Source organism: Citrobacter sp. Cpo221 (assembly GCF_030332345.1).
Taxonomy (GTDB): Bacteria; Pseudomonadota; Gammaproteobacteria; order Enterobacterales; family Enterobacteriaceae; genus Citrobacter; species Citrobacter portucalensis.
This window is the reverse complement of sequence record NZ_JAOWIA010000056.1, coordinates 228,877-286,547: the sequence shown is the minus strand read 5'-3', so window position 1 is coordinate 286,547 and position 57,671 is coordinate 228,877. Positions and strand designations below refer to the sequence as shown.

Genomic DNA, 57,671 nt, shown 5'->3' with positions numbered 1-57,671 from the left:
AACGCCGTGTATAACGCGATGCTGACGCCAAAAATCAGCAGACCGGTTTCGTAGGGGATACCCGCTGCGGTTTCCAGCAAACGTGCGCCGCCAATAAACTGTACGGTCATTGCCCCGACAAACGCGACCAACAGGCTGAGGCTTGCCAGCCATACCAGCAGGCGGCTCTGGTAGCGCGCAAATAGCATATCGTTGAGGGTAACAGCATTATAACGGCGTGCCAGAATCGCGAACTTCTTGCCGAGAATACCCAGCGACAGCCAGACGGCAGGCAACTGGATCATCGCCAGCAGCACCCATCCCAGTCCGTATTTGTAAGCGGCACCAGGACCGCCAATAAACGAGCTGGCGCTAATGTAGGTTGCCGTTAGCGTCATCGCTAACACGACCCCGCCCATGGAGCGGCTGCCAAGGAAATATTCATTCAGGAAGGTACCGGTAACTCTCTTACGCATGGCATAAACTGAGAGACCGAATACCACCAGAAGATAGGCGACCAGCGGTAAAATAACTTCAAGCTGCATCGTCATCCTCCAACGGAATGTCGCGATAGATAAACTTTACCATCGCCCAGCACAGCACGATAAAAACCAGCGGCGTTAACAGGCAGGCCATTTCGAACCAGTGCGGTAAGCCGGTAAAACCCAGCGTTGAATCAGGTAAGTAAGCGGCCACTAACCATGTGACCAGATATAAAAGGGTTAGCCACAGCGCCCAGCGCGCCTCTTTATGGGCCTGAACAAAACGAGCGTCCATTTTTTGTCCCTTGTGGATAAAGAAAGCGGGGATTGTACCTTATGGCACGTGCGGGAGGGGAGAAAAACAAAAGGCCGGAATTTCCGGCCTTTTCGGTTAACGCACGCTTACTTTTCCTGAAGTCCGAGTTTTTTCTCCAGGTAGTGGATATTGGTTCCACCGTGCTGGAAGTGCTCGTCATTCATGATACGGATCTGCAGGTCAACGTTGGTTTTGATACCGTCGATGATCAGTTCCTGCAATGCGTTTTTCATACGGGCGATAGCGACGTCGCGGTTTTCGCCATAGCAGATCAGCTTACCGATCATTGAGTCATAGTACGGAGGTACGGTGTAGCCTGCGTAAATATGAGACTCCCAACGCACACCAAAGCCACCCGGCGCGTGGAAACGCGTGATTTTACCCGGGCTTGGCAGGAAGGTGTTCGGGTCTTCGGCGTTGATACGGCATTCAACCGCATGGCCTTTAACCACAACTTCGTCCTGCTTGATGGACAGCGGTTGGCCCGCTGCGATGCGCAACTGCTCTTTGATCAGGTCAACGCCGGTGATCATTTCGGTTACCGGGTGTTCAACCTGAATACGGGTGTTCATCTCAATGAAGTAGAACTCGCCGTTTTCGAACAGGAACTCGAAAGTACCCGCCCCGCGATAGCCGATATCAACACAGGCTTTGGCGCAACGCTCGCCGATGTAGCGACGCAGTTCCGGGGTAATGCCCGGCGCTGGTGCTTCTTCGACAACTTTCTGGTGACGACGCTGCATGGAGCAGTCACGTTCTGCCAGATAAATCGCGTTACCCTGACCGTCAGCCAGCACCTGAATTTCAATGTGGCGTGGGTTTTCCAGGTATTTCTCCATGTAGACCATATCGTTATTGAAAGCGGCTTTCGCTTCCGCTTTGGTCATGGAGATGGATTGTGCCAGTTCGGCATCGCTGCGCACGACGCGCATACCGCGACCGCCGCCGCCGCCGGAGGCTTTGATGATAACCGGGTAGCCGATGCGTTTAGCATGAGCGCGGTTAGCGTCCATGTCATCGCCCAGCGGGCCGTCAGAGCCTGGGACTGTTGGTACGCCCGCTTTCTTCATCGCGGTGATTGCAGACACTTTGTCGCCCATCAGGCGGATGGTGTCGGCTTTCGGGCCGATGAAGATAAAGCCAGAACGCTCTACCTGCTCAGCAAAGTTGGCGTTCTCAGAGAGGAAGCCATAGCCCGGGTGAATTGCCACCGCGCCGGTGATTTCAGCGGCGCTGATGATAGCCGGGATGTTCAGATAGCTTTTTACGGACGGAGCCGGGCCGATACAGACCGTCTCATCCGCCAGCAATACGTGTTTTAAATCGCGATCCGCACTTGAATGCACAGCGACAGTCTTGATGCCCAGTTCTTTACAGGCACGAAGAATACGCAGGGCAATCTCGCCGCGGTTGGCGATAACAATTTTATCCAACATGTTCGCCTCGTTATTCGATGACGACCAGCGGCTCGTCAAATTCTACCGGTTGACCACTTTCTACCAGAATCGCTTTAACTACGCCGGATTTGTCGGCTTCGATCTGGTTCATCATTTTCATGGCTTCAACGATGCACAGGGTATCGCCCGCATTCACTTTCTGTCCGATTTCGATGAACGCTTTAGCATCCGGGCTCGGGGTGCGGTAGAACGTACCAACCATTGGGGAGCGTACGATGTGACCACTGATTTCCGCTGCTGCCGGAGCTTCCATACTTGGAGAGGCAGTTTGTGCGACAGCGTTAGACAGAGCTGGTTGCTGCATCACTGGTGCAGCATAAGCCTGTTGCATCATCGGAAAACTTGCAGCTGGCGCTGCACGGCTGATGCGTACAGATTCTTCGCCTTCAGAAATTTCCAGTTCGGAGATGCCTGATTCTTCAACCAGCTCGATCAGTTTTTTAATCTTACGAATATCCATGAGTGGGTTCCGTACTCTTTGTTTAGTGAGATTGTGACAGGCGTTTTACCGCCGTCTGTATAGCATTTTTATAACAGTGAGTGACAAGATGCCACGCATCTCAGGCGCTGCACTGAGTGCTGCTGCCATTAAGTGAGATTGCCAGACTTGTTAGTCATTGTGCGGCTATCTTCTGCCATTTTCGGGTAAAAGACAAAATATACCTTCAATATGCGATTGTCACCCTTCCAGCGCCTTAAAAACACTACCGGGGATAGCAAAGTCGCACATTATAACTATTTCGTAGCAATTGGCAGCTAAATACTGGTCTTATCAGGGAAGATAATCAACCGTTAACATGTAAAGAAAATCGGATCGTCAGTGTTTTGCAACGCACTGCACATATCGTGAAACTACCGCCACCACTGGCGAAACTTCTTGTAACGGCACGCTAACAGCACCGCAGCGATCGCTGCATAAATAATCGGTTGAGGGGAGATAATTTTTACCGACCACAGATAATGTATGGGTGTCAGGATCGCCACAAGATAGACGAAGTTGTGCAAATACTGCCAGCTTTTACCCAGCTTTCGCTGTGCAGCCTGCGTAGACGTTAAGGTGAGGGCGAATAATATGACCCAGCTGGCAATGCCCAATGTTAAATAAGGTCGCGTAAGTAATTCCCGCCCTAATAACGCCAGATTATTAATGCCCAGCTCCAGTAACGCGTAGCTGGTTAAATGCAGCGTTGCCCAGGCAAAACACCATAGTCCTAACAGGCGACGTGTGCGTATCAATAATGGCTGTTTAGCGTAACGCGCGAGTGGAGAGACCAGCAAGGTCGCCAGCAAGAATTTCAGAGCTGTCCTACCGGTAAAGTGCTGGATATCTTTGACCGGATCGGCGCTCAGGCCGCCGTGATTTACCGCCCAAAATAGCCAGATAAACGGCAAAAAACCGGCAAGATGCAGGCAAACTTTCAGCCCGGTAATGTGCTTTGCAGTCAGACGCACTTAAAAATTCTCCTGCAAATTGAGTCCGCGATACAGTGACGCAACCTCTTCGGCATAGCCGTTAAACATCAGCGTGGGCTGACGCTGTACGTCCAGAATACCGCCAGCGCCAATAAAACGCTCGGTGGCCTGGGACCAGCGGGGATGATCGACATGCGGATTCACGTTGGCATAAAACCCGTATTCATTGGGCGCGGCCAGATTCCAGGTTGTCGGAGGGCGTTCGCGCGTGAGTTTGATACTCACAATCGACTTAATGCCTTTAAATCCATATTTCCACGGCACAATTAAGCGAATGGGCGCGCCATTTTGTGGCGGAAGGGCTTTTCCATAAACCCCCACTGTAAGCAACGTGAGTGGGTGCATCGCTTCATCCAGACGCAGTCCTTCAACATAGGGATACTTCAACCCGCCGCCAATAAAGCGATCTTTTTGTCCCGGCATTTCCTCTGGTGCGTACAGCGTTTCGAACGCGACATACTTCGCATTGCTGGTGGGTTCCACCTGCGCCAACAGTTTATGTAACGGAAAGCCAATCCATGGCACGACCATTGACCAGGCTTCCACACAGCGCATCCGGTAAATCCGTTGCTCCAGCGGGAAACGGGTGGTCAAGGTGTCGTGATCGAGAGTGAGTGGTTTGGCGACCTCACCACTGATTTTTAATGTCCACGGATCGGTTTTCAGGCTACCCGCGTTGGCTGCCGGATCCGCTTTGTCGAGACCGAATTCATAGAAGTTGTTGTAGCCAGAAACTTTATCCGCTGGGGTTAAAGGAAGCGAATTTTGCCAGGCGGCGGGCTTGCTGAAATTAAGCGGCTTTCCCGCGGGCGCGGGCGGGCGGTCATTACCCTTAAACCAACTCAGAAGGTCAGCCTGCGCAGAGTGGGGTAAAGACAACGCGGCTGCGCTGATCCCTAATGCTTTCAGCACCTGGCGACGCTGCATAAAAAAAGCCGACTCGTCAGTGACGTCGGCTTCTGTAAATGGACGTAATTTCTTCATAACAGACTCCCGGCTTACGCGTCATAACTGACAGGGGACGCGTAGTTAATATGGCAGGGAGTCTGTAGATGTGCCGCGAAATTTCGTTAATTAAGTGTAAATTTCTGCGCCAGGGTCTGTTACTTCACCTTCACCAGCGTACGACCTTGCACCTGGTTATTGATGATGGCATCGGCGAACTTCGGCGCATCCGCCAGCGTAATTTCCGTTGCCGCCTGAGCATAGAAAGATTCCGGCAGATCCTTAACCAGACGCGCCCAGGCTTCTGCACGGCGTGCCGGCGGGGTCATCACCGAGTCCACTCCTTGCAAACGAACGTTACGCAGAATGAATGGCATCACCGTGGTTGGCAGAGCGAAACCGCCCGCCAGACCGCAGGCGGCAACACAGCCGCCGTAGTTCATCTGCGCGAGGACTTTCGCCAGAACTTTGTCGCCAACGGTATCCACCGCGCCAGCCCACAGCTGTTTTTCCAGCGGACGAGACTCGGCAAACTCATCGCGACCAAGAATACGGTTTGCGCCCAGGCTTTTCAGGTAGTCGTGGGTGCTTTCACGGCCCGAAACCGCCGCAACCTGATAACCCAGCTTATGCAGTAACGCAACGGCCGTGCTGCCCACGCCTCCGCTGGCGCCTGTGACGACAATCTCACCGTCTTGCGGACGAATTCCTGCATCTTCAAGCGCCATGACGCAAAGCATGGCGGTAAAGCCAGCGGTACCGATGACCATGGCTTTACGTCCATCCAGCCCTTTTGGCAGCGCAACCAGCCAGTCGCCTTTCACGCGTGCGCGTTCTGCCAGTCCACCCCAATGATTTTCACCCACGCCCCAACCGGTCAGTAAAACCTCCTGACCCGCATGAAAACGGGGATCTTCGCTTGCGCGCACGATACCGGCGAAATCGATACCAGGAATCATCGGAAAATTACGAATGATTTTTCCCTTGCCGGTGATAGCCAGGGCGTCTTTATAGTTCAGGCTTGACCAGTGGACATCCACCGTCACATCGCCTTCCGGTAGCTGATTTTCGTCGAGGGGTTGAACGGATGCGAGGGTTTTTCCGTCCTGCTGTTCTAAGATCAAAGCCTGCATAACCTGTCCTCAATTCGTATAGTGGATTGGAAAATTAATAATGAAGACTATACTCGCTAATCAAAACATGATGCCGATTCTGCGCAATAAATTGCCAGATATACCTGATTTGGTAGTATGCCCTCACAGTTTGTATAAATTGACGGATTTTGCCTTCAGTTTTGCATTTTAGAGTCGATTTATTACTTTCAGGCCTGTTTCATAACTGTCGGAGTTAACACAAGGATGCGATTAACGACGAAATTTTCAGCTTTTGTCACGCTGCTTACTGGGTTAACGATCTTCGTGACTCTGATCGGCTGTTCGCTGAGTTTCTACAACGCTATTCAATATAAGTTCACCACGCGCGTTCATGCGGTCGCGACGGCGATTGATACGCATCTGGTCTCCAGAGATGTCGTTACGTTAACCCCGCAAATCGATGAGCTGATGGTTTCTGTTGATATCGTGCGCATCGAACTGTTGCAGGGCGGAAATGTGGTGTATGACCACTCACGCACCAGCAGCTACCGACCGGCAGGAACGAACAATCTCTACCGCGAGATTACCGTACCGTTGGTCAAGCATCCGGGTATGTCATTGCGTCTGGTTTATCAGGATCCAATGGGTAACTATTTCCATTCGCTACTGACCACAGCACCGCTCACGATAGCCATTGCTTTCATTATTCTGATGCTCTTTTTGTCTGTGCGCTGGCTTCAGCGCCAGCTTTCAGGTCAGGAACTGCTGGAGATTCGTTCCACGCGTATTCTGAACGGCGAGCGTGGACCGAACGTGCGGGGAACGGTCTATGAATGGCCTGCGCGTACCAGCAGTGCGCTCGATATGCTGCTGACTGAAATTCAAAATGCCCGCGAGCAACGCAGCCGCCTGGATACGCTGATTCGTTCCTATGTCGCACAGGATACAAAAACCGGGCTAAGCAACCGCTTGTTCTTTGATAACCAACTGGCCACGCTGCTGGAAGATCAGGAAAAAGTAGGCTCGCATGGCGTCGTGATGATGGTGCGCCTGCCGGATTTTACGCTGCTGCGCGATAGCTGGGGAATCACCCTCGCAGAAGAACAAATCTCGACGCTGATCAATTTGTTGTCGACTTTTATGACGCGATATCCGGGCGCGTTGCTGGCGCGCTACCACCGTAGCGATTTTGCTATCCTGCTGCCACACCGCACGTTGAAAGAGGCGGAAAGCATCGCCGGGCAATTATTAAAAGCGGTAGATGCACTTCCGGCTAATAAAATGATCGATCGTGCCGATATGGTTCATATTGGCATTTGCGTTTGCCGCAGCGGTCAGTCGCCGGAGCAAGTGATGGATCATGCTGAAGCCGCCACCCGGAATTCGGTATTGCAGGGCGGAAATAGCTGGTCGGTCTATGATGACTCGCTGCCGGAAAAAGGTCGGGGCAACGTACGCTGGCGTACGCTTATCGAACAGATGCTTAGCCGGGGTGGGCCGAGAATTTATCAAAAGCCTGCAGTAACGCGTGAAGGCCGGGTGCACCATCGGGAGTTGATGTGCCGTATTTTTGATGGCAACGAAGAGGTCATTTCGGCGGAATATATGCCGATGGTCCTGCAATTTGGTCTGGCAGAAGAATATGACCGTTTGCAGATAAGCCGTCTGATCCTGCTTTTGGGCTACTGGCCGCAGGAAAATCTGGCGATGCAGACAACGGTTGAATCGCTTATTCGTCCACGTTTTCAGCGCTGGCTGCGTGATACGCTGATGCAGTGCGAAAAATCATTACGCAAACGCATAATTATTGAACTTGCTGAGGCAGATGTCTGTCAACATATCAGCCGGTTACAGCCCGTCATCAGATTGATGGATGCGCTGGGCGTGCGTATTGCCGTTACGCAGGCGGGGTTAACGCTGGTGAGCACCAGTTGGATCAAAGAGCTTAACGTTGAGTTATTGAAGCTGCATCCAAGTCTGGTGAGGAACATTGATAAGCGAACGGAAAATCAGCTTCTGGTTCAAAGTCTGGTGGAGGCCTGTTCGGGAACACCCACGCAGGTTTACGCCACGGGCGTACGTTCGCGTAGTGAGTGGCATACGCTGACAGAACGCGGAGTTGCAGGTGGGCAAGGGGATTTTTTTGCCGCATCACAACCACTTGACACTAACGTGAAAAAATATTCGCAAAGATACTCGGTTTAACCTGCCGTTTAATTTGTTTTCACGTAGAATAACGCGCGCTGTGCCTTCTGGGGGTGTGCTTGCCTGCTCGCCAGGTTGTAACAGCAAACATGCAGGTGAATGACCTTTGACAGGTTGCAAACAAAAGCGAGGAGTGCTGCTGATTTATTCAGCCCTGATGGACTCAGGCCGGTTTTGTAACAAAGGAAACGAACTGCACTAATTTTCACCGTAGCAGATGATTTTTGCGCCTTGTCGCTGCTGCGTGTGGTTGGTAAAGTAAGCGGATTTTGTTTTCCGCCCCAGCTTTCAGGATTATCCCTTAGTATGTTGAAAAAATTTCGTGGCATGTTTTCCAATGACCTGTCCATTGACCTGGGTACCGCGAATACCCTTATTTATGTAAAAGGACAAGGCATCGTATTGAATGAGCCTTCTGTTGTGGCCATTCGTCAGGATCGTGCCGGTTCGCCGAAAAGCGTGGCTGCAGTAGGTCATGATGCGAAGCAGATGCTGGGTCGTACGCCGGGCAATATCGCTGCAATTCGCCCAATGAAAGACGGCGTTATCGCTGACTTCTTCGTGACTGAAAAAATGCTCCAGCACTTTATCAAGCAAGTGCACAGCAATAGCTTCATGCGCCCAAGCCCGCGCGTACTGGTGTGTGTACCGGTTGGAGCAACTCAGGTTGAACGCCGTGCGATCCGTGAATCAGCTCAGGGCGCAGGTGCTCGTGAAGTCTTCCTGATCGAAGAGCCGATGGCGGCCGCGATCGGTGCGGGTCTGCCAGTTTCTGAAGCAACCGGTTCAATGGTTGTGGATATCGGTGGCGGTACCACTGAAGTTGCCGTTATCTCCCTGAATGGTGTGGTTTACTCCTCTTCTGTCCGTATTGGCGGCGATCGCTTCGATGAAGCCATCATTAATTATGTTCGTCGTAACTACGGTTCCCTGATCGGTGAAGCGACCGCAGAACGTATTAAACACGAGATCGGTTCCGCTTATCCGGGTGACGAAGTGCGCGAAATCGAAGTTCGCGGTCGTAACCTGGCTGAAGGCGTTCCGCGCGGCTTTACCCTGAACTCCAACGAGATTCTGGAAGCCCTGCAGGAACCGCTGACCGGTATCGTGAGCGCAGTAATGGTTGCACTGGAACAGTGCCCGCCGGAACTGGCGTCTGACATCTCCGAACGCGGTATGGTGCTGACCGGTGGTGGTGCGCTGCTGCGTAACCTTGACCGTCTGTTAATGGAAGAAACCGGTATTCCAGTTGTTGTTGCTGAAGATCCGCTGACCTGCGTGGCGCGCGGCGGCGGCAAGGCGCTGGAAATGATCGACATGCACGGCGGCGACCTGTTCAGCGAAGAGTAATCGGATGCAGGTTGGGTAGCCCCCGCGGGTTGCCCTTCCGCTCTGATACGAGAATACGCATAGACTATGAAGCCAATTTTTAGCCGTGGCCCGTCGCTACAGATTCGCCTTATTCTGGCGGTGCTGGTGGCGCTCGGCGTTATTATTGCCGACAGCCGCCTGGGTACGTTTAGTCAAATCCGAACGTACATGGATACCGCCGTCAGTCCTTTCTACTTTATCTCAAATGGTCCTCGTGAATTACTCGACGGCGTGTCGCAAACGCTGGCTTCGCGTGACCAACTCGAACTTGAAAACCGTGCGTTGCGTCAGGAACTGCTGCTGAAAAACAGCGAACTACTGATGTTGGGGCAATACAAACAGGAGAACGCGCGTTTGCGTGAGCTGCTGGGATCGCCATTGCGTCAGGACGAACAAAAGATGGTGACGCAGGTCATCTCAACGGTTAATGACCCTTACAGCGATCAGGTCGTGATCGACAAAGGGAGCGTTAACGGCGTCTACGAAGGCCAGCCGGTTATTAGCGACAAAGGCGTAGTAGGTCAGGTCGTGGCGGTGGCTAAATTGACCAGCCGCGTGCTGCTGATTTGCGATGCGACGCATGCGCTGCCTATTCAGGTACTGCGTAATGATATCCGCGTAATCGCTGCGGGTAACGGTTGCACCGACGATCTTCAGCTCGAACACCTGCCGGCCAACACCGACATTCGCGTTGGCGATGTGCTGGTCACCTCGGGTCTGGGTGGACGTTTCCCTGAAGGTTATCCGGTTGCTGTTGTTTCTTCCGTTAAGCTGGACACTCAGCGCGCTTATACTGTGATTCAGGCTCGCCCGACTGCGGGTCTGCAGCGTCTGCGCTATCTGCTGCTGTTGTGGGGTGCCGATCGTAATGGCGCAAACCCGATGACGCCGGAAGAAGTACACCGCGTTGCTAATGAACGTCTGATGCAAATGATGCCGCAAGTTCTGCCTGCACCAGATACCATGGGACCGCCTGCGCCGATGCCAGCACCTGCAACAGGCGTGGCTCCAGCGCCCGCAGATACCACGCCGCCACAACCTGCTCCGCGTAAGCCGGGAGGACAGTAAGTGGCAAGCTATCGTAGCCAGGGACGTTGGGTGATTTGGCTCTCGTTCCTTATTGCACTGTTGCTGCAAGTCATGCCCTGGCCGGATGACATTCTGGTTTTCCGGCCAAACTGGGTGCTGCTCATCTTGTTGTATTGGATCCTGGCGCTGCCGCATCGCGTAAATGTGGGCACGGGATTTGTGGTGGGTGCCATACTGGATCTTATCAGCGGCTCCACGCTTGGCGTGCGCGCATTGTCGATGAGTATCATTGCTTATCTGGTCGCGCTGAAATTCCAGCTATTCCGCAACCTCGCGCTCTGGCAACAGGCGCTGGTGGTCATGTTGTTATCACTGGTCGTGGATATTATTGTTTTCTGGGCCGAGTTTTTAGTGATCAACGTCTCTTTCAGACCTGAAGTGTTCTGGAGTAGTGTAGTGAATGGTGTGCTTTGGCCATGGCTATTCTTACTGATGCGTAAAGTCCGTCAGCAGTTTGCGGTGCAATAAGGTTGATATGAATACTCTGTATCTTGCTTCAGGTTCTCCACGTCGTCAGGAGTTGCTCGCTCAGCTTGGTGTTACGTTTGAACGACTGGTCCCTGGGATTGAAGAACAGCGGCACCCGCAGGAAAGCGCGCAGCAGTACGTTTCCCGTCTGGCGCGCGAAAAAGCGCAGGCTGGCGTAGTACTGGCACAGCGCGATTTGCCGGTATTGGGTGCGGATACCATCGTTATCCTTAATGGCGAAGTGTTGGAAAAACCGCACGACGCCGCCCATGCCGCAGCAATGCTGCGCAAACTGTCGGGCAAAACGCATCAAGTTATGACGGCCGTGGCACTGGCCGATCGCCAGCACAGTCTGGACTGCCTGGTAGTGACGGAAGTGACATTCAGAGCACTAACCGATGAGGACATCGCGGGCTATGTTGCCAGCGGTGAACCAATGGATAAAGCAGGTGCATACGGTATTCAAGGGTTGGGTGGCTGTTTTGTCAGGAAGATAAATGGCAGCTATCACGCCGTAGTCGGCTTACCGCTGGTAGAAACGTATGAGTTGCTGACCAATTTTAACGCACTGCGTGAGAAAAGGGATAAACATGACGGCTGAATTGTTGGTAAACGTAACGCCATCGGAAACTCGGGTGGCTTACATTGATGGCGGTATTCTGCAGGAAATCCATATTGAACGTGAGGCGCGACGCGGAATCGTAGGCAATATCTACAAAGGTCGTGTAAGTCGTGTACTTCCGGGTATGCAGGCGGCTTTTGTAGATATTGGACTGGATAAAGCCGCATTTCTTCACGCTTCTGACATCATGCCGCACACCGAATGCGTGGCGGGTGAAGAACAAAAACAGTTCACTGTACGCGACATTTCTGAACTGGTGCGCCAGGGTCAGGATCTGATGGTGCAGGTGGTAAAAGATCCGTTGGGAACTAAAGGCGCACGCCTGACGACGGACATCACGCTTCCTTCCCGTTATCTCGTCTTTATGCCGGGGGCGTCGCACGTTGGCGTATCCCAACGTATTGAAAGCGAAACTGAACGCGAACGCCTGAAAAAAGTGGTGGCGGATTACTGCGATGAGCAGGGTGGATTCATCATTCGCACGGCGGCGGAAGGCGTATGTGAAGAGGATCTTGCCTCGGATGCTGCCTACCTGAAGCGCGTCTGGACGAAAGTCATGGAGCGTAAAAAGCGCCCACAAACGCGCTACCAGATGTACGGTGAACTGGCACTGGCACAGCGCGTGTTGCGTGACTTTGCCGATGCGCAGCTTGACCGCATCCGCGTCGACTCCCGTCTGACCTATGAGGCGTTACTGGAATTTACGGCGGAATATATCCCCGAGATGACCAGCAAGCTGGAACATTACAGCGGGCGTCAGCCTATTTTTGATCTCTTTGACGTAGAGAATGAAATCCAGCGCGCGCTGGAACGCAAAGTTGAGCTGAAGTCCGGCGGTTATCTGATCATCGATCAAACCGAAGCGATGACCACCGTCGATATCAATACTGGCGCGTTTGTTGGGCATCGTAATCTCGACGACACTATCTTTAATACTAATATTGAAGCAACGCAGGCCATTGCTCGTCAGCTGCGTCTGCGTAACCTCGGCGGTATTATCATTATCGATTTTATCGACATGAATAATGAAGATCACCGTCGCCGGGTGCTGCACTCCCTGGAGCAGGCTCTGAGCAAGGATCGCGTAAAAACCAGCATTAACGGTTTTTCACAGCTGGGCCTGGTGGAGATGACACGCAAGCGCACACGTGAAAGCGTGGAGCATGTACTGTGCAACGAGTGTCCGACCTGCCATGGGCGTGGTACGGTGAAAACGGTGGAAACCGTATGCTATGAAATCATGCGCGAAATCGTGCGCGTACACCATGCATATGACTCTGACCGTTTCCTGGTTTATGCCTCTCCGGCAGTGGCTGAAACCCTGAAAGGTGAAGAGTCACACGCGTTGGCGGAAGTTGAGATCTTTGTCGGCAAACAGGTCAAAGTACAAGTCGAACCGCTGTATAACCAGGAGCAGTTCGACGTCGTCATGATGTAAATCGTGTAGTGGCACCCGCGTATGTAAGCCGGATAAGGCGCAAGCGCCATTATCCGGCAATATTCACTCAAGGGGTGTGAGTCATATTTTTTGGTAGACAAGGAGAGGCGCGTGAGGCGATTGCCGGGGATTTTACTGCTCACTGGAGCCGCATTCGTTGTCATCGCAGCGCTGTTGGTCAGTGGACTGCGCCTTGCGTTACCTCATCTTGATAGCTGGCGTCCGGCCATTCTTGGCAAGATTGAATCCGCCACAGGTCTGCCTGTTTCCGCCAGCCAGCTTTCTGCCAGCTGGCAAAATTTCGGTCCTACGCTTGAAGCGCGTAATATCCATGCGCAGCTGAAAGATGGGGGAGAATTTTCGGTAAAACGCGTCACGCTGGCGCTGGATGTCTGGCAAAGTTTGCTGCACATGCGCTGGCAGTTTCGCGATCTCACCTTCTGGCAACTTCAGTTGCGCACCAATACTCCTATCCAGCGCAGCGAAGGCGGAGATGGGATTGAAACCGGCCATCTCAGCGATCTCTTCCTGCGTCAGTTTGATCATTTCGATCTACGCGACAGCCATATCAGCTTTATAACCCTCTCAGGTCAACGTGCTGAACTGGCGATCCCACAGCTTACCTGGCTGAACGGTAAAAATCGGCATCGCGCCGAGGGTCAGGTCAGCCTCTCCAGCCTGACCGGACAGCACGGCGTTATGCAGGTGCGTATGGATCTGCGTGATGACGAAGGGCTGTTGAATAACGGTCGGGTCTGGCTGCAGGCAGACGACATCGACGTCAAACCGTGGTTGGGCAAATGGATGCAGGATAATGTCGCGCTGCAAACCGCGCGTTTTAGCCTGGAAGCATGGATGACGATCAGCAAAGGCGTCGTTTCTGGTGGCGATGTCTGGCTAAAAAAAGGCGGGGCAAGTTGGCTGGGTGAAAAACGTAAGCACACGCTCTCCGTCGATAATCTGACGGCGCACATCAGCCGTGAAGAGGCGGGCTGGCAATTCTCTATTCCCGATACCCGTATCACCATGGATGATAAACCCTGGCCGAGCGGGGCATTAACGCTGGCCTGGATCCCTGAGCAGGAAGTCGGTGGCGAGAATAACAAACGCAGTGATGAGCTACGCATTCGTGCCAGTAATCTGGAACTGGCCGGGTTAGAAGGACTGCGTCCGATGGTGTCCAGGCTATCGCCTGCGCTGGGTGATATCTGGCGGGCCACGCAACCCAGCGGCAAAATAGATGTGCTTGCGCTGGATATCCCGTTACAGGCGACAGAAAAAACCCGCTTCCAGTCCTCGTGGACCGATCTGGCCTGGAAACAGTGGAAGCTGCTGCCGGGGGCAGAACATTTCTCCGGTACGCTTGCGGGAAGCGTTGAAAATGGGGCGCTTACCGCCTCCATGAAACAAGCAAAAATGCCGTATGAAACCGTCTTCCGAGCGCCGTTGGAAATAGAGAACGGCGTGGCGACGCTAAGCTGGCTGAAAAATGATAAAGGCTTCCAGCTAGATGGGCGCAACATCGATGTTAAAGCGAAAGCGGTACGCGCGCGTGGAGGTTTTCGCTATCTGCAGCCCGCCGGTGATGAGCCATGGTTGGGTATTCTGGCCGGTATCAGCACCGACGATGGCTCTCAGGCCTGGCGCTATTTCCCGGAAAACCTGATGGGCAAAGAGCTGGTTGACTACCTCAGCGGCGCTATTCAGGGCGGTGAAGCGGATAACGCCACGCTGGTGTATGGCGGTAACCCGCATCTGTTCCCGTATCTGCACAATGAAGGGCAGTTTCAGGTTCTGGTGCCGCTACGTAATGCGAAGTTTGCTTTCCAGCCCGACTGGCCTGCGCTAACCGATCTCAATATCGAACTGAACTTCATTAACGATGGCCTGTGGATGAAGACGGATAGCGTCAATCTGGGCGGCGTGAAGGCCAGTAACCTGACGGCCAATATTCCCGACTATGCAAAAGAAAAGCTGCTGATTGATGCCGATATCAATGGGCCAGGCAAGGCGGTTGGACCTTATTTTGATGAGACACCATTGAAGGATTCTCTCGGCGCCACGCTGGAACAGTTGCAAATTGACGGTGATGTGAATGCTCGCTTACATCTTGATATTCCGCTAGACGGCTCGCTGGTTACTGCCAAAGGCGACGTCAACCTGCGTAATAACAGCCTGTTTATTAAACCGCTCGACAGCACGCTGAAGAATTTGAATGGTAAATTCAGCTTTATCAACGGCGATCTGAAGAGCGAGCCGATGACGGCGAACTGGTTTAATCAGCCGCTGAACGTCGACTTCTCCACCACCGAAGGGGCGAAAGCCTATCAGGTAGCCGTGAACCTGCAAGGCGACTGGCAGCCAACCCGCATGGGGATTTTACCGGTGCAGGTCAACGATGCCTTAAGCGGCAGCATGGCGTGGAATGGCAAGGTGGGTATCGATCTTCCGTATCATGCCGGGCCGACCTACGACATTGAGCTAAAGGGTGACCTGAAGAATGTAAGTAGTCACTTACCTGCTCCGCTGAATAAAGCGGCCGGTGAGGCGTTGCCGGTAAACGTTAAGGCTAACGGCAATCTGCGCAGCTTTGAACTGACCGGTAATGCTGGCAGTAAGAACCACTTTAACAGCCGCTGGTTGCTGAATCAGAAACTGACGCTTGACCGCGCTATCTGGACGTCGGAAAGCCGCACTGTGCCCGCGTTACCCGATCAGCAAGGCATTGAGCTTAATCTTCCCCCTATGGATGGCGCGCAATGGCTGGCATTGTTCCAAAAAGGCGCAGCGGATAACGTTGGCACTAATGCCAACTTCCCACAACGCATCACCGTGCGTACGCCATCGTTATCCCTGGGCGGTCAGCAGTGGAATAATTTGAGTATTGTGTCTGAGCCTGCGAGCAATGGCTCTATCGTACAGGCGCAGGGTCGTGAAATTAACGCCACGCTGGCGATGCGCAATAATGCGCCATGGTTGGCCAATATTAAGTATCTTTATTACAACCCCAGCGCGGCGAAAGCGTCACCGGGCAACACACCAGCCTCGCCGTTTTCCGCCGTGGACAACTTCAGCTTCCGCGGCTGGCCGGACCTTCAGTTACGCTGTGCCGAGTGCTGGATGTGGGGACAGAAATATGGGCGTATTGACGCCGATGTAGCAATTAAAGGCGACACGCTAACGCTGAGCAACGGTCTGTTGGATACGGGATTTGCCAGACTGACCACCGATGGCGTGTGGGTGAATGCGCCGGGCAAAGAACGAACGTCACTGAAGGGTAAACTGAGCGGTAATAAAATTGACTCCGCTGCCAGTTTCTTTGGCGTATCGACCCCGATTCGTAACTCTTCGTTCAACGTGGAATATGACCTGCACTGGCGTAACCCGCCATGGGATCCGGATGAAGCTTCGCTGAATGGGATTTTGCGTACCCGGTTGGGCAAAGGTGAGCTTACTGAACTCAGCACCGGACATGCGGGGCAACTATTGCGACTGCTGAGCTTTGATGCGTTGCTACGTAAACTGCGTTTTGATTTTAGCGATACCTTCAGTGAAGGTTTCTATTTCGACTCGATTCGCAGTACGGCGTGGATCAAAGATGGCGTGATGCATACCGACGACACGCTGGTGGACGGTCTGGAGGCAGACATTGCGATGAAAGGCTCAGTGAACCTGGTCCGTCGGGAGCTGGATATGGAAGCCATTGTCGCGCCTGAAATTTCTGCCACCGTAGGGGTTGCCGCTGCGTTTGCTGTCAATCCGATTGTCGGCGCGGCGGTGTTTGCTGCCAGTAAGGTTCTGGGACCATTGTGGAGCAAAGTTTCGATTCTGCGCTATCGCATCACCGGTCCGGTCGATAAGCCGCAGATTAACGAAGTTCTGCGCCAGCCGCGCAAAGAAAGCCAGCAATGATTTGACGGGGGCGAGTAATTGCCCCAATCTCAGTACAGTGATCTTCTACCGCAGTCCGTAGGCCGGAAAAGGCGTTCACGCCGCCATCCGGCATTGAAGTGCCTGATGGCGACGCTGGCGCGTCTTATCAGGCCTACAACAGAAACTAATGAGTACCAAAACGATGAGTCTGAACCTGGTAAGTGAACAATTGCTAGCGGCGAATGGCCTGAAACATCAGGATCTGTTTGCCATTCTGGGCCAACTGGCCGAACGCCGTCTTGACTACGGCGATCTCTATTTTCAGTCGAGCTATCACGAATCCTGGGTTTTAGAAGACCGCATCATTAAAGACGGTTCTTACAATATCGATCAGGGTGTTGGCGTGCGCGCCATCAGCGGCGAAAAAACAGGGTTTGCCTATGCAGACCAGATTAGCCTGCTGGCGCTGGAGCAAAGTGCTCATGCTGCCCGTACTATCGTGCGTGACAGCGGTGACGGCAAAGTAAAAACGCTGGGGGCGGTGGAGCATCAGGCGCTTTACACCTCGGTTGATCCGTTACAGAGCATGAGCCGCGAAGAGAAACTGGATATTCTGCGTCGCGTTGATAGCGTGGCCCGTGCCGCCGACAAACGCGTCCAGGAAGTAACCGCCAGCCTGACCGGTGTTTATGAACTGATCCTGGTAGCCGCGACCGACGGTACGTTGGCCGCTGACGTTCGTCCGCTGGTACGCCTGTCCGTAAGCGTACAGGTGGAAGAAGATGGTAAGCGCGAGCGCGGCGCCAGCGGTGGTGGCGGTCGTTTTGGCTATGACTATTTCCTGGGCGACCTCGATGGTGAAGTCCGTGCTGACGCGTGGGCGAAAGAGGCCGTACGCATGGCGTTGGTTAATCTGTCCGCAGTAGCAGCGCCTGCTGGTACGCTGCCGGTAGTACTCGGCGCTGGCTGGCCTGGCGTTCTGCTGCATGAAGCGGTCGGTCATGGTCTGGAAGGCGACTTTAACCGTCGTGGTACCTCGGTATTCAGCGGTCACATGGGTGAGCTGGTGGCGTCGGAACTGTGTACCGTTGTGGATGATGGCACAATGGCGGACCGTCGTGGCTCTGTGGCTATTGATGATGAAGGCACTCCGGGTCAGTACAACGTGCTGATCGAAAACGGTATTCTGAAAGGCTACATGCAGGACAAACTGAACGCGCGCCTGATGGGCGTTGCGCCAACGGGTAACGGTCGCCGTGAATCTTACGCGCACCTGCCGATGCCACGTATGACCAACACCTACATGCTGCCTGGGAAATCCACGCCGCAGGAAATCATCGAATCCGTTGAATACGGTATTTATGCGCCTAACTTCGGCGGCGGCCAGGTGGATATCACCTCCGGGAAATTCGTGTTCTCGACGTCTGAAGCGTATCTGATTGAAAACGGTAAAGTAACCAAACCGGTGAAAGGCGCGACGCTGATTGGGTCTGGTATCGAAGCGATGCAGCAGATTTCAATGGTAGGTAACGACCTGAAGCTGGATAACGGGGTTGGTGTGTGCGGTAAAGAAGGGCAGAGCCTGCCGGTGGGCGTGGGCCAGCCGACGCTGAAGGTGGATAACCTGACGGTAGGTGGTACTGCATAACATCATGATGTATGCCCGATAAGCACCAGTGCTATCGGGCATCTTTCCGGACGCGGTGTCAACGCCTTATCCGGCCAATACTCTTTTTATTTCTCTTTTCCCCGGCCGTACATCCCCTGAAAAAGCTGCGCCACATCGACAAAATAATCCGTCAGATAGTTAATCACTACCTGGACCTTGAGCGGCAATTTGTCTTTTTCGGTATACAGCGCATAGACCGGACGCGGATCCGACTGGTAGCGGGGAAGGAGGATCTCCACTTCGCCACGATTGATCTCATTGATCACCCACATCAGCGGCACATAGGCAATGCCCGCACCCGCAGCCAGCCAGCGCACCAATGTCATCGGATCGTTAGTCACAAAACGCCCCTCTGGTATCAGACGGGTGGAAATTCCTTCCGGAGCGATAAGCTCGAATTCATTATCCGGGCGCACGCTGTATTCCAGCCACGAGTGGTTGCTGAGATCGGCGGGTTTCTCCGGGGCACCAAACTGTGCGAGATAGCTTTTAGCCGCGCAGACTACCATCGGCATGGCGCCCAGGCGACGCGAGAACAGACTGGAGTCCTGCAACGCACCGACGCGGATAACCACGTCCAGACCATCGGCGATTAAATCCGGTGCCGGGATGCCTGTTACCAGATTTACCGTCAGACCGGGGTATTCCTTCAGCATTGTCGCGGTCAATCCGGCGAGGACATTTTGTGCCATGGTTGAAGAACAACCAATGCGCAGCGTGCCGATGGGCGTGTTGTTAAAGGCATAAAGCTGCTCGTGAACATCCTGCGCTTCGTGCAGCATTCTCCGGCAGCCCTGATAGTAAATTTTACCGGCTTCGGTCAGCCCAATGCTGCGTGTACTGCGGTTTAGCAGCTTAACCTGTAGCTCATCTTCCAGTTTGGAGACCGTCTGGCTTATCGATGAAACGCTCATTTGTAGCTGTCTTGCGGCGGCGGTGAAGGAACCCAGTTCGACGACTTTGGCGAACACCGACATACGTTTTAATCGTTCCATTGTTCACTCTGGCTTAAAAGTGATTTAGATCACATAATATAGATAACAGCATAACAGTTACGTTAATATATTATTATTCAAATAACAGCTATGTCGCTCTCGCCTGGCTCATCCTTGCCCTTCTCTGCGGTGACATACGCTAGAAAATCTATCACCTGCACTCTCTTAAGTTACCAAGGTCAACATGAGTCTGTTTCCCGTTATCGTGGTGTTTGGTTTGTCCTTCCCACCGATTTTTTTCGAATTACTTTTGTCACTGGCGATTTTCTGGCTGGTGCGCCGGATGCTGGTTCCAACCGGCATCTATGATTTTGTCTGGCATCCGGCTCTGTTTAACACCGCGCTGTATTGCTGTCTGTTCTATTTAATAACGCGCCTGTTCGTTTGAGGTTGAAGTGAAAACACTAACAAAAAAACTCTCCCGTACGGCCACGACTCTCGTACTGGTCATTCTGGCCTTCATCGCTATTTTTCGCGCATGGGTGTATTACACCGAGTCGCCATGGACACGTGATGCGCGTTTCAGCGCAGATGTCGTCGCAATTGCGCCGGATGTAGCGGGTCTTATTTCCAACGTTAACGTCCATGATAACCAACTGGTGAAAAAGGATCAGATCCTGTTCACCATCGATCAGCCACGCTATAAGAAAGCCCTTGAGCAGGCCGAAGCTGATGTTTCTTATTATCAGGTTCTGGCCCAGGAAAAACGCCAGGAAGCTGGTCGTCGTAACCGCCTGGGCGTGCAGGCCATGTCTCGTGAAGAGATAGACCAGTCAAACAACGTCCTGCAAACCGTATTACACCAGCTTGCGAAAGCACAAGCGACCCGCGACCTGGCAAAATTAGATCTGGAACGTACCGTCATTCGCGCACCAGCTGACGGTTGGGTCACTAACCTGAACGTCTATAGCGGTGAATTTATTACGCGTGGTTCCACAGCGGTGGCACTGGTCAAACAGCATTCTTTCTATGTGCTGGCTTATATGGAAGAAACCAAACTGGAAGGCGTTCGCCCTGGATATCGCGCTGAGATCACCCCGCTTGGCAGTAATAATGTCTTAAAAGGCACCGTTGATAGCGTGGCGGCGGGGGTAACAAATGCCAGCAGTACGCAGGATGCAAAAGGTATGGCGACCATTGATTCAAATCTGGAATGGGTGCGCCTGGCGCAGCGTGTACCGGTGCGAATCCGCCTTGATGAGCAGCAGGGAACTCTGTGGCCTGCCGGGACGACGGCTACCGTTGTCATTACCGGTAAGCAGGACCGTGATGCAAGCCAGGAGTCCTTCTTCCGTAAAATGGCGCACCGCCTGCGTGAGTTTGGTTAATCGCGATGGGTATTTTCTCCATTGCCAACCAGCATATCCGCTTTGCGGTAAAACTGGCGTGCGCGATTGTACTGGCGCTGTTCGTTGGTTTTCACTTCCAACTTGAGACTCCGCGTTGGGCGGTGCTGACTGCAGCTATTGTGGCGGCAGGCCCGGCCTTTGCTGCGGGTGGGGAACCCTATTCAGGGGCTATTCGCTATCGCGGCATGCTGCGTATTGTCGGGACATTTATCGGTTGTATTGCCGGACTGATCATTATCATCAGTATGATCCGCGCTCCGTTATTGATGATACTGGTGTGCTGTATCTGGGCCGGTTTTTGTACCTGGATCTCGTCACTGGTGAAGATCGAGAACTCCTATGCCTGGGGGCTTTCGGGCTATACAGCGCTGATCATCGTCATTACCATTCAGGCTGAACCGCTGCTGACACCACAATTTGCGCTCGAACGTTGCAGTGAAATTGTGATGGGGATTGTCTGTGCCATTGTGGCCGATCTGCTTTTCTCTCCCCGTTCGATAAAACAAGAGATTGATGTTGAGCTGGACAGCCTGCTGGTGGCGCAATATCAACTGATGCAGTTGTGCATTAAGCACGGCGACAGCGAGGTTGTGGATAAAGCCTGGGGCGATTTAGTCCGTCGTACGGCAGCGCTGGAAGGTATGCGCAGTAACCTGAATATGGAGTCTTCACGCTGGGGGCGTGCTAACCGCAGGCTTAAAGCATTGAACACGCTGTCGCTCACGCTCATCACGCAGTCCTGTGAAACCTATCTTATTCAGAACACCCGACCGGAACTGATTACTGATACTTTCCGCGAGTTGTTCGATACGTCGGTTGAAACGGTGCAGGATGTCCATAAACAGCTGAAGCGGATGCGTCGGGTGATTGCCTGGACTGGCGAGCGCGAAACGCCGGTCACCATATACAGCTGGGCGGGGGCTGCGACCCGCTACCTGCTGCTCAAACGCGGTGTGGTGAGTAATACCAAGATTAGCGCTACGGAAGAAGAGATCCTGCAAGGTGAGCCGGTGGTGAAAGTGGAGTCTGCCGAGCGTCATCATGCGATGGTTAACTTCTGGCGTACCACGCTTTCTTGTGTGCTGGGAACCTTATTCTGGTTGTGGACCGGATGGACCTCCGGCAGCGGCGCAATGGTGATGATTGCGGTCGTCACCTCGCTGGCAATGCGTTTGCCAAATCCTCGCATGGTGGCGATAGACTTTATCTATGGGACGTTGGCAGCGTTACCGCTCGGAGCGCTCTATTTCCTAGTGATTATCCCCAATACGCAACAAAGTATGTTCCTACTGTGCCTGAGCCTGGCGGTGCTGGGATTCTTTCTGGGGATTGAGGTACAGAAACGACGGCTGGGATCAATGGGGGCGCTGGCCAGCACCATTAATATCATTGTGCTGGATAACCCGATGACCTTCCACTTTAGCCAGTTCCTCGACAGCGCGTTGGGGCAAATTGTTGGCTGCGTGTTGGCGTTTATCGTCATTCTGCTGGTGCGTGATAACTCTCGTGACAGAACGGGCCGCGTGTTGCTCAACCAGTTCGTGTCGGCGGCGGTTTCTGCGATGACCACCAACGTGGTACGTCGCAAAGAAAACCACCTCCCGGCGCTTTATCAGCAGCTGTTTTTGCTGATGAACAAGTTTCCCGGCGATCTGGCGAAGTTTCGCCTGGCGCTGACGATGATCATCGCGCACCAGCGCCTGCGCGATGCGCCGGTACCGGTGAACGAGGATTTATCCGCATTCCATCGCCAGCTTCGTCGAACTGCCGATCACGTAATTTCAGCAGGAAATGACGACAAGCGCCGACGCTACTTTAGCCAGTTACTGGAGGAGCTTGATATCTACCAGGAAAAATTAATTATCTGGCAAGCACCACCGCAGGTTACCGAGCCAGTAAAACGACTCAGCGGGATGCTGCACAAATACCAGCATGCGCTGGTCAGTAATTAAGAGTTGAAAACCGACGCTAAAAGCGTCGGTTTTTTTATGGCTATACTTACCTGAAAATGCGAGAGACCCCTGAATATTGGCGGTCTGTAGAGTTGCTGGCGTCGGGATGGTGGCTATAGATGAACATCTATACATTTGATTTTGACGAGATAGAAGATCAGGGCGATTTCTATCGCGAGTTCACGCGCACGTTCGGTCTGGCGCGGGAAAAGGTGGTTGATTTGGATTCTCTGTGGGAGGTGGTGATCGGGGAAGTCTTGCCGCTGCCGCTGGAAATTGAATTTGTCCATTTGCCTGACAAACTACGCAGGCGATACGGCGCATTGATTTTACTGTTCGATGAAGCGGAAGAAGAGTTGGAAGGGCAGTTGCGTTTTAACGTTCGTCACTCAATGTAAGACATAAAAAAGCCCCCGGCAGGCGGGGGCAAGTCGTCGGACTTAGACGACGAGGGTTTATTTGTAGAGTTCTGCAGTAGCGTGCCAGTGAGCACCTTCACGGAGTTCGGTGACGCGATAGCTGCTGGCGCCTGCTTTTTCAGCTTTAGCGGCGATGGCCTGGCGCATGTCCATTGGTGAACTACCGATCTGAGAGACGGAGACGCTACCGATGGATTGCAGATTCTGTGCTTCTTGTGAGTTCACCTGAGTAACCGCGGCGCTTGCACCGAAGGAGAGAACAGAAAGAAGGCTTAAGGTTGCAATAGTAGTTTTGATTTTCATGATATTTACCTCGTCGAATTCTTTTATTAGGGTCTATGTTTCGTGACCCTCATCACAAAATCAAGTATACACTAATCACTCGATAAATTAATACCACGCTAATTGTTTCGCCGGGTATTAAGTGTTAAGAAGAATATTTTTTATAACTAAACGGAATTAAAAATGGAGTTAAAAACACCAGTTGTTGGATAAATTTAATAAAATCATATGGATACAAAATTTTGCAAAATGTGCGTTTTTAAAACTACGCATTCACCATGTGAATGTATTTTGATGGTTAAACGCACCATTTGTTAAATGAATAGCAGTGAAAAATAGAAGGAGGGGGATGAAAAGAGAGTGTTTTCCCCCGCCGCGAGGCGGCGGGGAGGCGGTATTACAGTTCTTGTTCGAACAGTTCCAGAATGGCTTCGTACAGATCTTTTACCGTAAAACCCTTAGCTGGGGTGGTGAAGATGGTATCGTCACCGGCAATCGTACCCAGGATACCTTCCGCTTTCCCCAATGAGTCCAGCAGACGTGCAATCAACTGAGCAGCGCCGGGGCTGGTATGAATAACCACAACCGCATCGTTATAGTCGATATCCAGCACCAGATTTTTCAGCGGACTGGAGGTCGTGGGTACGCCCAGCTCAGCCGGAAGGCAGTACACCATTTCCATTTTCGCATTGCGGGTACGCACGGCGCCAAATTTGGTCAGCATGCGTGAAACCTTGGACTGATTGATATTATCAAAGCCCTGATCCTGCAACGCGAGGACGATTTCGCCTTGAGAGCTGAACTTTTCTTCTTTAAGCAGCGCTTTAAACGCCTTTACTAATTCTTCTTGTTTTGCCGAGCTTCGCATAAGTCACCCGTAATATGGCGGTAGAAACAACATTATTGTGCATACAGATGAATTTTTATGCAAACAGTCTGCCTTGTTCAAGGCTGAAATAATGTTATGAAAGAGCGGAATTTTATCAAATTTCGTTATCAAGAAACATGCCTGTGTCACGGCTCGCAAATAAGGTTAAAAGTAAATTAAATGTTATCAAATTGATGTTGTTTTGAGAGGTGGGTAGGGTATATTGTCAGCACCTGTTGGAAAGTTGCTCTACTGTGTGGGTGGTTTTGAATTACGTAACTTAGGTTTTATTTTACGTAAGTTAAATGCATAAAAGCCAAATTTGCGTGACTACGCATTCTTGACGCGTGGTTGTTGTATTCATTGGATTTGTGAATTAAGGTCGCCGCCGCGGAGCAATAGACATTTTGCTTATCAATATAATAAGGAGTTTAGGATGAAAGTTGCAGTCCTCGGCGCTGCTGGTGGTATCGGTCAGGCGCTAGCATTACTGTTAAAAACCCAACTGCCTTCAGGTTCAGAACTCTCCCTGTACGACATCGCTCCAGTAACACCTGGTGTGGCCGTTGATTTGAGCCATATCCCTACTGCTGTGAAAATCAAAGGCTTCAGCGGCGAAGACGCTACCCCTGCACTGGAAGGTGCTGATGTGGTACTGATCTCTGCGGGCGTCGCACGTAAACCGGGTATGGATCGTTCCGACCTGTTCAACGTCAACGCCGGTATCGTGAAGAACCTGGTCCAGCAAGTTGCTAAAACCTGCCCGAAAGCGTGTATCGGTATCATCACCAACCCGGTGAATACTACCGTTGCTATCGCTGCAGAAGTGCTGAAAAAAGCAGGCGTATACGATAAGAACAAACTGTTTGGCGTGACCACGCTGGACATCATCCGCTCCAACACCTTTGTTGCGGAACTGAAAGGCAAACAACCTGGCGACGTTGAAGTTCCGGTTATTGGCGGCCACTCTGGCGTAACCATCCTGCCACTGCTGTCACAAATTCCTGGCGTAAGCTTCACCGAACAAGAAGCCGCTGACCTGACTAAACGTATCCAGAATGCGGGTACTGAAGTTGTGGAAGCCAAAGCTGGTGGCGGTTCTGCAACCCTGTCTATGGGTCAGGCTGCTGCACGTTTCGGCCTGTCCCTGGTTCGCGCATTGAGCGGCGAAAAAGGTGTGGTTGAATGTGCTTACGTTGAAGGCGACGGCCAGTATGCTCGTTTCTTCTCTCAGCCGCTGCTGCTGGGTAAAAACGGCGTAGAAGAGCGTCAGTCTATCGGCAAGCTGAGCGCGTTTGAACAAAGCTCGCTGGAAGGCATGTTGGATACGCTGAAAAAAGATATTACTCTGGGCGAAGAGTTCGTTAAGTAACGCGAAGAAAGGCCTGCATGTATTTGTAGGCCTCATAAGCGTAATGCCATCAGGCATTACGTACTAACTCTCTACGATATCGCCTAAAAAAAACCGGAGCCAACATGAACTGCACCCAAAAAGTTGGACACCCAACGAAGTAAGGTGCAGTTTTTTATGGTCAGTAGGCCGCCAGACGTGACGTTAATTGGTGGCTGGGTATTCCTGGATCGTTACCTGCAGCGTCAACTGTTTGTCATCACGCATCACGACAACGGAGATAACTGAACCTGGTCGAATCTCTGCCACCTGGTCCATCGTTTCCAGTGCAGACACTGCCGGTTTGTTATTGACCGAGATAATCAGATCGTTAACCTGAATGCCTGCCTGCGCAGCCGGACCGTCCGGGGCTACTTCGTTAACCACAATCCCCTGAATTTGATCCATCCCGCCGCCCTGAGCGTGCAGTGGTGCAATTTCGCGACCGCTGATGCCGATGTAGCCACGAATCACGCGCCCGTCACGAATCAGCTTATCCATGATTTTAGTCGCCAACTGAAACGGAATGGCAAAGCCGATCCCTTCCGGGGTTTCGCCATCGTTGCTCTTATCAAATGACAGCGTGTTAATCCCCATCAATTCACCCAGTGAGTTGACCAGCGCACCGCCGGAGTTTCCGTGGTTGATGGAAGCATCTGTTTGCAGGAAGTTTTGCCGTCCTGTTGGGTTCAGGCCAATTCGACCGGTGGCGCTGATGATCCCCTGAGTGATGGTTTGCCCAAGGTTGTACGGGTTACCGATGGCGAGTACCACGTCACCAATGTGCGGCACGCGTTTGTTATTAATTGGGATTGTTGGCAGCCCGCCAGTGGCGTTGATTTTCAGCACCGCAAGGTCGGTTAACGTATCAGACCCCACAAGCAGCGCTTCAAATACGCGACCGTCCTGCAATGCGACGATGATTTGGTCGGCATCATTAATGACGTGCTTATTGGTAATGATATAGCCGCGCTGATCCATGATAACGCCTGAGCCGAGCGTGCGGATCTCAAGCTGGTTGTGCGCGGTACTGTTCATACTGCGGTTATAAACGTTCACGACGGCAGGCGCTGCGCGGCGAACCGCCGGGTTATAGCTAGCGGGCGTTTCATCTGCACTGTCGAACTGCGGTGCGGTAAGCGTATTAATTTTTCGCAGAGAGGGCATCGCGGCCAGCAGGATGGCGCCGACGATTAAACCAATCGCGACCGAACGTAAAAGCTTCACAAACATGATGGCGGCGTCATTAATAAAGGGAACGGCAGCAGCATATCACGAGTTTACCGGACATCACACGAGGGGCTGATGTCCGGTTGCATGCGTTAACGCAGGAGCAGGTAAATACTCTCGTTACCGCGCACCACCTGCAGAGCGATGATCGACGGTTTCGCTTCCAGCACTTTGCGCATTTCAGCGATCGAGTTTATGCGATCGCGGTTAACGCCAATAATAACGTCATCTTTATGCAGGCCGGCCTGTGCGGCAGGGCTGCTTTTTTCTACGTTATCAATTCTGATGCCTTTGGTGCCGTCTTTTAACTGACCGTCGCTGAGCGTGGCCCCTTGCAACGCAGGCGCAATCATCTCTGCGCTGGCGGACGAAGATGTGCTGGTATCGAGGGTGACTTCAACCTCCAGCGGTTTACCGTTACGCAGCAGGCCCAGTTTGACCTTGGTCCCAGGTTCGGTTGTCGCAATGCGTGAACGCAGTTCGGCGAAGCTGTTGAGCGGTTTACCGTTGAGGCTGGTAATGACGTCACCAGATTTCACTCCCGCTTTTGCGGAGCCGGAGTTAGGCAGAACCTCACTGACAAACGCCCCACGCTGTACGTCCAGTTTGAACGCTTTGGCGATATCGGAGGTCATCTCGGTGCCTTTGATGCCCAACAGACCGCGTTTGATTTCACCAAACTGCATCAGCTGCTGTGCCAGCGTGCGCGCCATGTTGCTCGGGATTGCAAAACCAATCCCGATGCTGCCGCCGCCGGGGGCCAAAATCGCGGTGTTAATACCGATCAGCTCACCGTTCAGGTTAAGCAATGCGCCGCCGGAGTTACCGCGGTTGATAGAAGCGTCAGTCTGAATAAAGTTTTCAAGACCTTCCAGATTCAATCCACTGCGACCCAAAGCCGATACAATGCCGGAGGTGGCCGTTTGACCCAAACCGAACGGGTTACCCACAGCCACCGCGAAATCACCCACGCGGAGTTTGTCGGAGTCGGCAATGGCAATTTGTGTCAGGTTGCTGGGGTGCTGAATTTGTAGCAGTGCGATATCGCTCTGATCGTCGCTGCCGATAAGCTTAGCGTCGAACTCACGGCCATCATTAAGCTGAACGCTGATTTTTTGCGCCTGGTTAATGACGTGGTTATTGGTCAGGACGTAGCCTTTGGCGGCATCAATAATGACCCCTGAACCCAGCCCTTCAAAAGGTTGTGAAGGTTGATCGGGAAGTTCATCACCAAAAAACTTTTTGAACTCTTCCGGGACTTTCTGCCCCTGAGTGGCGGTGCCTTCGACCCTTACGCTCACCACTGCTGGTAACACTTTCTCCAGCATCGGAGCGAGGCTTGGAAGCGCTGCCTGACCGGGAACCTGGCCGGGAATCGACGCAATGGCCGGGAATGGCGCCGAGAGAGTTAACCCGACACTTAACGCTAATGCACTCAACAGCTGGGTTTGTTTTTTCATGGATCCTGCTCTCGTACCTTGAGTAAACGGAAGATGATTCAAAACAGGTTGATGTTATTGAATTTTCGGTTAGGTCACAATGCGGCTAACGACTAAATAATAGCTGGGACAGGAAGAGAAGCGGAGGGCGCAATTGCTGCGCCCAATAAATTTCTTAACGATGTGCGGTTAGTCGCGCTTTGCGCCGCTACGCAGCAGGCCGGATGCCCCTTCAGAATAGTCACGTGGCATCTGAACCGGCGCCTGATCGTTGCCTGCTTCAGACTCTGCCAGACGGTTACGGAACGGGTTGTTTTCCGGCGACATACCCGGCAGCAGGTTGCTGGAGCTTTTCGCCATGTGTTGGTAAATCTGACGATAATCGTCCGCCATGTTATCCAGCAATTCAGCGCTGCGGGCAAAGTGGCTCACCAGCTCTTCGCGGTACTCTTCCAGCTCAGCTTTATTTTTTTCCAGTTCGTACTGCAATGCCTGCTGTTGGCGTAATTTACGATTACCAAAACGCATGGCTACAGCACCAATAATGATACCGACGACTAACCCAATTAGCGCATATTCCCAGGTCATGAACATCTCCCGTTGTCTTGTGTTTCCGTAGGGTGTTGGCTTTAGGCTCCATGCCTGCGCCTGATTATGCCACTATAACCGCTAATCCCGTAGAAGTGGAATCCCGTGTTTATATCACGTAATGTAGAACGGCCTTTTTTTCGTCAACCGTGAGCGACGGCACATCGATTCTCAAGGAATAACAATAACATCATGCAAAGCCTTTCCCCGACATCGCGTTACCAGCAAGCCCTCAGCGACGGCAGTCATCAGCCCGACAACGTACAACTCGAAGCCGTGAATCGACTGGAAACAATTTTCCAGGCGCTTACGACACCAGCACGTCCTGCACCGCAGGAGAGCGGACTGATGGCGCGTTTTGGTAAATTGCTGGGCAAGCGTGAGTCGCCGATCAACGCATCGGTGCGTGGCTTGTATATGTGGGGCGGAGTTGGGCGTGGAAAAACCTGGCTGATGGATCTGTTTTACCATAGCCTGCCGGGCGAACGTAAACAGCGTTTGCACTTTCACCGTTTTATGCTGCGCGTGCATGAAGAGCTTACTGCCTTACAAGGGCAGAGCGATCCGCTGGAAATCATCGCCGACCGCTTTAAGGCCGAAACGGACGTGCTGTGCTTCGACGAATTTTTTGTTTCTGATATCACCGACGCCATGCTGCTTGGCGGCCTGATGAAGGCGCTGTTTGCCCGTGGCATTACGCTGGTGGCGACCTCCAATATTCCGCCAGATGAGCTATATCGCAACGGTTTGCAACGCACGCGTTTTCTTCCTGCCATTGATGCCATCAAACAGCATTGTGACATCATGAATGTCGATGCCGGCGTCGATTATCGTCTGCGTACCTTAACGCAGGCGCATTTGTGGTTGTCGCCATTGAATGAGGAAACCCGCCAGCAGATGGATAAGCTCTGGCTGGCATTAGCGGGAACCAAAGGTGAACATGCGCCAACGCTGGAGATTAACCATCGTCCTATGCAAACCCTGGCTGTAGAAAATCAGACGCTGGCGGTGTCGTTTACCACGCTCTGTGTCGATGCCCGGAGTCAGCATGACTACATTGCGTTGTCGCGTCTGTTTCACACGGTGCTGTTGTCTGATGTGCCGGTCATGACCCCGCTGATGGAGAGTGAAGCGCGGCGCTTTATCGCACTGGTGGATGAGTTCTACGAACGCCACGTCAAGCTGGTGGTCAGTGCGGCATCACCCCTCTATGAAATTTATCAGGGCGAGCGTTTGAAGTTTGAATTTCAGCGCTGTTTGTCGCGTTTGCAGGAGATGCAAAGCGAAGAGTATCTGAAGCGGGAACATTTAGCCGGTTAAACCTGCCGCAAATCACATAAAGGGGTCGATCTTTGACCCTGACTTCTCTATAATCTTGCGACCCCACGTTACGAGAGAGTTTTTTTCCCAAAACTTTCTATGCGCCGGCATAGGCTATTCGAAGGGGTAGGTTTGCTGGACAATGTCGTGTGAACCTCAACTGACAAAACGTTTGGGTGTTCACCAACGTGTAACTTATTTATTTGGGTAAGCTTTTAATGAAAACTTTTACAGCTAAACCAGAAACCGTAAAACGCGACTGGTATGTTGTTGACGCGACCGGTAAAACTCTGGGCCGTCTGGCTTCCGAACTGGCTCTGCGCCTGCGCGGTAAGCACAAAGCGGAATATACTCCGCACGTAGATACCGGTGATTACATCATCGTTCTGAACGCTGACAAAGTTGCTGTAACCGGCAACAAGCGTACTGACAAAGTGTACTATCACCACACCGGCCACATCGGTGGTATCAAACAAGCGACCTTTGAAGAGATGATTGCTCGCCGTCCTGAGCGTGTGCTTGAAATCGCGGTTAAAGGCATGCTGCCAAAAGGCCCGCTGGGTCGTGCTATGTTCCGTAAACTGAAAGTTTACGCTGGCAACGAGCACAACCACGCGGCACAGCAACCGCAAGTTCTTGACATCTAATCGGGATTATAGGCAATGGCTGAAAATCAATACTACGGCACTGGTCGCCGCAAAAGTTCCGCAGCTCGCGTTTTCATCAAACCGGGCAGTGGTAAAATCGTAATCAACCAACGTTCTCTGGAACAGTACTTCGGTCGTGAAACTGCCCGCATGGTAGTTCGTCAGCCGCTGGAACTGGTCGACATGGTTGAGAAACTGGATCTGTACATCACTGTTAAAGGTGGTGGTATCTCTGGTCAGGCTGGTGCGATCCGTCACGGTATCACCCGCGCTCTGATGGAGTACGACGAATCCCTGCGTGGCGAACTGCGTAAAGCTGGCTTCGTTACTCGTGATGCTCGTCAGGTTGAACGTAAGAAAGTCGGTCTGCGTAAAGCACGTCGTCGTCCTCAGTTCTCCAAACGTTAATTGTACTCTGCTTCGGCAGACGACAATTTGCGAAAAAACCCGCTTCGGCGGGTTTTTTTATCGTTATTTCTCGCCTCAGATCCACGCTAATCCGCTGATTGCCACCTCTTTTTCCCCATTTCAAGAATCGACTCACCACAAAGGTCACAAAATCTGGTAAACTATCATCCAATTTTCTGCCCAAATGTCCGGTATCGTTCATTTTTTGTTTGTATTTTGAACAGCAATGACTTTCCCGAGCCTGGGTGACATCACTTCTGGCTGGCCACTGAGTGGCTGGTAGCAGTAAAAATTCTGAATATACCTGGAGGTTTTCATGGCTGTCGCTGCCAACAAACGTTCGGTAATGACGCTGTTTTCTGGTCCTACTGACATCTATAGCCATCAGGTCCGCATTGTGCTGGCTGAGAAAGGTGTTAGTTTCGAGATTGAGCATGTGGAGAAGGACAATCCACCTCAGGATCTGATCGACCTCAACCCGAATCAGAGCGTACCGACACTGGTGGATCGTGAGCTGACCCTGTGGGAATCTCGCATCATTATGGAATACCTGGATGAGCGCTTCCCGCATCCGCCGCTGATGCCGGTTTACCCGGTTGCGCGTGGTGAAAGCCGCCTGTACATGCAGCGTATTGAAAAAGACTGGTACACGCTGATGAACGTCATCGTGAACGGTTCTGCATCTGAAGCCGAAGTCGCGCGTAAGCGTCTGCGCGAAGAACTGCTGGCAATTGCGCCAGTATTTGGCCAGAAACCTTACTTCCTGAGCGATGAGTTCAGCCTGGTAGACTGCTACCTGGCGCCGCTGCTGTGGCGTTTACCGCAGCTGGGCATTGAATTCAACGGCGCAGGTTCGAAAGAACTGAAAGGGTACATGACTCGCGTCTTCGAACGTGACTCTTTCCTGGCTTCTCTGACTGAGCCTGAACGTGAAATGCGTCTGGGCCGGGGTTAATCTGTATGGATTTGCCACAGCTAACACCACGCCGTCCGTATCTGCTGCGCGCGTTCTATGAGTGGTTGCTGGACAACCAGCTCACGCCGCATCTGGTGGTGGATGTGACGCTCCAGGACGTGCAGGTTCCAATGGAATATGCGCGTGACGGGCAAATTGTTCTGAATATTGCACCGCGTGCGGTGGGCAACCTGGAACTGGCTAACGATGAAGTGCGCTTTAACGCGCGCTTCGGTGGTGTGCCGCGTCAGGTGTCTGTGCCGTTGGCTGCCGTTCTGGCAATTTATGCACGTGAAAATGGCGCCGGTACGATGTTCGAACCGGAAGCCGCCTACGACGAAGATGTTGCCAGCTTAAATGATGACGACAACGACGCGTCTGGTTTTGAGAGTGAAACGGTCATGTCGGTCATTGATGGCGATAAGCCTGACAATGGCGACGACAACGATCCGGATGATACTCCGCCACCGCCTCGCGGTGGGCGTCCAGCGCTGCGCGTAGTGAAATAAATAGTGAAATAAAAAACAGGCCCTTTGGGGCCTGTTCTGTTTTCTGGCTTTGGCATCAATAAAACAGCGCGATGGTGGCTACCATATTCACCACAAATCCTACTGCCATCGGGATTGCTGTACGTTTTACCACTTCAAAGGGCGATACGCCGGCAATACCCGATGTCACGACAATGACCGCGGTAATGGGTGACACCGCCCGGGCCAGCGTAGTGGCAAAATGCATCGGCATAATCATTACTACGGCAGGAATATGCAGCCCGGCGGCAATATCCGGAATGAGGCTGGCAAAAGACATAAACGGCGCGTTGCCTGACCCCATGACGATCGCACAGGCGGCAATGACTACAGCCATGATGATCATCACGCCGATGCCGCCAAGACCGGAATGCTCTGCGCCTTTTATGACGGCGTCGACAGTCCCGATAGTCGTCAACCCTTTCGCAAAGATTTCACCGGCGACCACCAGCGTGACAACGTTGGCAAACTGCGTCCCCATGCCGTCAAAAAAAGCCTGCACATCATCCATCGTTTCGCGCAGATTATGTTTATGCAGGAATTCAACAAACATAGTCAGCGTCATGCTCATCAACATCACCACCACCAGATTCAACTCTGCTTTCATTAGTCCCATTTGTGCAAGGGCAAGCGAGCCCAGCATCAGGATCAGCGGCATGACAGGTAGAATGGCGTAATAGAGCGGAGGTACGTTTTCCAGCGTCTTTTGTTCCGCAAATCCGTTACTTTCCGGTGCGGCTTTTTTATCAAATTGACGCTGAACGAAAAAATGCGCAATGGCGACGGCGACAATGACACACGACGCGACGGGCAACTGGTATTGAAAGAAATAGGTGGCGATTTTCATGCCCGCGACCTGCGCGGCAAAAATAGAGTTGGTTTCCAGAATGCCCCATTCAATCGACATCGAAGTGGCAATGACCGCAACAGCGGATAAACGGCTCACGCCAAGACTAACCAGTGTTGGGAACAGCGTCACCATCAGCAACATACCTAACCCGGATGCGCTGGTAATGAACTGCGCCATGATCTGACCAATCACATAGGTGGCGGCAAGAACTACATAGGGGGAACGGATTAGCTTGAGCGGGCGACTTAACAGGCTAACCATCGCTCTGCTGGCCCCCATTCTGTCCATATAACGGGCATAACCGCCCACCGCCATGATTGATAACCCCAGTCCGGCCGCACGGTTGGAGAGCATACGCAAAATTTCGTTGTAAATATCGACCAGTAGATAGCCACTGCTTTTGTCGTCAGCGACCAACGCGCCGTAGCCCAGCCAGACGCCGCAGATCATCAGGAAGATCCCGGCGGCGGCCAGCACGACCTGCGGTTTGTAGTTTTTGAGGATCAGGTAACCCATCGTTAATAAAACGATGACAGAGATAATGATGCCGAACATTGTTTCACTCCATGCCAGAGAAGAAGATAAATCCGGTAATAACGCTGTTGTCAAAACGGATGTTATATTTTTTCGGGCATTTTTTATGGAGTGAATATCTTATTTTTAATCCGATGTTTAAATTATTTGTCGTTATAAAATAGATGGTTATGATAATTTATCACGTTAATGTTCATAAATTTCATGAAGAGGATATAGCTCTATTTAATAAAAAAGAGGCGGAAGGTACTCGCTTAAAATAATATTGCTGTTACGTATATTATCAATAAGCCAGCCGGATCAGATCGTCCATCATTTCACCCTGCTTTCGATCCTGTGTTAGGATAAACCCGCTGTTGTTTGTCACCACGACTTAGCTGAATGGACCCTATGAACGCATTTGATTCGCAAGCTGAAGACTCTCCATCCACCATTGGCCGTAGCTTACGCAATCGCCCGTTGGCGCGTAAAAAACTGTCTGAAATGGTTGAAGAAGAACTGGAGCAGATGATTCGTCGTCGGGAATTTGGCGAGGGCGAACAGTTGCCGTCTGAGCGGGAGCTGATGGCCTTCTTTAACGTGGGCCGTCCTTCTGTACGAGAAGCGCTGGCCGCGTTAAAACGCAAAGGTCTGGTACAAATCAACAACGGCGAGCGCGCCCGCGTTTCGCGTCCTTCAGCAGATACCATCATCAGCGAGCTGTCTGGTATGGCGAAAGATTTCCTCGCACATCCCGGCGGCATTGCCCACTTCGAGCAGTTGCGACTGTTCTTTGAATCCAGCCTGGTACGATACGCCGCCGAACATGCGACAGATGAGCAAATCGCCAGACTGGCGAAAGCGCTGGAGATCAACAGCCAGTCGCTCGATGACAATACGTTGTTCATCCGCTCGGACGTTGATTTTCACCGCGTCCTGGCGGAGATCCCGGGCAACCCCATCTTTATGGCGATCCATGTTGCGCTGTTAGACTGGCTGATTGCCGCCCGTCCGACCGTTGCCGATCAAGAGTTGTATGAGCACAATAACGTGAGTTATCAGCAGCATATCGCTATTGTTGACGCAATTCGCCAGCGCGATCCTGAAGAAGCAGACCGCGCACTGCAAGAACACCTCAACAGCGTTTCCGCGACCTGGCACGCCTTCAGCAAAAGTAAAAAATCGCGTAAGTGATCGCGATCCTGACGATCGTTTAAACACAAAATCATTCTAGTTGCATCAAGGCGGCAAGAGAGCGAGTTCCCTGGAGCATAGATAACTATGTGACAGGGGTGAGCGAACGCAGCTAACGCAGAGGCGGCTCGAAGGATGACGTGTTTAGTGAGGTAGATCGCACTATAAGCGTTCTCTATTGTATTGCTGCTTATTTGATCTGGTATAACAGGTATAAAGGTATGCAGTCAGATAACACTAATCATCGTCAGAGGTCGTTATGGCAAGAGATTTAAAAGGCGTAATGCCAGCGTTGTTAACCCCATTCGATAACCAACAGAGACTGGACATCGAGAGTTTGCGCCGCCTGGTGCGTTTCAACATTGGTCAGGGTGTAGACGGGCTCTATGTCGGTGGCTCAACGGGTGAGGCCTTTGTCCAAAACCGCGTTGAAAGAGAGCAGGTACTGGAAATTGTTGCCGAAGAGGCGAAAGGTAAGGTGACGCTGATCGCCCACGTTGGCACGGTGAGTACTGAAGAGAGCCAACAGCTGGCGAGCGCGGCACATCGTTACGGCTTTGATGCCGTTTCGGCCGTTACACCGTTTTACTATCCGTTCAGCTTTGAAGAACATTGCGATCACTACCGCGCAATTATTGATTCCGCTGATGGTTTACCGATGGTGGTCTATAACATTCCGGCGCTGAGCGGCGTAAAACTGACGCTGGATCAGATCAACACGCTGGTGACGCTGCCGGGCGTTGGTGCTCTGAAGCAAACTTCAGGCGATCTCTATCAGATGGAACAGATCCGCCGCGCTCATCCCGCTCTGGTGCTTTATAACGGCTATGACGAAATCTTCGCTTCCGGACTGCTCGCGGGCGCAGATGGCGGTATCGGTAGCACTTACAACATCATGGGATGGCGTTATCAGGGAATTGTGAAAGCGCTCAAAGAAGGTGACATCCGCACGGCGCAAAAGCTGCAAACCGAGTGCAATAAGGTTATCGATCTGCTTATTAAGGTTGGCGTGTTCCGCGGCCTGAAAACAGTGCTGCACTATATGGATGTGGTTTCTGTTCCACTGTGCCGTAAACCCTTTGCTCCGGTAGATGAACGCTATCTGCCGGAACTGAAAGCGCTGGCAAACCAACTGCTGGCGGAAAAGGCGTAATCGCGGGTCGCCGGGGGCGCTTCGCTTGCCCGGCCTGGATTTTTCGACCGTAGGCCGGGTAAGGCAAAGCCACCACCCAGCACAACAACAAAAATCGTCGGGAGAGTAAAATGAGTACTTCTACCCAGAGCATCCCGTGGTATCGCCATCTCAATCGGGCACAATGGCGGGCATTTTCCGCCGCCTGGCTGGGATATTTGCTTGATGGTTTCGATTTTGTGTTAATCGCCCTGGTGCTGACAGAAGTGCAGGGCGAATTCGGACTGACGACGGTGCAGGCCGCCAGCCTGATCTCGGCCGCCTTTATCTCCCGTTGGTTTGGTGGGTTAATGCTGGGGGCAATGGGCGACCGCTACGGACGCCGCCTGGCAATGGTCACCAGCATCATCCTGTTCTCCGTGGGGACGCTGGCCTGCGGCTTCGCGCCGGGCTACACCACAATGTTTATCGCCCGCCTGGTTATCGGTATGGGAATGGCGGGGGAGTACGGCTCCAGCGCAACCTATGTTATTGAAAGCTGGCCTAAACACCTGCGAAACAAAGCCAGTGGTTTCCTGATTTCCGGCTTTTCCGTTGGTGCCGTGATCGCCGCCCAGGTCTACAGCCTGGTGGTCCCGGTCTGGGGATGGCGTGCGCTGTTCTTTATCGGCATTCTGCCGATTATCTTCGCCCTCTGGCTGCGTAAAAATATTCCGGAAGCGGAAGACTGGAAAGAGAAACACGAAGGCAAAGCGCCGGTGCGCACGATGGTGGATATTCTCTACCGGGGCGAGCATCGGGTCATTAATATTCTGATGACGCTCGCCGCTGCAACCGCGCTGTGGTTCTGCTTTGCTGGCAACCTGCAAAATGCGGCTATCGTGGCGGTCCTGGGACTGATATGCGCCTTTATCTTCATTAGCTTTATGGTGCAAAGCAGCGGGAAACGCTGGCCGACGGGCGTGATGCTGATGGTGGTCGTGCTATTTGCCTTCCTGTACTCGTGGCCGATTCAGGCGCTGTTGCCAACCTATCTGAAAACGGAACTGCTGTACGATCCTTCCACGGTGGCCAGAGTGCTCTTCTTTAGCGGCTTTGGTGCGGCGGTTGGTTGTTGCGTCGGCGGTTTTCTTGGTGACTGGCTGGGCACGCGTAAAGCCTATGTCTGCAGTCTGCTGGCCTCGCAGTTGCTGATTATTCCGGTATTTGCGATAGGCGGTTCAAACGTTTGGGTACTGGGTTTGCTGCTGTTTTTCCAACAAATGCTCGGCCAGGGGATCTCCGGGATCTTACCAAAACTGATTGGCGGCTATTTCGATACCGATCAGCGTGCGGCGGGATTGGGCTTCACCTATAACGTGGGCGCACTGGGCGGGGCTTTGGCACCGATCATCGGCGCGCTGATTGCCCAACGTCTTGATCTGGGTACCGCGCTGGGATCGCTCTCTTTCGGCCTGACATTTGTAGTGATCCTGCTGATTGGTCTTGATATGCCGTCCCGTGTACAGCGCTGGCTGCGTCCTGAAGCGTTGCGTACGCATGATGCCATTGATGGTCGACCGTTTAGCGGTGCCGTGCCGTTCGGCGGTGACAAAAGCACCATGGTGAAATCCAAAAGTTAATCCAATTGCCCGGTGCTGAACCGGGCAATAGCCGTAAGGGAAGAAATATGTCGTTCTTCGAGCTACAGAGCGCCACCACGATGCATGAGGCTGCGCCATGACCACACTGGCGATTGATATTGGCGGCACCAAATTGGCTGCCGCGCTGGTAGAGAACAATCTGCAAGTCCGCGAGCGGCATGAACTGCCGACGCCTGCCAGTAAAACGCCGCAAGCGCTGCGCGCTGCGTTACAAACACTGGTTGCACCGCTACAGGGGCGTGCTAATCGGGTGGCGATCGCCTCGACGGGGATTATCCGTGAGGGGGCTTTGCTGGCGCTGAATTCGCATAACCTCGGCGGGTTGATGCATTTTCCGCTGACACAAACGCTGGAACAAATCACCGACCTGCCGACGCTGGCCGTCAATGACGCACAGGCAGCGGCGTGGGCTGAGTACCATGCGCTTGGTGGTGAGTACCGCGATCTGGTGTTTATTACCGTCTCCACTGGCGTGGGCGGGGGAGTCGTCAGCGGTGGGAAACTGCTGACCGGAATCGGCGGTCTTGCTGGGCATCTGGGACATACGCTGGCTGACCCGCATGGGCCCATGTGCGGCTGCGGGCGTGTGGGCTGCGTTGAGGCGATCGCATCCGGTCGTGGAATAGCGGCGGCAGCCGAAGGCGCGCTTGCCGGATGCGACGCCAAAACTATTTTTAGCTGTGCCGGGCAGGGGGATGAGCAGGCAAGTCGGTTGATCCATCGCTCAGCGCGAACATTGGCAAGGCTTGTTGCCGATGTGAAGGCCACGACCGATTGCCAGATTGTGGTGATTGGCGGCAGCGTTGGGCTGGCTGAAGGGTATCTGGCGCTGGTGGAACATTATCTGGCTAAAGAGCCTTTGGCCTATCACGTGGAATTGCTGGCGGCGCATTACCGTCATGATGCTGGATTACTGGGGGCCGCGCTGTTGGCCCAGGGAGAATGATGATGATATCAGATGCGTTGAATTCACTGCCTTCTGCCGGATTACATCCGGTCTTGCAGCAGGCGTTAACGCTTGCCATTGCGGCGAATCCGCAGGAGAAGACGCCTGGGCGCTACACGTTGCAGGGCGAGAATATTTTTATGAATGTCATGCAATTTACAACGCAGAGCCCAGAGCAAAAGAAAGCGGAGCTGCATCAGCAGTACATTGATATTCAGATGCTGTTGTCCGGCGAAGAACGTATTCTGTTTGGGATGACCGATTCTGCTCGTCACTGCGAAGAGATGCACGTTGAGGATGATTATCAGCTGTGCAGTCAGATTGCCGATGAGCAGGCTATGGTACTGAAGCCGGGAAAATTTGTGATTTTTATGCCGGGCGAGCCGCATAAACCGGGTTGTGTGGTGCAGGCCCCGATGGACATCAAAAAGGTGGTGATCAAAGTCCGCGCCAGTTTATTACAAGCTTGAGAATGAGAGACTGTGTCGGATGGCAAGGCTTACGCCATCCGACATGGAATGTAACGACCTAGCGCTTAAACGTCACCGTTTCTGGCTGCGTCAGATGCAGTGTGGTTTGGCTTGGGACCGTCTCGGCAATGACTCGACCATGACGAATGGAATAACGGGCAGGCGTCTGGCGACGAACCGCGTCAAACCCATTTTCTGCAGGCAAAATCACCAGATTCGCAGAATTCCCCACGTTCAGACCGTAGTCCTGCAGGTGCAGGGTTTTCGCGCTGTGGGTGGTGACCAGGTTCAACCCATCGTTAATTTGTCCGTATCCCATCAACTGGCACACGTGTAATCCCATATGCAGCACCTGCAGCATATTCGCAGTGCCCAGCGGGTACCACGGATCGAAGACGTCATCATGACCGAAGCAGACGTTGATCTCCGCCTCCAGCATCTCTTTGACGCGCGTAACACCACGACGCTTAGGGTACGTGTCGAAGCGCCCTTGCAAGTGAATATTCACCAGTGGATTTGCGACAAAGTTAATACCGGACATTTTCAACAGACGGAAAAGACGGGAAGCATACGCGCCGTTATAGGAATGCATTGCCGTGGTATGGCTGGCGGTCACGCGTTCGCCCATATTGTAGCGATGCGCCAGGGCCGCAACGGTTTCAACAAAGCGGGATTGCTCATCATCGATTTCGTCACAGTGCACGTCGATAAGTCTGTCGTATTTTTGCGCCAGAGCGAAAATCTTATGCAGCGACTCCACGCCATATTCACGCGTGAATTCAAAGTGCGGGATCGCGCCAATGACGTCGGCGCCCAGACGCACGGCTTCCTCCAGGAGCGCTTCACCGTTGGGATAAGAAAGAATGCCTTCTTGCGGGAACGCGACAATCTGTAGCTCTACCCACGGAGCGACTTCTTGCTTCACCTCCAGCATGGCTTTTAGCGCCGTCAACGTAGGGTCGGAAACGTCAACGTGAGTACGAACATATTGAATGCCGTTGGCCATCTGCCACTTCAGGGTCTGCATGGCGCGCGCTTTAACGTCTTCGTGAGTGAGCATTGCCTTACGTTCGGCCCAGCGCTCAATGCCCTCAAACAGCGTACCAGACTGATTCCAGCTCGGCTCGCCCGCGGTTTGCGTAGTGTCCAGATGGATATGTGGTTCAACGAACGGTGGGATAGCCAGACCGCCTTCAGCATCAAGCACTTCACCCTGTGGTAACGTCGCAGTGTCTTGAGGCTCGATACGGCTAAAGCGCCCGTTTTCAATCGTGATTTGCCACAACCCTTCACGTCCCTGTAAACGCGCCTGATGAATGGTGATGTTATTATTCTGCATGGCTGACCTCCGGGGATTTAGCAAGGCTGCGATTGAAAAGTGGATTCAGCAGGATATAGCTGAATACGCCGCCGAGTACGGCGTTGACGGGCACAATACCGGGAATATAGTGACCTGCGGCAATGCCCAGTGCAACGGACAGGATAGCTATCCAGTTTACGGAAATAAATTGCGCTTTGCTGAAGTCGGCGTATCGGCGATGGTTCAGCAGATAGTCGGCGATGATCACCCCGCCAATCGGGGGAATCGCTGCCGACAGAAATGTCAGCCAGCCGACAAAGTTATTGTAAAGCCATAGCGCGCACAGTGTGCCGATAATACCGTTAGCCACTGACAGCGTACGGCTGGAAAGGCCGGTAATATTGGCAAATCCCAGGCCCGATGCATACAACGCATTATCGTTGGTGGTCCAGATATTCAGGCCGAGAACGATGATTGCGGGCAGCAGCAGTCCCTGGGCAATCATCACGTCAGAGATATCCGCCTGTCCAACCGCAGCCGCGCCCGCAGCGCCGAAGATGAACATCAAGGAGTTACCAAGGAAAAACGCCACCATGGCGATCAGCACCGCGCCTTTGGCGTTGCGGCCAAAACGGACGAAGTCAGCGGTTAACGTTCCTGCGCTGACAAACGAGCCGACTACCAGCGCCAGTGCGGTGGAGAAATCCAGCGGCGTTTGCGGCACTATCGCTTTTAAATGCTCCAAACCGCCGACATCGCTTACCGCCAGCCAGACAGAGTAGCTGCCAAGAATGACGATGGCAGGTACGGCGATGATAGACAAAACGGTCAGTGCCGAGATGCCAAAAAAGATGGTTAGGGTCATCAACAGCCCGGAAACCGCAATCAGGATATTAACGTCAATCCCTGTCGCTTTACCCACCGGGATAGCAAACATGGCCACACCGACGCCAAACCAGCCTACCTGTGTACCGCCTAGCAGCAGAGAGGGAAGCCATGAACCTTTCACACCAAATGAGTAACGCGCCAGAAGGTGGGTTGAGAGCCCTGTTTTTGCGCCGATAAAACCGAGAAATGCAGTGTAAATACCGAGGAGAAGATTACCGAAGAGAACTGCCAGAAAGAAATCATTATAAGAAAGACCAGTACCGAGTGTGCCACCGGTCCACATACTGGCGGAAAAGAATGTGAGTCCCAACATGACAAACGTTAGTGGAACTACGCCTTTTCGCGCCGCCAGAGGGACGGGGCCCTGGCTATAATTGTTATCTTGCGACACAACGCCTCCATGAATTTTGCCCAAAAAATCCGCCGCATAATATACAGTTCTCAACGTAAAGCAAACGTTTTCGTCTGTTTTTTACATGGTTATTATTCATGATGTTGATGTGTTTCGGGTGTTAAGGTTATTTGCCCTGTGTACAAAACGTGTTGTCAGGCTGGCTTAATCGGCAGGTTTGGCGGTATTGCGGCAGGAATTTGGCATCTCACCCACCAGGGCAGATGAGATGCCTTAAGAGGCTGAATTACACTTCCAGGTAGTTCAGGATACCGTCCGCCGCTTTTCGACCTTCGGCAATCGCGGTAACCACCAGATCCGAACCACGCACGATGTCGCCACCGGCGAAGATTTTCGGGTTGCTGGTCTGGAAGGCGTTGTCGCTGCGCTCAGGAGCAATAATGCGGCCCTGAGAATCCAGTTCGACGCTGTGTTTTGCCAGCCACTCCATACTGTGCGGACGGAAGCCAAACGCCAGTACCACCGCATCTGCCGGAACAACGTGCTCGGAACCGGCGACGATCTCCGCGCGGCGACGCCCTTTAGCATCCGGTTCGCCCATTTCGGTACGCGCCATTTTCACACCGCATACCTTACCGTTGGCGTTCACTTCCACGCCTAAAGGCTGGACGTTGAACTGGAATTCGACGCCTTCTTCACGCGCATTTTTCACTTCGCGTTTGGAACCCGGCATGTTTTCTTCGTCACGACGATAAGCGCAGATAACGTGCGCTGCGTTCTGGCGAACCGAGGTCCGCACGCAGTCCATCGCGGTATCGCCGCCACCGAGAACGACGACGCGTTTGCCTTCCATGCTGATGTACGGCTCGTCGCTGCTTTCACCAAAGCCCATCAACTGTTTGGTATTGGCGATCAGGAACGGCAGGGCATCAAACACACCGGAAGCGTCTTCGTTTTCCAGACCACCGCGCATCGACTGATAGGTTCCTACGCCAAGGAACACGGCGTCATAATCTTTCAGCAGGGAGTCAAGCTGTACATCGCGGCCCACTTCCACGTTCAATTTGAACTCAATGCCCATACCGGTGAAGATCTCACGGCGACGGGTCATGACCTCTTTCTCCAGCTTGAAAGCCGGAATACCGAAGGTCAGCAGACCGCCGATTTCCGGGTGACGATCAAAGACCACCGCCTTCACGCCGTTACGGGTCAGCACATCAGCACAGGCCAGGCCTGCCGGACCCGCACCGATGATCGCCACGCGCTTGTCGGTTTGACGCACGCCTGTCATATCCGGACGCCAGCCCATTTCGAACGCTTTATCGTTGATATAGCGCTCGATGTTGCCGATAGTCACCGCGCCGAACTCATCGTTCAGCGTACAGGATCCTTCACACAGACGATCCTGCGGGCACACGCGGCCACAGACTTCCGGTAGGGTGTTGGTCTGGTGCGACAGTTCTGCTGCTTCAAAAATACGCCCCTCGTTCGCCAGTTTCAGCCAGTTCGGGATGTAGTTATGCACCGGGCACTTCCACTCGCAGTACGGGTTACCGCAGGACAGGCAACGGTCTGCCTGTGCTTTGGCCTGGCCTTCGGAAAACGGCTCGTAGATCTCAATAAACTCGATCTTACGGATCTTCAGCGGCTTCTTAGGCGGATCAACGCGCTGCAGGTCGATAAATTGGTATACGTTCTGACTCATTGCTGCTACCCCTTACTGCGCCTGCACACGCAGCTCTGCTGCGCTACGACTACGGTGACCCAACAGTGCTTTCACATCACTGGATTTTGGTTTTACCAGCGCGAATTTCGCCGAGAATGCTGGCCAGTTAGCCAGGATCTCTTCGCCGTGTGAAGAGCCGGTATGCTGTACGTGCTCGGTAATCAAACCGCGCAGGTGTTCCTCGTGGATAGCCAGCGAGTCCACGCTCAGCACTTCTACCAGTTCCGGGTTCACGCGTTTGCGGAACTCACCGTCTTCGTCGAGCACGTAGGCAAATCCGCCCGTCATACCCGCTCCGAAGTTGACGCCCGTTTTTCCGAGAATACAGACGATGCCGCCGGTCATATATTCGCAGCCGTTGTCGCCAATACCTTCAACCACGGTGATTGCGCCGGAGTTACGTACTGCAAAGCGCTCACCCGCACGACCCGCGGCAAACAGGCGGCCACCGGTGGCGCCGTACAGACAGGTGTTACCAATGATGCTCGCCTCATGGCTACGGAAAGCAGAGCCAACCGGAGGACGCACTGCCAGCAGACCGCCCGCCATACCTTTACCGACATAGTCGTTGGCATCACCGGTCAGATACAACTCCACGCCGCCCGCGTTCCACACGCCGAAGCTCTGGCCTGCGGTACCGCTGAAGTGCGCTTTGATTGGGTCAGACGCCAGCCCCTGATCGCCATGTGTTTGCGCGATATAGCCCGACAGCGACGCGCCAACAGAACGGTCGGTGTTGCGGATATCGAACCAGAAGGTTTTGCTCTGGCGCTCGTCGACAAACGGTTTCGCTTGCTGTAACAACTGAGCGTTCAGCACGCCGTTATCAAACGGCGGGTTGTTCTCGGTGCAATGCAGCGCTTTACCCGGATGCGGTTCGGCGGTTTCCAGCAGACGAGACAGTTCCAGTTTCTGTTGCTTAGCGGTAAACCCTTCCAGCTCTTTGAGCAGGTCGGTACGACCAATCAGATCCACCAGACGCTTCACACCCAGTTGCGCCATCAGCTCACGGACTTCGCGGGCGATAAATTCAAAGTAGTTAGTCACTTTGAACGGCAGGCCGTGATAGTGGTTCTTACGCAGTTTGTCATCCTGAGTCGCCACGCCGGTTGCGCAGTTGTTCAGGTGGCAAATACGCAGGTATTTACAGCCCAGCGCCACCATTGGACCGGTACCGAAGCCGAAGCTTTCCGCACCCAGAATCGCCGCTTTAATGATATCGACACCGGTTTTCAGACCACCATCGACCTGCAGACGAATCTTGTGGCGCAGGCCGTTAGCAACCAGCGCCTGCTGGGTTTCCACCAGACCCAGTTCCCACGGGCAGCCCGCGTATTTCACCGAGGAGAGCGGGCTTGCGCCAGTACCGCCATCGTAGCCAGCAATGGTGATCAGGTCCGCATAGGCTTTCGCCACGCCCGTGGCGATGGTACCAACGCCCGGTTCGGAAACCAGCTTCACCGAGATCATCGCTTTCGGGTTGACCTGTTTGAGGTCGAAAATCAGCTGCGCTAAGTCCTCGATAGAGTAGATATCGTGGTGTGGCGGCGGGGAGATCAACGTCACGCCCGGTACCGAATAGCGCAGTTTAGCGATGTACGGGGTGACTTTATCACCCGGTAACTGACCGCCTTCGCCAGGCTTCGCGCCCTGAGCGACTTTAATCTGAATGACATCGGCATTGACCAGATACGCCGGGGTTACGCCAAAGCGACCGGAGGCAACCTGCTTAATGCGCGACACCTTGTTAGTACCGTAGCGCGCCGGGTCTTCGCCGCCTTCACCGGAGTTCGAGTTGCCACCGATGCTGTTCATGGCTTCGGCCAGCGCTTCGTGTGCTTCGGGGCTTAATGCACCGATGGACATCGCCGCGGTATCAAAGCGTTTAAACAGTTCGGTTGCGGGTTCTACTTCGCTAATGCTTACGGCTTCGTCGCCAGGCGTGATCGCCAGCAGATCGCGCAGCGTGGCCGCCGGACGCTCATTGACCAGCTTGGCATATTCCTGATAGTCGCTGTACTCACCGCTTTGTACCGCCTGTTGCAGCGTGCGCACCACGTCCGGGTTGTAGGCATGGTATTCGCCGCCGTGGACGTATTTGAGCAAACCGCCCTGACTGATAGGCTTACGTGCCAGCCATGCATGTTTGGAGAGGTTCAGCAGATCCTGCTGGAAGTCGGTAAACCCTGCGCCGTTGATGCGGCTGACTACGCCCTGGAAGCACAGCGCCACGACATCATCATGCAGACCAACCGCTTCAAACAGCTTCGAGCAGCGGTAAGAGGCGATGGTCGAGATGCCCATTTTGGACATGATTTTGTACAGACCTTTGTTGATGCCGTTACGGTAGTTCAGCATCACGGTCCGGTAATCTTTGGCAATCGCCTGAGTGTCGATCAATCGTCCCAGCGTTTCATACGCAAGATACGGATAAATGGCCGTCGCGCCAAAGCCGAGCAGGACAGCAAAATGGTGCGGGTCACGGGCGCTGGCGGTTTCAACGATGATGTTGGCGTCGCAACGTAGACTTTGTTCTACCAGACGCGTTTGCACTGCGCCCACGGCCATCGGTGCCGGAACCGGCAAACGGTTTTTCGCGATGTTACGGTCAGAGAGCACCAGCAGCACTGTACCGTTACGCACCATCTGTTCGGCTTTATCGCACAATGCTTTGACGGTCTCTTCGAGCGTGGTTTCGGTCACGTCGAAGGTGATATCCAGGCGGTCAGCGCGATAATGCTCCTCTTTCATGGTGGTGAGCTGGGTGAAATCGGAGTACAGCAGGATCGGCGATTTAAAGCTCAGGCGGTGTGCCTGACCTTCGGCTTCGCAGAAGACGTTCATCTCACGACCGATGCTGGTGGCCAGCGACATAACGTGCGCTTCACGCAGCGGGTCGATCGGCGGGTTAGTCACCTGCGCGAACTGCTGGCGGAAGTAATCATAAATGATGCGAGGCTGGCTGGAGAGCACGGCAAACGGGGTATCATCACCCATTGAACCGACCGCTTCCTGACCGTTTTCACCGAGCACGCGGATCACGGAGTCCAGCTCTTCGGCGCTGTAGTTAAACTGTTTCTGATAGCTGGCGAGGGTGTCATCGTCCAGTTCGCGGCTGCCGACCTGATCGTCAGCCAGATCTTCGAACGGCACCAGACGGCGAACGTTTTTCTCCATCCACTCTTTGTACGGATGGCGGCTTTTCAGATCGTCATCGGTTTCGGCGGAGTGCAGAATGCGCCCGCTGCGGGTATCGATAACCATCAGCTCGCCAGGGCCGACGCGACCTTTCTCGACGACTTCATCCGGCTGATAATCCCAGATACCAACTTCAGAGGCGCAGGTAATCAGCTTGTCTTTGGTGATGACGTAGCGCGCCGGACGCAGGCCGTTACGGTCGAGGTTACAGGCGGCAAAGCGGCCGTCGGACATAACAATACCCGCCGGGCCATCCCACGGCTCCATGTGCATCGAGTTAAAGTCAAAGAACGCGCGCAGCTCCGGGTCCATATCCGGGTTGTTCTGCCAGGCCGGCGGCACCAGTAAACGCATGGCGCGGATAATGTCCATCCCGCCAGCCAGCAGCAGTTCCAGCATGTTATCCATTGAGCTGGAGTCGGAGCCGGTTTCGTTAACGAACGGTGCGGCGTCGTGCAGGTCAGGGATCAGCGGTGTCTGGAATTTATAGGTACGTGCGCGTGCCCACTGGCGGTTGCCGGTGATGGTGTTAATTTCACCGTTATGCGCCAGGTAGCGGAACGGTTGCGCCAGCGGCCAGCGCGGTACGGTATTAGTGGAGAAGCGCTGGTGGAACAGGCAGATGGCCGATTCCAGACGCAGATCCGCCAGGTCCAGGTAAAAGCGCGGCAGATCCGCCGGCATACACAGACCTTTATAGATATTGACCAGGTTCGACAAGCTACAGACGTAGAAGTCTTTATCGTCCTGGAGGCGTTTTTCGATACGACGGCGCGCGATGAACAGGCGACGCTCCATATCACGCGGACGCCAGCCCGCAGGGGCGTTGACAAAAATTTGCTCGATTCGAGGCAGGGAGGAGAGGGCGATTTCACCGAGAACACCTTCGTTGGTCGGCACGTCGCGCCAGCCGACAATCGACAGGGTCTCCTGCTGTAATTCTTCTTCGACAATGCGACGAGAAGCCGCAGCCAGTTCAGCGTCTTTATTTAAAAAGATCATGCCGACGGCGTAGTTTTTAGCTAAACGCCAGCCGCGCTCTTGCGCCACGATGCGGAAAAAGCGGTCAGGTTTTTGTAACAGCAAACCGCAACCATCGCCGGTTTTACCATCGGCAAGAATTGCGCCACGGTGCTGCATGCGGGCCAGTGCGTGTATGGCGGTACGCACTACCTTGTGGCTAGGTTCGCCTTCTATGTGGGCGATCAGGCCGAAACCACAGTTATCCCTCTCAAGGGATTTATCGTACAACATATCAGTGAACCTCCCCAGGCTCTGCGGGATTCCCATCTGGACCGTTGCGCACGGGCACACCAAGAGCATGGCGACGGGGTTTGCGTGTCATACGCTTACCTCGCATTCGCCCTCTTTATCCTTTTCGCATAGGTCAAACAAGTTTGAGGACTTGCTTCAGAGGGAATCTCAATTACTGCATAAATATGATGAGCAGACTGCTCATCCAGAAAGCTTCCAGCGGATTTCCACGTTATCGGGAATCCACACACAGGTCAAATGGCAATCTTATTTATGCAAAAATGTGCTATAGGGCGATTAACTTTATGAATATGTTGAAATTTAAGGCTTTTTTACATTGATTTAACGCAAGGGGAATGGAGTGCGAAGTGTGATCTGTCTCACTGTCAGAAAGGCTGTATATCCCCCGTCCTCCCTTTATTTATCGCTATGCTTGGCATTTTATGCTGGTTTTTAGAGTTTTGGCGTCTTAAAGATACTGTTTTTATGCTGAGAGTATAAGAAGATAAAAAAAACAGTCGGATATAAGGAAAAGTAATTTCATTTTGAATGAATGAAATTTCGATTATTTTGATTCGTTATGCAATAAATAAAGGCACGCCAGGGCGATTGATCCAGGTCATCGCCGACTGGGGCAAAAAATGGCAGGCTTTGGCCTCTTTTCAAGGCGCGGTCTACCAGATTATGCAGTTACAGAAATTAGTCAATATGTTTGGTGGGGATCTTTCTCGCCGTTACGGGCAAAAGGTTCATAAACTCACGCTTCACGGCGGCTTTAGCTGCCCAAATCGAGATGGCACTATCGGACGTGGCGGATGTACTTTCTGCAATGTCGCCTCGTTTGCCGATGAAGCGCAGCAGCACCATTCTATTGCCGAGCAGCTTGAGCATCAGGCGCATCTGGTCAATCGTGCGAAACGCTATCTGGCCTATTTCCAGGCCTATACCAGCACCTTTGCTGAAGTGCAGGTGCTGCGTTCGATGTATCAGCAGGCGGTTAGCCAGGCCAGTATCGTCGGGTTATGCGTTGGGACGCGCCCCGACTGTGTGCCGGATGCGGTACTCGATCTGCTTTGCGAGTATAAAGACCTCGGCTATGAGGTATGGCTGGAACTCGGTTTGCAAACCGCGCATGACAAAACTTTGCACCGTATTAACCGCGGCCACGATTTTGCCTGTTACCAACGCACTACGCGACTGGCACGCGAACGCGGGTTGAAAGTGTGCTCACACCTGATTGTCGGTCTGCCGGGAGAAGGGCAGACAGAATGCCTGCAAACCATGGAACGTGTGGTGGAGACGGGCGTTGACGGTATTAAGCTGCACCCGCTGCATATTGTGAAAGGCAGTACGATGGCGAAAGCCTGGGAGGCCGGGCGGCTGAGCGGAATTGAACTGGACGACTATACGGTCATCGCCGGGGAGATGATCCGTCATACGCCGCCAGAGGTGATTTATCATCGAATTTCCGCCAGCGCGCGCCGCCCAACGCTGTTGGCGCCGCTATGGTGTGAAAACCGCTGGACCGGGATGGTCGAACTGGATAAGTACCTTAATGAGCACGGCGTGCAAGGATCGGCGCTGGGTACGCCATGGGTGCAGCCTGAGAACTAACCCTCCGTCGGCCGGATAATGCAAAGCCGACATCCGGCAATCTGCCCCTGCTTGCCTGATGGCGCTTCGTTTATCAGGCCTACGATTAACCTCTCTACGGTCATTTCACCGATAACCTCCGCATTTCTTGCACAATCTTCAACGTCACGCTGAGAATTGAGTATTATTGTGCCAAGTTGTCGTGAAGGAACCCTCTATGAAGCAAATCCGTATGCTGGCGCAATATTACGTCGACCTGATGATGAAGTTAGGTCTGGTGCGCTTTTCGCTGCTGTTGGCGCTGGCTCTGGTCGTGTTGGCAATTGTGGTGCAGATGGCTGTCACCATGGTGCTGCATGGCCAGGTAGAAAGCATTGATGTCATCCGCTCTATCTTTTTTGGTCTGTTAATTACCCCCTGGGCCGTCTACTTTTTGTCAGTGGTGGTGGAGCAACTTGAGGAGTCCCGGCAACGCCTGTCACGACTGGTACAAAAGCTGGAAGAGATGCGCGAGCGCGATCTCAAGCTCAATGTGCAGTTGAAAGATAATATTGCCCAGCTCAATCAGGAAATTGTTGAGCGTGAAAAAGCTGAAGCGGAGCGTCAGGAAACATTCGAGCAGCTTAAAGTCGAAATCAAAGAGCGCGAAGAAGCGCAGATCCAGCTCGAGCAACAGTCTTCCTTTTTACGCTCTTTCCTCGATGCCTCGCCGGATCTGGTTTTTTATCGCAATGAAGATAAAGAGTTTTCCGGCTGTAACCGTGCCATGGAGCTGCTGACTGGCAAAAGCGAAAAGCAGCTGGTGAACTTAAAACCGGCTGACGTTTACTCCCCAGAGGCCGCTGAAAAGGTGATTGAAACCGACGAAAAGGTGTTCCGTCATAATGTTTCGCTCACCTACGAACAGTGGCTGGACTACCCGGACGGGCGCAAAGCCTGCTTTGAAATTCGCAAGGTGCCTTACTATGACCGCGTAGGTAAGCGACATGGTCTGATGGGCTTTGGGCGCGATATCACCGAACGTAAGCGTTATCAGGATGCGCTTGAGCGCGCCAGCCGCGATAAGACCACCTTCATTTCTACCATCAGCCACGAGCTGCGCACCCCGCTTAACGGCATTGTTGGTTTAAGCCGGATCCTGCTGGATACGGATCTGACCGCGGAGCAGGAAAAATACCTGAAAACCATCCATGTCTCTGCCGTGACGCTGGGGAATATTTTCAACGATATTATCGACATGGATAAGATGGAGCGACGTAAAGTCCAGCTCGATAACCAGCCGATCGATTTCACCAGTTTTATGGCAGATCTGGAAAACCTCTCTGGCCTACAGGCGCAGCAAAAGGGTCTGCGTTTTGTGCTTGAGCCGACGTTACCCCTGCCGCATAAGGTCATTACCGACGGAACGCGTCTGCGTCAGATCCTGTGGAATCTGATCAGCAACGCCGTGAAGTTTACCCAGCAGGGGCAGGTGACCGTGCGGGCGCGCTATGACCAGGGGAATATGCTGCATTTCGAAGTTGAAGATTCCGGCATCGGCATTCCGCAGGATGAGCAGGATAAAATCTTCGCTATGTATTATCAGGTGAAGGACAGTAACGGCGGTAAACCGGCAACGGGGACAGGGATTGGTTTGGCCGTGTCGAAGCGTCTGGCGAAAAACATGGGCGGTGATATTACGGTTTCCAGCCAGGCAGGAAAAGGGTCTATCTTTACGCTGACCGTGCATGCCCCTGCGGTAGCGGAAGAGATTGAAGATGCTTTTGAAGACGATGAACTGCCGCTGCCAGCCCTGAATGTGCTGCTGGTGGAAGACATTGAGCTGAACGTTATTGTTGCGCGCTCCGTGCTGGAAAAATTAGGCAACAGCGTGGATGTCGCGATGACCGGGAAAGCCGCGCTGGAAATGTTTACGCCGGGTGAATATGACCTGGTGTTGTTGGATATTCAGCTACCGGATATGACCGGTCTGGATATCTCGCGGGAGCTCACGCAAAAATACGCCCGTGAAGATCTGCCACCGCTGGTCGCACTCACCGCCAACGTACTGAAAGATAAAAAAGAGTATCTGGACGCAGGCATGGGCGACGTGCTGAGTAAGCCGCTGTCGGTTCCGGCGCTAACCGCCATGATCAAAAAATACTGGGATACCCGAAACGAAGAGGAGAGCACTGTGACATCTGAAGAAAGCAGTAAATCGCAAGCGCTGTTAGATATTCCTATGTTGGAACAATACCTCGAGCTGGTGGGACCGAAGTTAATTACCGACGGGCTGGCGGTGTTTGAGAAGATGATGCCGGGATATTTGAGCGTGCTGGAGTCCAACCTGACGGCACGGGATAAAAAAGGTGTTGTTGAGGAAGGCCATAAAATTAAAGGCGCAGCAGGTTCAGTGGGGCTGCGTCACCTGCAACAGCTAGGTCAGCAAATCCAGTCGCCGGATCTTCCTGCCTGGGAAGATAACGTTGCTGAATGGATTGAAGAGATGAAGCAGGAGTGGCAGCACGACGTGGCAGTATTAAAAGCCTGGGTGGCGAGCGTGGAAAAAAAATGACCCCGGCTTGACCGGGGTGCGCGAATACTGCGCCAACACCAGGGAAATCGTGGCTGCGCCGTAAATTATTATCATTGTTTACAAGGGCGCAGCCCTAATTTTCAGGCCGCACGCAGTTAAGATAGCAAATCTTAAATAATTTGTTACATGAATCAGTTAAATGTGTGAAGCGTAGCATTTAAATCATAATAACTAATATGTTTCAGCCAGTTGAGAAAGGAGTATCACGATGAAAAAAGTGGGTGTAGTGCTCAGCGGATGCGGCGTGTATGACGGTGCAGAGATCCATGAAACTGTTCTCACGCTTCTGGCCATTGCCCGCAACGGCGCTCAAGCCGTCTGTTTTGCACCGGATAAACAACAAGCGGATGTGATTAATCATCTGACCGGCGAGCCGATGCTGGAAACTCGCAATGTGCTGATTGAAGCCGCGCGCATCACACGTGGCGATATTCGCCCACTTGCGCAGGCAGTCTCATCGGAACTGGATGCGTTGATCGTGCCGGGTGGGTTTGGTGCGGCCAAAAATCTGAGCAATTTTGCCAGTCAGGGCAGCGAATGCCGGGTTGACAGCGATTTAGCCGCGCTGGCGGTGGCCATGCATCAGGCGGGTAAGCCGTTGGGATTTATGTGCATTGCGCCTGCCATGTTACCTAAAATTTTTGACTTCCCGCTGCGTCTGACCATCGGCACTGATATCGACACGGCAGAGGTGCTGGAAGAGATGGGCGCTGAGCATGTGCCTTGTCCGGTTGATGACATTGTCGTCGATGAAGACAACAAAATCGTCACCACGCCTGCCTATATGCTGGCGCAGGACATCGCTCAGGCTGCGAGTGGCATTGATAAACTGGTATCGCGTGTGTTGGTGCTGACTGAATGAGAAAAGGAGTAACCGCCTTTCTGCGACGTATTTTTCTGCGGGTGGTGGTTGTCCTCGCCGTATTCTGGGGCGGGGGTATCGCACTTTTCAGCGTGATGCCTGTGCCTTTCTCGGCGGTGATGGTCGAGCGACAGCTGGGCGCATGGCTGTCCGGTGATTTCGGCTATGTGGCGCACTCGGACTGGGTGAGTATGGATGAGATCTCTCCGTGGATGGGACTGGCGGTGATTGCTGCGGAGGATCAGAAGTTTCCAGACCACTGGGGGTTTGACGTCACCGCCATAGAGAAAGCGCTGGCGCACAATGAACGCAATGAAAACCGCATTCGCGGGGCGTCGACGTTATCGCAACAGACGGCGAAAAACCTGTTTTTATGGGATGGACGCAGCTGGGTGCGTAAAGGTCTCGAAGCCGGGCTAACGCTGGGTATGGAAACCGTCTGGAGTAAGAAACGTATTCTGACCGTCTATTTGAATATCGCCGAGTTTGGCGATGGGATATTTGGCGTGGAGGCGGCGGCGCAACGGTATTTTCATAAACCGGCCAGTCGGTTGAGCCTGTCTGAAGCGGCCTTGCTGGCGGCAGTATTGCCCAATCCTTTGCGTTTTAAGGCGAATGCGCCTTCTGGTTATGTGCGTAACCGCCAGGCTTGGATTATGCGCCAAATGCGTCAGTTAGGTGGTGAGTCGTTTATGCGGGAAAATAAGCTGTATTAGCGTAGTTATTGCCGGATGCGGCGTAAACGCCTTATCCGGCCTACTGGCTACGTTCTGTGTACTCGATTAATCTTCATCAAACCCTGAATTAAACAGGGCAATCACTGCGGCCAGGGCTTCTACTTCCTGTGGTCCCGTGGCTTCGACTTCTATCTGACGCCCTTTGGCTGAATCCAGCATCAGCAGAGCGATAACGCTGTTGGCCTCGGCCTCCGTTCCTTCATCATTACGCAGCAAAACTTCTGCTTCGAAACCCTGCATCAATTCAAACAGTTTCATCGCTGGGCGGGCATGCATGCCCAGCTTATTGGTGATTTCAACGGTTTGCTTCACGGTCATGATTTACGTTTTTCCAGCGTACGATGGCGTGACTGCACGTTTTTACCGCGTGAGCGGAAGTAGTCTGCCAGCTGCTCTGCAATATACACCGAACGGTGTTTCCCGCCGGTACAGCCGATGGCTACGGTAAGGTAGCTACGGTTGTTGGTCTCCAGCATGGGTAACCATAGCTCAAGATAGCTGCGAGTCTGGTAGATAAAATTGTGTACTTCTGTGTGCCTGTCGAGGAATGCGGCGACGGGGCGGTCAAGACCGGTCATTGGGCGCAGCTTCGGATCCCAGTGTGGGTTAGGCAGGAAGCGCACGTCAAAGACGTAATCCGCATCAATCGGGATACCGTGTTTGAAACCAAAGGATTCGAATACCATCGTCAATTCACGTTCACGTTTACCCAGCAGTCGGGTACGTAACATTTCCGCCAGTTCGTGTACGGACATTTCGGAGGTATCAACGATCAGGTCAGCGCGAGAGCGCAGAGGCTCCAGCAAATCGCTTTCCTTATCGATAGCGCTTTCCAGAGACAAGTTCTTGCTGGAGAGCGGGTGTAAACGGCGCGTGTCGCTGTAGCGACGAATCAGCGTGTTACGGTCTGCATCAAGGAACAGCAGCTGTGGTGAGAAACCCTCGGGCAGATTATTCATTGCCTGCTCGAAAATTTCCGGGGACTCAGGCATGTTGCGCACATCAATGCTGACGGCCGCAGAAATCTGGCGATCGGCCAGTGTACGAGCCAGATCGGGCAACAGCACTACGGGAAGGTTATCCACGCAGTAAAAACCCATATCTTCCAGCGCACGCAGGGCGACGGATTTGCCAGACCCTGAACGACCGCTGACGATCATCAGTACCATGTACTGTTTCTCCTCACAACGACAAAAAAGGATGCCATTGGGTTGTTATGCCTCATCCTGTCCACCTTCGGTGTCCGTGATGATTTGATACAACTCCTGGTCACTTTGCGCGGCGCGCAGACGACGACAGATGGTTTTATCTGCCAGACGTTTTGCGACCAGTGACAACGTATGCAAATGCGTCTTGGTTTGGTCTGCCGGGACCAGCAGGGCGAAAAGCAGATCGACAGGTTGATTATCAATGGCGTCGAAGGCGATGGGTGTTTCGAGTTGAACAAACACACCAACCGCGCGCATCGTGTCTTCTTCCAGCTTTCCGTGCGGGATAGCAATACCATTACCGATGCCGGTACTGCCCATTTTTTCACGCGTCAGAATGGCTTCAAATACCACCTGAGAAGGCAAGCTAAGCTGTTTTGCCGCAAGTTCGCTGATGATTTCCAGTGCGCGTTTCTTGCTTTGGCAGTGAACGCCTGCGCGTGTACATTCCTGGTTAAGAACAGTGCTCAGTTGTAGAGTCGTATCGTTATTTGTCATAATTTCACCTAAGCGCTAACTGTACAAATGGCCCGTTGTGCTACACAACAGGCCGTCCTGCACCCGCTAACTGCCCGGACAAGTTAGTGCTGTTTCAGTTTATCTTTATGTTTTGTTAACTGCCGAGCCAGTTTATCAATTAAACCGTCAATGGCGGCGTACATATCCTGACCTTCCGCGCTGGCATGAATTTCGCCACCGTTCACATGCAGTGTTGCATCCGAGATATGTGTAACCTTCTCCACTTTCAACACAATATAGACCTGATTAATCCGGTCGAAATATTGTTCGAGCTTGGCAAATTTTGTATTCACAAAATCGCGCAGGGCTTCGGTGATTTCGACGTTGTTTCCAGTGATGTTGAGCTGCATAGTGTCTTCCTTATCGGTTGGGTCACACCAGCTGTTTGCGCTGGTTAGACGGCGGAATGGATAAAGACTCTCGGTACTTCGCAACGGTGCGGCGTGCCACCATGATACCCTGTTCTGACAGCATAGAGGTTAACTTGCTGTCACTCAGCGGTTTCGCGGGGTTTTCCGCAGCAATTAATTTCTTCACCAGCGCACGGATAGCTGTGGATGAGGCTTCACCTCCGCCTTCAGTGTTAACGTGACTGGAAAAGAAATACTTCAATTCAAAAATGCCGCGCGGACTGTGCAGATACTTTTGCGTGGTCACACGGGAAATGGTCGATTCGTGCATCTCGACGGCCTGGGCGATATCCGCCAGTACCATCGGTTTCATATACTCTTCGCCTTGTTCAAAGAAAGCTTGCTGCTGCTCAACGATGCAGCGGCTGACGCGCAGCAACGTATCATTGCGGCTTTCCAAGCTTTTAATCAGCCACTTCGCATCTTGCAGATTGCTACGAATAAACTGGCTGTCGGCATCGTTGCGCGCGCTATTGCACATCGCGGCGTAGTGCTGGTTAATCTGTAAGCGCGGAATGCTGTCGCCGTTGAGTTCGACCACCCAGCGATCGTTATGCTTACGCACCAGCACATCCGGAATGACGTACTCCGGCTCGCCAGTCTGGATCGACTGCCCTGGGCGGGGATCAAGCGACTGGATGAGGTTGACGGCTTCTTTCAGCACGTCTTCTTTCAGTCGGGTCACGCGCATCAGCGTGCGGAAGTCATGGTTGGCTAACAGATCGAGATGATCGCTGATGATCAGGCGCGCTTCATCCAGCCACGGTGTGGCTTTATCAAACTGCGAAAGTTGGATCAGTAAGCAGTCACGGAGATCTTTGGCGGCCACGCCAACGGGATCAAAGCGCTGAACACGTTTAAGCACGGCTTCGATTTCGTCCATACCGACGTCGTCATCGCCCATGCTTTCGAGAATATCGTCCAGTGTCACGGTGAGATAACCGGTTTCGTCTACCGCATCCACAATGGATGTCGCAATGGCGCGATCGGTATCCGAGAACGGGGTCAGTTCCACTTGCCACATCAGGTAATCCTGTAGTGATTGCGTGGTCTCACCCTGATAGACAGGCAGTTCGTCGTCGATGTAATCTCCGCTGGTGCCCGAAGGCGTCCCGGCGGTGTAAATTTCATCCCAACTGGCGTCAAGCGGCAACTCCTCAGGCATCTCTTTTTGTTCGAGTGCATCTGCGGTGTCGAGGGTTTCGCTGTCCTGTTTTTCCTGGGTATCAATTTCGTCGTGAAGATCGGTTTGCTCGAGCAGTGGGTTACTTTCCAGCGCTTGCTGAAGTTCTTGCTGAAGTTCCAGCGTGGACAACTGCAACAGACGGATAGCCTGTTGTAGCTGAGGCGTCATCGCCAGTTGTTGGCTAAGCCTGAGTTGCAAACCTTGCTTCATGTTCAGAGTTGTTTTCTCCTGCAGTGACGTGAAGTCTTCTACCCTATCAGAGTCT

General features: G+C 53.0%; 51 protein-coding genes (2 of these 51 only partly in view). 27 read left to right on the top strand and 24 right to left on the bottom strand.

What is annotated here, in order from left to right; all coding sequences use genetic code 11:
* From panF to acuI, 7 genes are all read right to left on the bottom strand, one after another.
* A protein-coding gene (panF, locus tag OGY72_RS15565; RefSeq protein WP_126317326.1) for a sodium/pantothenate symporter crosses the window boundary here: on the bottom strand, nucleotides 1-524 show its beginning. The gene continues 928 nt to the left of window position 1, outside the view; only the first 524 of its 1,452 coding nucleotides appear in the window; its start codon is at nucleotides 522-524; its stop codon lies off the left edge, out of view.
* Nucleotides 514-756, bottom strand: coding sequence for a YhdT family protein (locus OGY72_RS15560; RefSeq protein WP_003828839.1), 243 nt, complete (start codon nucleotides 754-756; stop codon nucleotides 514-516). Before OGY72_RS15560 ends, panF begins: the two co-directional genes overlap by 11 nt.
* Nucleotides 757-863: 107 nt before the next feature.
* The gene (gene accC, locus OGY72_RS15555) at nucleotides 864-2,213 is read right to left on the bottom strand and encodes an acetyl-CoA carboxylase biotin carboxylase subunit (protein ID WP_003828838.1); all 1,350 of its coding nucleotides are present in this window, start codon (nucleotides 2,211-2,213) and stop codon (nucleotides 864-866) included.
* Nucleotides 2,214-2,223: 10 nt separating this feature from the next.
* Nucleotides 2,224-2,694 (bottom strand): acetyl-CoA carboxylase biotin carboxyl carrier protein, encoded by a 471-nt coding sequence (gene accB, locus OGY72_RS15550; protein ID WP_003025210.1) that lies wholly within the window; start codon nucleotides 2,692-2,694, stop codon nucleotides 2,224-2,226.
* A gap of 392 nt (nucleotides 2,695-3,086) precedes the next feature.
* Nucleotides 3,087-3,686 carry a protein-methionine-sulfoxide reductase heme-binding subunit MsrQ gene (msrQ, locus tag OGY72_RS15545; RefSeq protein ID WP_126317327.1) on the bottom strand — a complete coding sequence of 200 codons (600 nt, stop codon included), beginning with the start codon at nucleotides 3,684-3,686 and terminating at the stop codon, nucleotides 3,087-3,089.
* Nucleotides 3,687-4,691, bottom strand: coding sequence for a protein-methionine-sulfoxide reductase catalytic subunit MsrP (gene msrP, locus OGY72_RS15540; protein WP_003828834.1), 1,005 nt, complete (start codon nucleotides 4,689-4,691; stop codon nucleotides 3,687-3,689).
* A gap of 119 nt (nucleotides 4,692-4,810) precedes the next feature.
* Nucleotides 4,811-5,785 (bottom strand): acrylyl-CoA reductase (NADPH), encoded by a 975-nt coding sequence (acuI, locus tag OGY72_RS15535; RefSeq protein ID WP_286548213.1) that lies wholly within the window; start codon nucleotides 5,783-5,785, stop codon nucleotides 4,811-4,813.
* A 225-nt stretch (nucleotides 5,786-6,010) separates the two neighbouring features.
* Here acuI and csrD point away from each other — a divergent pair, with 225 nt between their 5' ends.
* From csrD to tldD, 8 genes are all read left to right on the top strand, one after another.
* Nucleotides 6,011-7,951, top strand: a complete 1,941-nt coding sequence (csrD, locus tag OGY72_RS15530) for an RNase E specificity factor CsrD (RefSeq protein ID WP_149385011.1) — start codon at nucleotides 6,011-6,013, stop codon at nucleotides 7,949-7,951.
* A 306-nt stretch (nucleotides 7,952-8,257) separates the two neighbouring features.
* Nucleotides 8,258-9,301 carry a rod shape-determining protein MreB gene (gene mreB / locus OGY72_RS15525; protein WP_000913396.1) on the top strand — a complete coding sequence of 348 codons (1,044 nt, stop codon included), beginning with the start codon at nucleotides 8,258-8,260 and terminating at the stop codon, nucleotides 9,299-9,301.
* Nucleotides 9,302-9,367: 66 nt separating this feature from the next.
* The gene (gene mreC, locus OGY72_RS15520) at nucleotides 9,368-10,390 is read left to right on the top strand and encodes a rod shape-determining protein MreC (RefSeq protein WP_003828827.1); all 1,023 of its coding nucleotides are present in this window, start codon (nucleotides 9,368-9,370) and stop codon (nucleotides 10,388-10,390) included.
* Nucleotides 10,391-10,879 carry a rod shape-determining protein MreD gene (mreD, locus tag OGY72_RS15515; RefSeq protein ID WP_003025196.1) on the top strand — a complete coding sequence of 163 codons (489 nt, stop codon included), beginning with the start codon at nucleotides 10,391-10,393 and terminating at the stop codon, nucleotides 10,877-10,879. It begins immediately after the preceding gene.
* A gap of 7 nt (nucleotides 10,880-10,886) precedes the next feature.
* Nucleotides 10,887-11,480: a Maf family protein gene (locus OGY72_RS15510; RefSeq protein ID WP_048225746.1), complete on the top strand. Its 594-nt coding sequence runs from the start codon at nucleotides 10,887-10,889 to the stop codon at nucleotides 11,478-11,480.
* The gene (gene rng, locus OGY72_RS15505) at nucleotides 11,470-12,939 is read left to right on the top strand and encodes a ribonuclease G (RefSeq protein WP_003828822.1); all 1,470 of its coding nucleotides are present in this window, start codon (nucleotides 11,470-11,472) and stop codon (nucleotides 12,937-12,939) included. The genes OGY72_RS15510 and rng overlap by 11 nt, the downstream gene beginning before the upstream one ends.
* 111 nt (nucleotides 12,940-13,050) lie before the next feature.
* Nucleotides 13,051-16,851: an AsmA2 domain-containing protein YhdP gene (gene yhdP / locus OGY72_RS15500; RefSeq protein ID WP_286548211.1), complete on the top strand. Its 3,801-nt coding sequence runs from the start codon at nucleotides 13,051-13,053 to the stop codon at nucleotides 16,849-16,851.
* Nucleotides 16,852-17,014: 163 nt separating this feature from the next.
* Nucleotides 17,015-18,460 carry a metalloprotease TldD gene (tldD, locus tag OGY72_RS15495; protein WP_003025183.1) on the top strand — a complete coding sequence of 482 codons (1,446 nt, stop codon included), beginning with the start codon at nucleotides 17,015-17,017 and terminating at the stop codon, nucleotides 18,458-18,460.
* A gap of 86 nt (nucleotides 18,461-18,546) precedes the next feature.
* On the opposite strand, the gene aaeR is transcribed toward tldD, so the two are convergent.
* Nucleotides 18,547-19,476 carry an HTH-type transcriptional activator AaeR gene (aaeR, locus tag OGY72_RS15490; RefSeq protein WP_003828817.1) on the bottom strand — a complete coding sequence of 310 codons (930 nt, stop codon included), beginning with the start codon at nucleotides 19,474-19,476 and terminating at the stop codon, nucleotides 18,547-18,549.
* Nucleotides 19,477-19,660: 184 nt separating this feature from the next.
* Here aaeR and aaeX point away from each other — a divergent pair, with 184 nt between their 5' ends.
* The 4 genes from aaeX to OGY72_RS15470 all read left to right on the top strand — a co-directional run bounded on the left by aaeX (nucleotide 19,661) and on the right by OGY72_RS15470 (nucleotide 23,175).
* The gene (gene aaeX, locus OGY72_RS15485; protein ID WP_003828816.1) at nucleotides 19,661-19,864 is read left to right on the top strand and encodes a p-hydroxybenzoic acid efflux pump operon protein AaeX; all 204 of its coding nucleotides are present in this window, start codon (nucleotides 19,661-19,663) and stop codon (nucleotides 19,862-19,864) included.
* A gap of 7 nt (nucleotides 19,865-19,871) precedes the next feature.
* Nucleotides 19,872-20,804 carry a p-hydroxybenzoic acid efflux pump subunit AaeA gene (gene aaeA, locus OGY72_RS15480; RefSeq protein ID WP_057067981.1) on the top strand — a complete coding sequence of 311 codons (933 nt, stop codon included), beginning with the start codon at nucleotides 19,872-19,874 and terminating at the stop codon, nucleotides 20,802-20,804.
* Nucleotides 20,805-20,809: 5 nt separating this feature from the next.
* Nucleotides 20,810-22,777 carry a p-hydroxybenzoic acid efflux pump subunit AaeB gene (gene aaeB, locus OGY72_RS15475; protein WP_286548207.1) on the top strand — a complete coding sequence of 656 codons (1,968 nt, stop codon included), beginning with the start codon at nucleotides 20,810-20,812 and terminating at the stop codon, nucleotides 22,775-22,777.
* A gap of 119 nt (nucleotides 22,778-22,896) precedes the next feature.
* Nucleotides 22,897-23,175: a barstar family protein gene (locus OGY72_RS15470; RefSeq protein WP_003025168.1), complete on the top strand. Its 279-nt coding sequence runs from the start codon at nucleotides 22,897-22,899 to the stop codon at nucleotides 23,173-23,175.
* Between the two features lie 57 nt (nucleotides 23,176-23,232).
* Here OGY72_RS15470 and yhcN read toward each other — a convergent pair whose 3' ends face one another.
* Complete coding sequence (yhcN, locus tag OGY72_RS15465; RefSeq protein WP_003828812.1) at nucleotides 23,233-23,499, bottom strand: peroxide/acid stress response protein YhcN; 267 nt, start codon at nucleotides 23,497-23,499, stop codon at nucleotides 23,233-23,235.
* Between the two features lie 376 nt (nucleotides 23,500-23,875).
* The gene (gene argR / locus OGY72_RS15460) at nucleotides 23,876-24,346 is read right to left on the bottom strand and encodes a transcriptional regulator ArgR (RefSeq protein WP_003025162.1); all 471 of its coding nucleotides are present in this window, start codon (nucleotides 24,344-24,346) and stop codon (nucleotides 23,876-23,878) included.
* A gap of 436 nt (nucleotides 24,347-24,782) precedes the next feature.
* Here argR and mdh point away from each other — a divergent pair, with 436 nt between their 5' ends.
* Nucleotides 24,783-25,718 (top strand): malate dehydrogenase, encoded by a 936-nt coding sequence (mdh, locus tag OGY72_RS15455; RefSeq protein WP_008785953.1) that lies wholly within the window; start codon nucleotides 24,783-24,785, stop codon nucleotides 25,716-25,718.
* 183 nt (nucleotides 25,719-25,901) lie between these two features.
* Here mdh and degS read toward each other — a convergent pair whose 3' ends face one another.
* The 3 genes from degS to zapG form a co-directional block, all read right to left on the bottom strand.
* A complete protein-coding gene (gene degS, locus OGY72_RS15450) occupies nucleotides 25,902-26,969 on the bottom strand; it encodes an outer membrane-stress sensor serine endopeptidase DegS (RefSeq protein WP_003025154.1) in 1,068 nt (355 codons plus the stop codon).
* An 89-nt stretch (nucleotides 26,970-27,058) separates the two neighbouring features.
* Nucleotides 27,059-28,426 carry a serine endoprotease DegQ gene (gene degQ / locus OGY72_RS15445; RefSeq protein WP_286548204.1) on the bottom strand — a complete coding sequence of 456 codons (1,368 nt, stop codon included), beginning with the start codon at nucleotides 28,424-28,426 and terminating at the stop codon, nucleotides 27,059-27,061.
* A gap of 168 nt (nucleotides 28,427-28,594) precedes the next feature.
* Entirely contained in the window at nucleotides 28,595-28,993 is a 399-nt protein-coding gene (gene zapG / locus OGY72_RS15440) for a Z-ring associated protein ZapG (RefSeq protein ID WP_003025147.1), read from the bottom strand.
* Between the two features lie 192 nt (nucleotides 28,994-29,185).
* Here zapG and zapE point away from each other — a divergent pair, with 192 nt between their 5' ends.
* The 5 genes from zapE to sspB all read left to right on the top strand — a co-directional run bounded on the left by zapE (nucleotide 29,186) and on the right by sspB (nucleotide 32,832).
* The gene (gene zapE, locus OGY72_RS15435) at nucleotides 29,186-30,313 is read left to right on the top strand and encodes a cell division protein ZapE (protein WP_126317333.1); all 1,128 of its coding nucleotides are present in this window, start codon (nucleotides 29,186-29,188) and stop codon (nucleotides 30,311-30,313) included.
* Between the two features lie 218 nt (nucleotides 30,314-30,531).
* Entirely contained in the window at nucleotides 30,532-30,960 is a 429-nt protein-coding gene (gene rplM, locus OGY72_RS15430) for a 50S ribosomal protein L13 (RefSeq protein ID WP_003025141.1), read from the top strand.
* Between the two features lie 15 nt (nucleotides 30,961-30,975).
* The gene (gene rpsI, locus OGY72_RS15425) at nucleotides 30,976-31,368 is read left to right on the top strand and encodes a 30S ribosomal protein S9 (protein WP_003025138.1); all 393 of its coding nucleotides are present in this window, start codon (nucleotides 30,976-30,978) and stop codon (nucleotides 31,366-31,368) included.
* Nucleotides 31,369-31,684: 316 nt separating this feature from the next.
* Nucleotides 31,685-32,323 carry a stringent starvation protein SspA gene (sspA, locus tag OGY72_RS15420; protein WP_003025132.1) on the top strand — a complete coding sequence of 213 codons (639 nt, stop codon included), beginning with the start codon at nucleotides 31,685-31,687 and terminating at the stop codon, nucleotides 32,321-32,323.
* A 5-nt stretch (nucleotides 32,324-32,328) separates the two neighbouring features.
* Nucleotides 32,329-32,832: a ClpXP protease specificity-enhancing factor gene (sspB, locus tag OGY72_RS15415; protein WP_003025130.1), complete on the top strand. Its 504-nt coding sequence runs from the start codon at nucleotides 32,329-32,331 to the stop codon at nucleotides 32,830-32,832.
* Nucleotides 32,833-32,887: 55 nt separating this feature from the next.
* Here sspB and dcuC read toward each other — a convergent pair whose 3' ends face one another.
* A complete protein-coding gene (gene dcuC / locus OGY72_RS15410; RefSeq protein ID WP_003828798.1) occupies nucleotides 32,888-34,255 on the bottom strand; it encodes an anaerobic C4-dicarboxylate transporter DcuC in 1,368 nt (455 codons plus the stop codon).
* 360 nt (nucleotides 34,256-34,615) lie between these two features.
* Here dcuC and nanR point away from each other — a divergent pair, with 360 nt between their 5' ends.
* The 5 genes from nanR (at nucleotide 34,616) to nanQ (ending at nucleotide 39,598) form a co-directional block, all read left to right on the top strand.
* Entirely contained in the window at nucleotides 34,616-35,407 is a 792-nt protein-coding gene (gene nanR / locus OGY72_RS15405; RefSeq protein WP_198579692.1) for a transcriptional regulator NanR, read from the top strand.
* 259 nt (nucleotides 35,408-35,666) lie between these two features.
* A complete protein-coding gene (gene nanA / locus OGY72_RS15400; protein WP_286548195.1) occupies nucleotides 35,667-36,560 on the top strand; it encodes an N-acetylneuraminate lyase in 894 nt (297 codons plus the stop codon).
* A gap of 110 nt (nucleotides 36,561-36,670) precedes the next feature.
* Nucleotides 36,671-38,161 carry a sialic acid transporter NanT gene (nanT, locus tag OGY72_RS15395; protein ID WP_048215451.1) on the top strand — a complete coding sequence of 497 codons (1,491 nt, stop codon included), beginning with the start codon at nucleotides 36,671-36,673 and terminating at the stop codon, nucleotides 38,159-38,161.
* A gap of 97 nt (nucleotides 38,162-38,258) precedes the next feature.
* On the top strand, nucleotides 38,259-39,128 hold the full coding sequence (gene nanK, locus OGY72_RS15390) for an N-acetylmannosamine kinase (protein ID WP_148361419.1): 870 nt from the start codon (nucleotides 38,259-38,261) through the stop codon (nucleotides 39,126-39,128).
* 2 nt (nucleotides 39,129-39,130) lie between these two features.
* The gene (nanQ, locus tag OGY72_RS15385) at nucleotides 39,131-39,598 is read left to right on the top strand and encodes an N-acetylneuraminate anomerase (protein ID WP_003828788.1); all 468 of its coding nucleotides are present in this window, start codon (nucleotides 39,131-39,133) and stop codon (nucleotides 39,596-39,598) included.
* A gap of 58 nt (nucleotides 39,599-39,656) precedes the next feature.
* Here nanQ and OGY72_RS15380 read toward each other — a convergent pair whose 3' ends face one another.
* From OGY72_RS15380 to gltB, 4 genes are all read right to left on the bottom strand, one after another.
* A complete protein-coding gene (locus OGY72_RS15380; protein WP_079938252.1) occupies nucleotides 39,657-40,937 on the bottom strand; it encodes a cytosine deaminase in 1,281 nt (426 codons plus the stop codon).
* On the bottom strand, nucleotides 40,927-42,177 hold the full coding sequence (codB, locus tag OGY72_RS15375; RefSeq protein ID WP_149385004.1) for a cytosine permease: 1,251 nt from the start codon (nucleotides 42,175-42,177) through the stop codon (nucleotides 40,927-40,929). Before codB ends, OGY72_RS15380 begins: the two co-directional genes overlap by 11 nt.
* 247 nt (nucleotides 42,178-42,424) lie before the next feature.
* Nucleotides 42,425-43,843: a glutamate synthase small subunit gene (locus OGY72_RS15370; protein ID WP_149385003.1), complete on the bottom strand. Its 1,419-nt coding sequence runs from the start codon at nucleotides 43,841-43,843 to the stop codon at nucleotides 42,425-42,427.
* A 12-nt stretch (nucleotides 43,844-43,855) separates the two neighbouring features.
* Nucleotides 43,856-48,316, bottom strand: coding sequence for a glutamate synthase large subunit (gene gltB, locus OGY72_RS15365; protein WP_286548188.1), 4,461 nt, complete (start codon nucleotides 48,314-48,316; stop codon nucleotides 43,856-43,858).
* Between the two features lie 684 nt (nucleotides 48,317-49,000).
* Here gltB and mnmL point away from each other — a divergent pair.
* The 4 genes from mnmL to mtgA all read left to right on the top strand — a co-directional run bounded on the left by mnmL (nucleotide 49,001) and on the right by mtgA (nucleotide 54,062).
* On the top strand, nucleotides 49,001-49,930 hold the full coding sequence (mnmL, locus tag OGY72_RS15360) for a tRNA modification radical SAM protein MnmL/YtqA (protein ID WP_286548230.1): 930 nt from the start codon (nucleotides 49,001-49,003) through the stop codon (nucleotides 49,928-49,930).
* Nucleotides 49,931-50,126: 196 nt separating this feature from the next.
* Nucleotides 50,127-52,463: an aerobic respiration two-component sensor histidine kinase ArcB gene (arcB, locus tag OGY72_RS15355; RefSeq protein WP_286548186.1), complete on the top strand. Its 2,337-nt coding sequence runs from the start codon at nucleotides 50,127-50,129 to the stop codon at nucleotides 52,461-52,463.
* 229 nt (nucleotides 52,464-52,692) lie between these two features.
* A complete protein-coding gene (gene elbB, locus OGY72_RS15350; protein ID WP_003828774.1) occupies nucleotides 52,693-53,346 on the top strand; it encodes an isoprenoid biosynthesis glyoxalase ElbB in 654 nt (217 codons plus the stop codon).
* The gene (gene mtgA / locus OGY72_RS15345) at nucleotides 53,343-54,062 is read left to right on the top strand and encodes a monofunctional biosynthetic peptidoglycan transglycosylase (RefSeq protein ID WP_003828772.1); all 720 of its coding nucleotides are present in this window, start codon (nucleotides 53,343-53,345) and stop codon (nucleotides 54,060-54,062) included. The genes elbB and mtgA overlap by 4 nt, the downstream gene beginning before the upstream one ends.
* 66 nt (nucleotides 54,063-54,128) lie before the next feature.
* On the opposite strand, the gene npr is transcribed toward mtgA, so the two are convergent.
* The 6 genes from npr to lptB form a co-directional block, all read right to left on the bottom strand.
* Nucleotides 54,129-54,401: a PTS phosphocarrier protein NPr gene (gene npr, locus OGY72_RS15340; RefSeq protein WP_003828770.1), complete on the bottom strand. Its 273-nt coding sequence runs from the start codon at nucleotides 54,399-54,401 to the stop codon at nucleotides 54,129-54,131.
* Nucleotides 54,398-55,252 (bottom strand): RNase adapter RapZ, encoded by an 855-nt coding sequence (rapZ, locus tag OGY72_RS15335; RefSeq protein WP_003025085.1) that lies wholly within the window; start codon nucleotides 55,250-55,252, stop codon nucleotides 54,398-54,400. The genes npr and rapZ overlap by 4 nt, the downstream gene beginning before the upstream one ends.
* 45 nt (nucleotides 55,253-55,297) lie before the next feature.
* Nucleotides 55,298-55,789: a PTS IIA-like nitrogen regulatory protein PtsN gene (gene ptsN / locus OGY72_RS15330; protein ID WP_003025083.1), complete on the bottom strand. Its 492-nt coding sequence runs from the start codon at nucleotides 55,787-55,789 to the stop codon at nucleotides 55,298-55,300.
* Between the two features lie 83 nt (nucleotides 55,790-55,872).
* Nucleotides 55,873-56,160, bottom strand: a complete 288-nt coding sequence (gene hpf / locus OGY72_RS15325; protein WP_003025078.1) for a ribosome hibernation promoting factor — start codon at nucleotides 56,158-56,160, stop codon at nucleotides 55,873-55,875.
* A gap of 22 nt (nucleotides 56,161-56,182) precedes the next feature.
* Nucleotides 56,183-57,616, bottom strand: a complete 1,434-nt coding sequence (gene rpoN / locus OGY72_RS15320) for an RNA polymerase factor sigma-54 (RefSeq protein ID WP_032934192.1) — start codon at nucleotides 57,614-57,616, stop codon at nucleotides 56,183-56,185.
* A 46-nt stretch (nucleotides 57,617-57,662) separates the two neighbouring features.
* Nucleotides 57,663-57,671 carry the end of an LPS export ABC transporter ATP-binding protein gene (lptB, locus tag OGY72_RS15315; protein WP_003828761.1) on the bottom strand. Its footprint extends 717 nt past the window's final position, so only the last 9 of its 726 coding nucleotides appear in the window; its start codon lies off the right edge, out of view; its stop codon occupies nucleotides 57,663-57,665.

Excerpts from the sequence above, each read along its gene's own strand:
- OGY72_RS15560 (WP_003828839.1), bottom strand. The coding sequence starts at position 756 with ATGGACGCTCGTTTTGTTCAGGCCCATAAAGAGGCGCGCTGGGCGCTG.
- accC (WP_003828838.1), bottom strand. The coding sequence starts at position 2,213 with ATGTTGGATAAAATTGTTATCGCCAACCGCGGCGAGATTGCCCTGCGT.
- accB (WP_003025210.1), bottom strand. The coding sequence starts at position 2,694 with ATGGATATTCGTAAGATTAAAAAACTGATCGAGCTGGTTGAAGAATCA.
- msrP (WP_003828834.1), bottom strand. The coding sequence starts at position 4,691 with ATGAAGAAATTACGTCCATTTACAGAAGCCGACGTCACTGACGAGTCG.
- acuI (WP_286548213.1), bottom strand. The coding sequence starts at position 5,785 with ATGCAGGCTTTGATCTTAGAACAGCAGGACGGAAAAACCCTCGCATCC.
- csrD (WP_149385011.1), top strand. The coding sequence starts at position 6,011 with ATGCGATTAACGACGAAATTTTCAGCTTTTGTCACGCTGCTTACTGGG.
- mreB (WP_000913396.1), top strand. The coding sequence starts at position 8,258 with ATGTTGAAAAAATTTCGTGGCATGTTTTCCAATGACCTGTCCATTGAC.
- mreC (WP_003828827.1), top strand. The coding sequence starts at position 9,368 with ATGAAGCCAATTTTTAGCCGTGGCCCGTCGCTACAGATTCGCCTTATT.
- OGY72_RS15510 (WP_048225746.1), top strand. The coding sequence starts at position 10,887 with ATGAATACTCTGTATCTTGCTTCAGGTTCTCCACGTCGTCAGGAGTTG.
- rng (WP_003828822.1), top strand. The coding sequence starts at position 11,470 with ATGACGGCTGAATTGTTGGTAAACGTAACGCCATCGGAAACTCGGGTG.
- tldD (WP_003025183.1), top strand. The coding sequence starts at position 17,015 with ATGAGTCTGAACCTGGTAAGTGAACAATTGCTAGCGGCGAATGGCCTG.
- aaeR (WP_003828817.1), bottom strand. The coding sequence starts at position 19,476 with ATGGAACGATTAAAACGTATGTCGGTGTTCGCCAAAGTCGTCGAACTG.
- aaeX (WP_003828816.1), top strand. The coding sequence starts at position 19,661 with ATGAGTCTGTTTCCCGTTATCGTGGTGTTTGGTTTGTCCTTCCCACCG.
- aaeB (WP_286548207.1), top strand. The coding sequence starts at position 20,810 with ATGGGTATTTTCTCCATTGCCAACCAGCATATCCGCTTTGCGGTAAAA.
- OGY72_RS15470 (WP_003025168.1), top strand. The coding sequence starts at position 22,897 with ATGAACATCTATACATTTGATTTTGACGAGATAGAAGATCAGGGCGAT.
- yhcN (WP_003828812.1), bottom strand. The coding sequence starts at position 23,499 with ATGAAAATCAAAACTACTATTGCAACCTTAAGCCTTCTTTCTGTTCTC.
- argR (WP_003025162.1), bottom strand. The coding sequence starts at position 24,346 with ATGCGAAGCTCGGCAAAACAAGAAGAATTAGTAAAGGCGTTTAAAGCG.
- mdh (WP_008785953.1), top strand. The coding sequence starts at position 24,783 with ATGAAAGTTGCAGTCCTCGGCGCTGCTGGTGGTATCGGTCAGGCGCTA.
- degS (WP_003025154.1), bottom strand. The coding sequence starts at position 26,969 with ATGTTTGTGAAGCTTTTACGTTCGGTCGCGATTGGTTTAATCGTCGGC.
- degQ (WP_286548204.1), bottom strand. The coding sequence starts at position 28,426 with ATGAAAAAACAAACCCAGCTGTTGAGTGCATTAGCGTTAAGTGTCGGG.
- zapG (WP_003025147.1), bottom strand. The coding sequence starts at position 28,993 with ATGACCTGGGAATATGCGCTAATTGGGTTAGTCGTCGGTATCATTATT.
- zapE (WP_126317333.1), top strand. The coding sequence starts at position 29,186 with ATGCAAAGCCTTTCCCCGACATCGCGTTACCAGCAAGCCCTCAGCGAC.
- rplM (WP_003025141.1), top strand. The coding sequence starts at position 30,532 with ATGAAAACTTTTACAGCTAAACCAGAAACCGTAAAACGCGACTGGTAT.
- rpsI (WP_003025138.1), top strand. The coding sequence starts at position 30,976 with ATGGCTGAAAATCAATACTACGGCACTGGTCGCCGCAAAAGTTCCGCA.
- sspA (WP_003025132.1), top strand. The coding sequence starts at position 31,685 with ATGGCTGTCGCTGCCAACAAACGTTCGGTAATGACGCTGTTTTCTGGT.
- sspB (WP_003025130.1), top strand. The coding sequence starts at position 32,329 with ATGGATTTGCCACAGCTAACACCACGCCGTCCGTATCTGCTGCGCGCG.
- dcuC (WP_003828798.1), bottom strand. The coding sequence starts at position 34,255 with ATGTTCGGCATCATTATCTCTGTCATCGTTTTATTAACGATGGGTTAC.
- nanR (WP_198579692.1), top strand. The coding sequence starts at position 34,616 with ATGGACCCTATGAACGCATTTGATTCGCAAGCTGAAGACTCTCCATCC.
- nanA (WP_286548195.1), top strand. The coding sequence starts at position 35,667 with ATGGCAAGAGATTTAAAAGGCGTAATGCCAGCGTTGTTAACCCCATTC.
- nanT (WP_048215451.1), top strand. The coding sequence starts at position 36,671 with ATGAGTACTTCTACCCAGAGCATCCCGTGGTATCGCCATCTCAATCGG.
- nanK (WP_148361419.1), top strand. The coding sequence starts at position 38,259 with ATGACCACACTGGCGATTGATATTGGCGGCACCAAATTGGCTGCCGCG.
- nanQ (WP_003828788.1), top strand. The coding sequence starts at position 39,131 with ATGATATCAGATGCGTTGAATTCACTGCCTTCTGCCGGATTACATCCG.
- OGY72_RS15380 (WP_079938252.1), bottom strand. The coding sequence starts at position 40,937 with ATGCAGAATAATAACATCACCATTCATCAGGCGCGTTTACAGGGACGT.
- OGY72_RS15370 (WP_149385003.1), bottom strand. The coding sequence starts at position 43,843 with ATGAGTCAGAACGTATACCAATTTATCGACCTGCAGCGCGTTGATCCG.
- gltB (WP_286548188.1), bottom strand. The coding sequence starts at position 48,316 with ATGTTGTACGATAAATCCCTTGAGAGGGATAACTGTGGTTTCGGCCTG.
- mnmL (WP_286548230.1), top strand. The coding sequence starts at position 49,001 with ATGCAGTTACAGAAATTAGTCAATATGTTTGGTGGGGATCTTTCTCGC.
- arcB (WP_286548186.1), top strand. The coding sequence starts at position 50,127 with ATGAAGCAAATCCGTATGCTGGCGCAATATTACGTCGACCTGATGATG.
- elbB (WP_003828774.1), top strand. The coding sequence starts at position 52,693 with ATGAAAAAAGTGGGTGTAGTGCTCAGCGGATGCGGCGTGTATGACGGT.
- mtgA (WP_003828772.1), top strand. The coding sequence starts at position 53,343 with ATGAGAAAAGGAGTAACCGCCTTTCTGCGACGTATTTTTCTGCGGGTG.
- npr (WP_003828770.1), bottom strand. The coding sequence starts at position 54,401 with ATGACCGTGAAGCAAACCGTTGAAATCACCAATAAGCTGGGCATGCAT.
- rapZ (WP_003025085.1), bottom strand. The coding sequence starts at position 55,252 with ATGGTACTGATGATCGTCAGCGGTCGTTCAGGGTCTGGCAAATCCGTC.
- ptsN (WP_003025083.1), bottom strand. The coding sequence starts at position 55,789 with ATGACAAATAACGATACGACTCTACAACTGAGCACTGTTCTTAACCAG.
- hpf (WP_003025078.1), bottom strand. The coding sequence starts at position 56,160 with ATGCAGCTCAACATCACTGGAAACAACGTCGAAATCACCGAAGCCCTG.
- rpoN (WP_032934192.1), bottom strand. The coding sequence starts at position 57,616 with ATGAAGCAAGGTTTGCAACTCAGGCTTAGCCAACAACTGGCGATGACG.